The following is a 55450-nucleotide window of genomic DNA, read 5'->3' on the forward strand; positions in this document are numbered from 1 at the left end:
GCTGCGCGACAACGTGACCTTCGCCGACCACAGCCTGGCCACTGACAGCGTGTTTTCCGAAACCCAGTTGGTGTCGTGCCGCAACGTCCTGATCTACTTCAACAAGGCGCTGCAGGATCGCGCCTTGGGGCTGTTCCACGAGTCGCTGTGCCACCGCGGCTTCCTGGTGCTGGGCAGCAAGGAGTCAGTGGACTTTTCTGCTTACAGCCAGCACTTCGAGCCGCTGGTCAAGCCTGAACGGATCTACCGCAAATCATGAACGGGGTGCGCGCGGTGGTGATCGGCGCCTCGGCTGGCGGTGTGACGGCGCTGTTCACGGTGCTGGGCGCGTTGCCGCCCGGCTTCATCATCCCGGTGCTGTGCGTGTTGCACCTGCCGGATGACCGCCACAGCCAGCTGGCCGAGGTGCTGCAGCGCCGCCTGCACCGCCCCGTGTGCGAGGCGCGTGACAAGCAACCCTTGCATGCGGGGCAAATCTACGTGGCGGGGCCGGGCTATCACCTGTCGGTGGAGCGTGACTTCACCCTGTCGTTGAGCCAGGAGCCGCCGGTGCATTTTTCCCGGCCGGCCATCGACTACCTGTTCATCTCTGCGGCCGATGCCTATGGCGATGGCCTGCTTGGCGTGCTGCTCACGGGTGCCAACGAAGACGGTGCCCAAGGGCTTGCCTATATCAAGAACAGCGGCGGCCGGACCATTGTCCAGGACCCCCGCGACGCACAGGTGGCGCTGATGCCGGAGGCCGCGCTGGCCCTCCACCAGCCCGACCATATTCTTACTCTGAGTGGTATCGAGCAGTTGCTCGCCGCCTTGGGACCTAGCGCATGCTAAGCCACACCACCGCCAAGCTGCTGATCGTCGACGATCTGCCGGAAAACCTGCTGGCCCTCGCCGCCTTGATCCAGGGCGAAGACCGCGAGGTGCACCAGGCCCAGTCTGCCGAGGCTGCACTGTCGCTGTTGCTGGAACACGAGTTCGCCCTGGCCATTCTCGATGTGCAGATGCCTGGCATGAACGGTTTCGAGCTGGCCGAGCTGATGCGCGGCACGGAAAAGACCCGTAACATTCCCATCGTCTTCGTCACCGCTGCCGGGCGCGAGATGAACTACGCCTTCAAGGGCTATGAAAGTGGTGCCGTGGACTTTCTGCACAAACCGCTCGAGACCATGGCGGTGAAAAGCAAGGTGTCGGTTTTCGTCGACCTTTACCGCCAACGCAAGGTGCTTGACCGCCAGTTGCAGGCACTGGAGCGCAGCCGTCAGGAGCAGGAAGTGCTGTTGGCCCAGTTGCAGGTGGCGCGTGGTGAACTGGAGCACGCGGTGCGGATGCGCGATGATTTCATGTCGATCGTTTCCCACGAAGTGCGTACGCCGCTGAACGGCCTGATTCTGGAAACCCAGCTGCGCAAGCTGCACCTTGCGCGTGGCAACCTGGACGCGTTCAGTGGCGACAAGTTGCAGGCGATGGTCGAGCGCGACGAGCGGCAGATCAACAGCCTGATCCGCCTGATCGAAGACATGCTTGATGTTTCGCGCATTCGTACCGGCAAACTGTCGCTGCGGCCCAAGGCTTTTGACCTGAGCCAGCTGGTACGTGGCTTGGTGGAGAATTTTGCCGCCCAGGCCGCGGCACTGGACACCCATATCGAGTTGCACGGCTGCGCGCCGCTACAAGGGGAATGGGACGAGTTTCGGATTGAGCAAGTACTGGCGAACTTGTTGTCCAATGCCTTGCGGTACGGTGAGCGCAAGCCCGTGAAGGTTCGTGTGTACGAGGAGGATGGCCTGGCCTGCGTGCAGGTGCAGGATCAAGGTATCGGCATCGGCATGGCCAACCAGCAGCGCATCTTCCAGCAGTTCGAGCGGGTCGCCAGCCAGCATGCCAGTGGTGGCCTGGGGTTGGGGCTGTATATCTCGGAACAGATCGTGCACGCCCATGGCGGGCTCATCCTGGTGGAAAGTGAAGAGGGCAAAGGCGCCACTTTCACCTTGCAACTGCCACTGGCAACATTCGAACAACAAAACGACCAGGCGCGGGCAACCTCTGCGTAAGCCTGGGGTCTGATGGCCAACTGTAAGAATTTCAAGGCGTTAACATGAGTGAAGATGCACAAGACGTGGTGCTGGTGGTCGAGGACGAACCGGCGATCCGCATGATTTTGCGAGATTACCTGGCCGGCGAGGGTTACCACGTGCTGGTGGCCGAGGATGGCGAGCAGGCGTTCGCCATATTGGCGAGCAAGCCGCACCTGGACCTGATGGTCACCGACTTCCGCTTGCCGGGTGGTATTTCAGGGGTGGAAATTGCCGAGCCTGCGGTGAAGCTGCGACCGGACCTGAAGGTAATCTTTATCAGCGGCTACCCGGCGGAGATTCTCGAGTCTGGCAGCCCGATCACCCGCAAGGCACCGATCTTGGCCAAGCCGTTCGACCTGGATACCCTGCACGAGCAGATCCAGTCGCTGCTGCGCTGAAATTTCCGGGTAGCTGGAAGCAACTGTCTTGCTCAAATTCTAGAACCTAGCGTGATCCCTTGTGGGAGCAGGCTTGTCCCGCGAACACCGGCGGAGCCGGTGCCATGCAACGTGTTGGATTCTTCGCGGGACAAGCCCGCTCCCACAGGCACCCCCGCAGGCTTGAGGCTGATGCAGTAGCTGGAGAAACAGCTCAATTTCTGGAATCTGGCGCGATCCCTGTGGTCTTGAGGCTGATGCGGTAGCTGGAGAAACACCTGGCTTGCTCAATTTCTGGAATCTGGCGCGATCCCTGTGGGCTTGAGGCTGATGCAGTCGCTGGAGAAACACCTGGCTTGCTCAATTTCTGGAATCTGGCGCGATCCCTGTGGGCTTGAGGTTGATGCAGTCGCTGGAGAAACACCTGGCTTGCTCAATTTCTGGAATCTGGCGCGATCCCTGTGGGAGCGGGCTTGTCCCGCGAACACCGGCGGAGCCGGTGCCATGCCCCGTGTTGGATTCTTCGCGGGACAAGCCCGCTTCCACAGGCACCCCCGCAGGCTTGAGGCTGATGCGGTAGCTGGAGAAACACCTGGCTTGCTCAATTTCTAGAAGCTGGCGCAATCACTGTGGGAGCGGGCTTGTCCCGCGAACACGGGCGAAGCCCGTGCCATCCATCCGGGTGTCCTCCGCGTCTAGCGCAGGGTCCGCTCCAGCCCGCCCATCAGCATGCTTTCCATCAGCCCCAGCCCCTGTTCTTCGGGTAAGGCCTTCAACAACCCCGGCAACTGGTTCAGCAGTGTCGCTACCACATGCGCCGTGGCCACCAGGGCCTCGCCCTGTAACTTCGCCTGAGGTGCGATCAACCTCAGCAACCCCGCCTCATAGCGCGTGCGCAACGCGGCCAGGCGCGCCTGCTGGTCGTCGTTCAGGCAACACAGATCCCGCTCTGCCAAACGAAACTGCATGGGCCGTTCGGCATGCAACTGCCAGTGCGCGGCAATCAGGCAGCTCAATGCCGAAGCTCCCCGGGCCATGGCCCGCCGCCCCTGGTCCAGGGTGGCCTGCAGCTCCTCGTACAACTCCTCGATCAAGTCGAACAACAGGTCTTGCTTGCTGGGGAAGTGATGGTACAGCGAGCCGGCAGTCAGCCCGACATGGGCTGCAAGCTCGCGCATGCTGACCTGGCCAAAGCCCTTCTCGGCAAACAGCGCCATGGCCCGGTCACGTCGCTCTTCAAAGTTGGCACAGCGCATCGCGGCATTGATCGGGGGCATGGCGCCAGCTCCTCAATAGGTGAAGAAACCGCGGCCGGTCTTGCGCCCCAGCCAGCCGGCCGCGACCATTTCCTTGAGCAGCGGGGCAGGGCGGTACTTGCTGTCGTTGAAGCCTTCATGAAAGGCCTCCATGATCGCCAGCAAGGTGTCCAGGCCAATCAGGTCGGCCAGCGCCAGCGGGCCGATCGGCTGGTTGCAGCCCAGGCGCATGCCGGTGTCGATGTCCTCGGCACTGGCCAGGCCTTCCTGGCGCACGAAGATCGCCTCGTTGATCATCGGCACCAGAATGCGGTTGACCACGAAGCCCGGGCGGTTACCGGCGGTGATCGGGGTCTTGCCCACCTTTTCCGTCACCAGAAGCGCCTGGGCGTAGGTGCTGTCGCTGGTCTGCAGGCCACGAATGATCTCGACCAGCGCCATCATGGGTACCGGGTTGAAGAAGTGCACGCCAATGAAGCGCTCGGGGTGCTCTATGCTGGCGGCCAGCTCGGTGACCGACAGCGACGACGTGTTGGTGGCGATCAGGCAGTCGGCCGTGACGTTGGCCGCTACCTGCTGCAGGATGCGCTGCTTGAGTTGCAGGTTCTCGGTGGCCGCTTCGATCACCAGCTGCGCAGTGTTGAGCTGGCCATAGTCGGTGCTGGTGCGGATACGTGTTTTCGCCGCTGCGGCCTTGTCGCCGTCGAGGGTGCCCTTGCTGACCTGGCGCTCCAGGTTTTTGCCGAGTGTCGCCACGCCGCGCTCCAGTGCCGCGTCGGAGACATCCACCAGCAGCACCTGGAAGCCAGCCACCGCGCACACCTGGGCGATGCCGTTACCCATGGTGCCGGCGCCGATCACGGCAATGTGTTCAATGTTCATGTGTTGCTCCCTCAAACGCGCTCGAAGACGATGGCGATACCCTGGCCGCCACCGATGCACATGGTGGCCAGGGCGAAGCGACCCTGGATGCGCTGTAGTTCATGGATGGCCTTGGTGGCGATGATCGCGCCGGTGGCACCCACTGGGTGACCCAGTGAAATACCGGAGCCGTTGGGGTTGACCTTTTCCGGGTCGAAGCCCAATTCGCGCGCCACGGCGCAGGCCTGGGCGGCGAAGGCCTCGTTGGACTCGATCACGTCCAGGTCCTGCACCTTGAGGCCGGTCTTCTCCAGTACTTTGTGGGTCGCGGGGATTGGCCCCAGGCCCATGAGCTCCGGTTCCACCCCGGCATGCGCGTAGCCGACCAGGCGAGCCAGCGGCTTCAGGCCCAGGCGCCGTACGGCATCCCCGGTTGCCAGCACCAGGCCGGCGGCACCGTCGTTGATGCCGCTGGCGTTGCCGGCGGTGACGGTGCCGTCCTTCTTGAACACCGGCTTCATGCCGGCCAGTTGCTCGGCGGTCACGTCACCGCGCACATGTTCATCGACGCTGAACTGCACGCTGCCTTTGCGGGTTTTCAGTTCCAGCGGCACGATCTGGCTGGCGAAGCGGCCTTCGGCAATGGCGCGGGCGGCGCGGCGCTGGCTGGTCAGGGCCAGTTCGTCCTGCATTTCGCGGGTAATGCCATGTTTAGCCGCCACGTTTTCAGCGGTAATGCCCATGTGGAAGTGCTCGAACGGGTCGTGCAGTACGCCGACGGTATAGTCGATGCCTTGCAGGTCACCCATGCGTGCGCCCCAACGTGCCTGCGGCAGCAGGTAAGGACCACGGCTCATGGATTCGGCACCGGCGGCAATGGCCACGTCGGTGTCGCCCAGCAACAGGCCCTGGGCCGCCGAGACGATGGCCTGCAGGCCAGAGCCGCACAGGCGGTTGACGTTGAAAGCAGGGGTTTCCTTGGGGATGCCGGCATTCATTGCGGCTACCCGCGCCAGGTAGGCGTCGCGGGGTTCGGTAGGGATGACGGTGCCCATTACCAGGTGGCCGACCTGTTCGGCGGCCAGGCCCGACCGCTCGATGGCGGCGCGGGTGATGGCGCTGGCCAGGTCGGCCAGTGGCAGATCCTTGAGGGAACCGCCAAAGCCACCAATGGCTGAACGGACGGCACTGACGACATAGATTTCTGCGCTGCTCATGGTAGCTCCGATTGCGAAGGCATGGCGGGACCGGGCCAGGCTCTGCGAGAATGGCCGGGGAGATCCCGGAGTGGGTCCGAGTCTAGGCAAAGGCTCTGTTGCAGCCTATGCCGGAACTGTTCAAACAACCTGGCACTTTTTGCCACTCAGCATAGACAGCGAAAACCGCCATGCGCGATAGCGATTCGGTCGCCGTGTACTTCCTCAATGCGATGCTCCACGCTTTGCGCGACAGCCCTGTCGAGCGTGATGCGCAGTTGCGCGCGGTGGGCATCGACCCGCAGCTGCTCGATCAGCCCCAGGCGCGGGTGCCGGCCAAGGCCTTCGCCGAGCTGTGGCTGGCGCTGATCCAGCGCCTGGACGATGAGTTCTTTCGCCTCGACAGCCATGGCATGCCGCTGGGCAGTTTCGCCCTGATCTGTCGCGGGCTGATCCTTGAGCCCAACCTGGAAAAGGCCTTGCGCCAGTGCGTGGGCGGCTTCGGCTTGTTTCTGCGCGACTTGCGCGGCAGCCTGACGGTGCGTGGTGGGCGCGCGCTGATCAGTGTGCAATCGACCATCGCCGACCCGTTGACCCGCGTGTATGCCGAAGAAACCTACCTGGTGCTGATGGTCGGCATCCTGTGCTGGCTGGGCGGGCGGCGGATCACCATCGACCGCACCGAGCTGGCGGTGTCGCGCCCGGCCCAGGAAGACGACCTGCTGTTGTGGGGGCCGGACCTGCGCCTGGGCAGTGGGCGTACCGAGGTGGAGTTCGACAGCGCCTGCCTGCGGTTGCCGGTGGTGCAGGATGTGGCAGCGCTGAAGACATTCTTGCGCAGTGCGCCACAGGGGTTGGTGATTCGCTTTCGTAACCAGAACGGCCTGGTGGCCGAGGTTTACCGGCACCTGCGGGCGCGGCGTTATGGGCAGTGGCCGACGTTGGCGGCACTGGCGCAGCAGCAGGGGATCAGCGCCAGCACCTTCCGCCGACAGCTGGAGCGCGAGGGGCGGTCGTACCAGCAGATCAAGGATGAAGTGCGCCGGGCCATGGCCTTCGAGCGGTTGCGCGAAGGGGTGCTGAGCATTGCAGAAATCGCCGAACAGGCGGGCTTCCAGGAGCCCAGTGCGTTTCACCGGGCGTTCAAGAAATGGACCGGGCAGAGCCCCGGCAGCTACCGGGCTCGCTTGGCCGGGCGGTAGCTGCGACCTGCACTGGCGTCATCGCGGGCTTGTTTGCGAAGAGGCCGGTAAAAGGCTGGCAGGCAATGCTCAGGCCGGCACCATGGCAAACCCGACCCCGAACCGGTTCCAGGCATTGATGGTGGCAATCGCCAAGGTCAGGTTGGCCACCTCGGCCGGCTCGAAGTGCTCCCGCAGGGCTTCATACTCCCCCTGCGGCGCGCCTTGTTCAGGCAAGCGGGTCAGGCTTTCGACCCAGGCCAGCGCTGCGCGTTCGCGCGGGGTGAAGTAGGCCGTTTCCTGCCATACGCACAAGGTCTGCAGGCGCGCTTCGGTCTCACCGGCCTTCCGCGCATCGTTGGCGTGCAGGTTGACGCAGTAGGCGCAGCCGTTGATCTGCGAGGCGCGCAAGCGCACCAGTTCCAGCAGCGAGTTTTCCAGGCCGCTGTTGGCCAGGGCCTGTTCGAGGCCGACCATGGCCTTGTAGGCTTCGGGGGCGTGTTTGGCCCATTCGATACGGTTATGCACGGCAGTCTCCAGAAAAGGTGTGGGGTGGCGATGGCGTCACTGTAGCGCCGCACAATGGCTACCCCGATAGCCAATTCCGCCCATAAGCGGGAGGCCAATCGTGCATTCAGCCGGCCACTGACAAGCATCCAATCTCTTCATTTCTGCCAGGCCAGCCAAGCCGGGATAATGGCCAGGTCTTGCCAGAAGAGAACCGATTGACAATGAGAGCTGCACTGAACCTGTTGCTGGTGATCCTGCTGGCGCTGAACCTGCGGCCGATCCTGACCAGTATCGGCCCGTTACTTGAGCCCATGCGCACCAGCACCGGACTGGGCTACCAGCAGGCCGCCCTGCTGACCGCGCTGCCGGTACTGTGCATGGGCCTGGTGCCACTGCTACAGCCGTGGCTGCGGCGCGGGATCAGCGAGCATGGCGGCATGCTTGGCGGGCTGGCGGCGATCGCGTTGGCTTGCCTGTGGCGTCTGCAACTGGACAGTGCCTGGGCGCTGATCGCCAGTGCGGTGCTGGCCGGCCTGGGCGTGGCGTTGGTGCAGGGCATGATGCCGGGGCTGGTCAACCGCTGGTTCCCGGGGCGCCTGGCCGGGGCCATGGGCCTGTATTCGGCGGCGCTGATGACAGGCGGTGGCCTGGCAGCAGTGCTTGGGCCACACATCAGCGGCCACTTCGGCCACTGGCAGGCCGGCCTTGGGCTGTGGGCGATTCCGGCGCTGCTGGCCGTGCTGGCCTGGGTCGTGCTGCGGCCACGCCAGGGCGCGCCAGCGCTGCCAGGGGCTACGGGCGGGCACTGGTTCGGCACCCGCCGGGCCTGGGTGTTGGCCCTGTACTTCGGCCTGATCAATGGCGGTTACACCAGCATGGTGGCCTGGTTGCCGGCCTACCACATAGAACACGGCGGCAGCGCCCAGGGTGGCGCCGACCTGGTGGGGCTGATGACCATCTTCCAGGTGGCCGGCGCGCTGGGCCTGCCGCTGCTGCTGCGGCGCTTGGCAGACCGGCGCCCGGGACTATGGCTGGCGCTGGGGATTCAGCTGGCCGGCTTCCTCGGCCTGCTGCTGGCGCCAACAGTGGCGTCGGGGATGTGGGTGGCGATGATCGGTTTTGGCCTGGGTGCCTGCTTCAGCCAATGCCTGACGTTGACCCTGGAGCACCTGAAAAACCCGGCCGAGGCTGGCAGCCTGGCGGCGTTCGTGCAGGGCATCGGCTTCATCATCACCGGCATCGTGCCGTACATCACTGGCTGGCTGCGCGATGTCAGTGGCGACTTCCAGGCGTCGTGGACGCTGCTGACCGTGACCGTGCTGGCCATGTTGCTGGTAACCGCGTGCTTCAACCCGCGCGGTTATGCGGCCGTCATCGCCCGCCGGGCAGTGGCGGGCAAGGCTGCACCGGTCAGCTGAGACGCTGCAAGGTATCGCGTACCCGGTCCAGTGCCGGGTCGATATCCAGCAGCTCGATGGCGCCAAAGCCCATCAGCAGCCCCGGGCGTACCGGCGCTTCGCTGAAGAAGGGTGCCAGTGAGTACAGGCCAACCTCCACCTTGCGCGCCAGGTTGGCCAGTAACTCCACATCGACCCCGGGCTTGGCCAAGGCGCTGAGATGGAAGCCGGCGCTGGCGGGGATGGCGCTGAACCACGGTGCCAGATCGCCGCCCAGGCGCGCCAGGATGCGCTCGCGGCGGGCGCTGTAGACCTCGTGGCAGCGACGAATGTGCTTGTTCAGGTGGCCTTCGCCAAGAAAGCGCGCCAGCGCCCATTGCAGCAGGGTCGGGCTGTGCCAGTCGCTGAGGTGCTTGGCCACGCAGGCGGCCTGCAGCACGGCAGGCGGCAACACGGCGTAACCCAGGCGCAGCTCAGGCAGCAAGGTCTTGGAAAATGTCCCGACGTAGGCCACCAGGCCATGCCGGTCGAGGCGCTGCAGGGCGTCCGAGGCCGGGCCATGGTAGCGGAACTCGCAATCGTAATCGTCTTCGATGATCAGCGCCCCCAGCTCGGCAGCCCGCGCCAACAGGGCCTGGCGACGCGGCTCGCTCATCGGCATGCCCAGGGGGAACTGGTGCGACGGCGTGACGTAGATCAGTTGGGTGCCATCGGCGATCTGCTCCACGCACAGCCCTTCAGCGTCCACCGGTACCGATTGCAGGCGAGCGCCCAAAGCCAGGAACAGTTGGCGTGCCGGCGGGTAGCCAGGGTCTTCCACGGCCACCCGGCAGCCGGGTTCGACCAGCACCCGGGCGATCAGGTCCAGTGCCTGCTGGGCGCCGTTGCACACCAGCAGATCGGCGGCGCTGCAATGTACGCCGCGGGCGTAGGCAATGTGGCGGGCGATGGCTTCGCGCAGCTCCGGCAGGCCTTGGGCCGCGAACTGCCGCTCGGGGTGGCGCTGGCTGCGGCGCAAAGCGTAGTTCAGGCAACTGCGCCACTGGTCGAACGGGAACTGTGCCTTGCTCGAGGCACCCCCGATGAAGTCGAAGCGTGACGGGGCCTGCAGCTGGCGTTGGCCAAGCACCGTGGCGCGCTGTTGCCAACGTTCGAGCGATGCGGCGCCAGCGAGGGCGATGGCGGCGGGTTCGCTGCTGCGCAGGGGGTGGCGCGGGGTGACGAAGGTGCCACGGCCGACCACCCCACTGAGCAGGTTGTCATAGGTCAGGCGCGAATAGGCTTCGGCCACGGTCTTGCGCGATACCCCCAGCTGTTCGGCCAGCAGGCGCGTGGGTGGCAGTTGAGTGCCGGCAGCCAGGTGGCCGTTGTCGATACGGGCGCGCAATTGCTGGTAAAGCTGGTCGGCCAGGCCTTTGCGGCCATCCAGCCGAATGTGCAGTTCCATGGGACGGTCCGGAGCGGGGGTGTGCACAGGATAGCGGATTGGCTGGGGAACAGCATGGGGCCGCACAGCGGCCCCATGAATGGCCATCAGAACCGGGCCGTGCTCACTGTGATATAGCCTTTGTCCGCCAGCGCGATGCGTATCACCGTCTCGTCTGCCGGTGCCTTGCGGTTGCGCTTGATGCACACGCCATCCACTGCAGCCGCTCGCATATGCTCGGTGATAACCCGCCCGTTCGGGGCGAAAAACACCTCGCTGGCCAGTAGCTCGATGCGCTCGATCAGCAAGCGGGTCTGTTCATCGGTCGCACAGAAGAACATCACCCCCGACAGGTGCGGGTCTTCATCAGGGTTGCTGATCTCATGGTCCAGCATTTCGCGCAGGCTGTTGCGGAGTTCGGCAATGGAGCGGGCGTACAGGTGCATGCGGCATTTCCCCTGGATGGTCATCCTGTGCAGATCTTGTTTTCTCCAGGCTGAGGCAGCAAGTAGGACGCGTCCGCGCGTGTTGTAGGGAATTTCTGAAGCCGCTCGAATGTGGCGACTCTGGGGTGCCTGCGGCACAATCGTGCTTTTGCGACCTGCCTTGCCGAGGATTGCCATGCACAGCCATTTCCAACCCGTCGACCTGAAAAAGGCCTATCGGCTGCTGAACCACGGCCCGACGGTGCTGGTATCGGCCAGCCACGATGGGGTGGACAACGTAATGGCGGCGGCCTGGGCCTGCGCCCTGGATTTCGACCCGCCAAAGGTGACCGTGGTACTCGACAAGATTGCCCGCACCCGGCAGTTGGTAGAGGGCAGTGGCTACTTCGTGATCCAGGTGCCGACCGCGGCTCAGGCGCAACTGACCCATCAGGTAGGGACACGCAGCCTGTTCGACCAGCCCGACAAGCTGGCCAGCATCGGGGTGCAGCTGGCGCGGGTCGAGGGATACACGGCGCCGCTGGTACAGGGCTGCTCGGCCTGGTTGATGTGCCGGGTGATCGATGAGCCGCACAACCAGCACACCTATGACCTGTTCATTGGCGAGGTTGTGGCGGCCTGGGCCGATAACCGGGTATTCCGCGATGGCCATTGGGCTTATGAGAATGCCGACCCGCAGTGGCGCAGCTTGCACTACGTGGCGGGTGGGCATTTTTATGCGATTGGCGAGGCCGTGGTGGTGGATTCACACGGTTGATGCAGCCTGTGCTGGCGCAATCGCCGGCACCGGGTTCAGAGGGCTGCAGCCCCGGCCTTGGCCACTTGGGCATCCTGTTCGGGCTTGACCCCGGACACGCCAATGGCGCCGACTACCTGGCCTTCCAGCTTCAGGGGCACGCCTCCTTCCAGGCAGGTCAGCAGCGGCGCGGTCACGAACGCGGTGCGCCCGCCGTTGACCATAGCTTCGTAATCCCGCGTTTCCTTGCGCCCCAGCGCCGAGGTACGGGCCTTCTCCAGGGCGATGTAGGCACTGGCTGGCGCACAACCGTCCAGCCGTTCCAGTGCTAGCGGGTGGCCACCGTCATCGACCACGGCGATGGTCACGCTCCAGTTCTGGGTCAGGGCTTCCTGACGGGCGGCGGTCAGTACTCGGGCTACATCGGCCTGGCCGATCACGAACTTGCTATGCATGGGAGGTCTCCGGGTTCAGGGCTGCTTCGACGATTTCGATCCAGTGCCGCACTGGCGTGCGCCCAGCCCCGTCCAGATGGCTCTGGCAGCCGATATTGGCAGTGGCGATGACTTGCGGTTTGCCGCTTTCCAGGGCATTCAGCCGATTGTCGCGCAGTTGCAAAGACAGCTCCGGCTGAGTCAGCGAATAAGTGCCCGCCGAACCACAGCACAGGTGGCCATCGGGCACTGCGGTCAGGCTAAAGCCCAGGCGCGTCAACAATGCTTCCACCGCGCCGCCCAGCTTCAGGGCATGTTGCAAGGTACACGGGCAATGGAAGGCCAGGCGCTGTTCGGCGCACAGGCCCAGTTGCTCTACCGGCTCGTCGCGCAGTATTTCGACCAGATCGCGGGACAGGGCGCTGACCCGTGCGGCCTTGGCGGCGTACCGGGGGTCTTTTTCCAGCAGGTGGCCGTAGTCCCGCACGAATGCGCCGCATCCGCTGGCCGTTTGCACAATGGCCTCCGCACCGGCCTCGATGGCCGGCCACCAGGCGTCGATATTGCGCCGGGCCCTTTGCAGGCCTTGCTCGTGAGCGTTGAGATGGTAATCCACTGCGCCACAACAACCCGCCTGCCGGATCGGTTGCACGCTGATCCCCAGACGGTCGAGCAGCCGCGCGGCGGCGGCGTTGGTGTTGGGCGACAGCGCGGGTTGCACGCAGCCTTCGAGCACCAGCACCCGGCGTGCATGGCGCGGCGCAGGGCGCTGGCCGGGCGGTGTGACGCGGGCCGGCAGCTTGCGTTTGAGCGTAGCCGGCAGCAGCGGGCGCAGGGCCTGGCCGCTGCGGGTCAGCGCCTTGAATAGTGCCGGCCGCGGGACCACCGCACGCAGGCACTGGCGCAACAGGCGCTGGCTGAGCGGGCGTGGCACCTGCTGCTCGACCACGGCGCGGCCGATGTCCAGCAGGTCGTGGTACTTCACCCCGGAAGGGCAGGTGGTTTCACAGTTGCGGCAGGTCAGGCAGCGGTCCAGGTGCAACTGGGTGCTGGCGGTAGTCGGCTCGCCTTCGAGCATTTGCTTGATCAGGTAGATGCGTCCGCGCGGGCCGTCCAGTTCGTCGCCCAGCAACTGATAGGTAGGGCAGGTGGCGGTGCAGAAGCCACAGTGCACGCAGGCGCGCAGGATGCTCTCGGCTTCATCGGCGCGGGGCAGGCGGCGGGAGGTTTCGCTGAGGTTGGTTTGCATGGTCTGGCCTCACAGGTCCGGGTACAGGCGGCCAGGGTTGAATATGCCCTGGGGGTCGAGCTGCTGCTTCAGGGCGCAGTGGTAGCGCATCAGGCCGGCGGTCAGTGGCGCGCTGCTGGCCGCACCGGGGGCATAACCGGTGGCGTGACCGCCCACCTTGGCAACTTGGTCGCGAATGGCGTGTGCCGGTGCGCTGGACTTGAGCCAGCGCTGGGCGCCGCCCCAGTCGACCAGCTGCTGGCCGGGCAGCTCCAGCTCACCGCAGGCGGTGGGCACGGACAAGCGCCACAGCGGGTCAGGGCCGTTGAAAAAGGCCAGGCGCTGTTCGCGCAGGTCGCTCCAGAAGCTGCTATCGAGTGGTTCACCCCCCAGCCGCTGGCGTGCCGACTGCACCGAGCCCTCGCCGCCCTCCAGGCGCAGGTGCAGTGCTTCGCCGTCATGGCAGGCGGCGCTGATCGGCAGCGGCTGCTGCCCCCATTCGGCCAACTCGGCCAGCGCCTCGTGGCGGTTCATCGGCAGGCGCAGGCTGAGGCACTGTCGCGGGCGTGGCAGCACTTTCAGCGACACCTCGGTCAACAGCCCCAGGCACCCGAAGCTCCCCGCCATCAGGCGTGACACATCGTAGCCGGCGACGTTCTTCATCACCTCGCCACCAAAGCGCAACAGCTTGCCGTGGCCGGTGATGACGCGTGTACCCAGCACGTAGTCCCGCACCGACCCAGCCCACGGCCGCCTGGGGCCCGACAAACCGGCCGCGACCATGCCGCCCAATGTCGCATCAGGCCCAAGGTGGGGTGGTTCGCACGGCAGCATCTGGCCGGCTCCGTGCAGGATTGCCTCGATTTCGCGCAGCGGTGTGCCGGCGCGAGCGGTCAGCACCAGTTCGGTCGGGTCATAGCTGACGATGCCACGGTGGCTGCGGGTGTCGAGCACCTCACCGGCCACCGCATTGCCGAGCATGGCCTTGCTGTTGCTGCCCAGTATGCGCAGTGGCGTGCCTTGGTTCAGGGCCTGGTTGACCTGCTCCAGCAGGGCCTGGCTGTTATCGCGGTCCATGCTCATCAGAAGCGCTCCAGCGCAGGGAAGGGCAGCTGCCCATGGTGCACATGCAGGGCGCCGAATTCAGCGCAGCGGTGCAGGGTCGGGATGTTCTTGCCGGGGTTGAGCAGGCCCTGTGGGTCGAATGCGGCCTTTACCGCATGGAACAGGGTGATTTCATCGCTGTTGAACTGCGCGCACATCTGGTTGATCTTCTCGCGGCCCACGCCGTGTTCGCCGGTGATGCTGCCGCCCACGGCCACGCACAGTTCAAGGATCTTGCCGCCGATGGCTTCGGCGCGCTCGAGCTCGCCCGGCAGGTTGGCATCGAACAGGATCAGCGGGTGCATGTTGCCGTCGCCGGCATGGAACACGTTGGCCACGCGCAGGCCGTATTCGCTGGAAAGGTCGCTGATGCCCTTGAGTACCCGCGGCAGTTCGCGCCGTGGAATGGTGCCGTCCATGCAGTAATAGTCCGGGGAAATGCGCCCCACCGCCGGGAAGGCGTTCTTGCGCCCGGCCCAGAAGCGCACCCGTTCGGCCTCGTCGCAGGCCAGCCGCACCTCGCGAGCGCCGGCATCTGCCAGTACGGCGGCGACCCGTTCGCAGTCGTCGTGCACATCGGCCTCGACGCCATCCAGTTCACACAGCAAGATCGCCGCTGCGTCCACTGGGTAGCCGGCGTGGATGAAATCTTCCGCGGCGCGGATCGCCAGGTTGTCCATCATTTCCAGCCCGCCGGGGATAATGCCGGCGGCAATGATGTCAGCAACGGCCCGCCCGGCGTCTTCGACGCTGTCGAAACTGGCCAGCAGCACCCGCGCCACCTGTGGCTTGGGCAGCAGCTTCACGGTGACTTCGGTGACAATGCCAAGCATGCCTTCGGAACCGGTGAACAGGGCCAACAGGTCGAAGCCCGGGCTGTCCAGGGCATCGCTGCCCAGCGTCAGGCGTTCGCCCTCGACGGTGAGGATTTCCACCTTGAGCAGATTGTGCACGGTCAGGCCGTATTTCAGGCAATGAACGCCACCGGCGTTTTCGGCGACGTTGCCGCCTATGGAGCAGGCGATTTGCGAGGACGGGTCTGGCGCGTAGTACATACCATGAGGGGCGGCAGCCTGGGAGATGGCCAGGTTACGCACGCCAGGCTGTACGCGGGCGAACCGGCCCTGGGGGTTCACCTCCAGGATGCGGTTGAAGCGTGCCATCACCAGCAGGATGCCCTTGGCCAGCGGCAGGGCGCCGCCCGACAGGCCGGTACCGGCCCCCCGTGCTACCACCGGCACGCCGCGCTGATGGCAAAGCTTGAGCAGGGTCTCTACCTGCTCCAGGCGCTCCGGCAGCACCACCAGCATCGGCACCGTGCGGTAGGCCGACAGGCCGTCGCATTCGTAGGGTTTGAGGTCTTCTTCGCGGTGCAGGATTTCGAGGTCGGGCAAGGCGGCGCGCAGCGCTTGTAACACGTCTGCTCGGTCCACGTTGGGCAGCGCGCCGTCGACGCGCTCGTCGTACAGGATATTCATCGGCTCACTCGGCAACGGTTTTTATTGTTGTTGGCAAAGCGTTCACCGTAGCAGCCTGCGCGTGGCGGTGGTGGAGGTCGAGTGCAGGCGCAGCTGGTCCTACCAGTTTATGCTGTGGGTACTGGTGATTGACGGCTTTGGCCGGCTAGATTGGAGGGCGTGGTCGAAGTGGTCCTACCAGTAGGAGGGTGCGCAGTGGGTACGGAAGGCAAGGCCAAGGTTGCTGATCAGGTGGCCGAGCGGGTCGAACGGCTGATTGTCGAAGGTGTGCTCAAGGTCGGCCAGGCCCTGCCTTCGGAGCGGCGCCTGGTGGAGAAGCTTGGCTGTTCGCGTTCAGCGCTGCGCGAGGGCCTGCGCATTCTGCGTGGGCGCGGCATCATTGATACCGAACAGGGGCGCGGTTCGTTCGTCGCCGACCTGACAGGGCAGGTGGGTGCTACGCCATTGATGCACTTGTTCAGCTCGCAGCCCCGTACGCTGTTCGACCTGCTGGAGGTGCGGGCATTGCTGGAGGCTGAGTCGGCGCGGCTGGCGGCATTGCGCGCCACCGAGGTCGACCGCTTGTTGATCCGCCGTCGCTACGAAGAGATGCTGGCGGCGCACGAGGCTGCCGAGCCGCTCGATGCCCGCGAGCATGCCCGACGTGACCATGCTTTTCACCGGGCGATCAGCGAGGCGTCGCACAACCCGGTGCTGGTGCATACCCTGCAATCGCTCAGTGACCTGACCTTGAGCACGGTGTTCGCTTCGGTCAACAACTTGTATTGCCGGCCGGCGCAGAAGCGCCAGATCGATCGGCAGCATGCGCGCTTGTACCACGCGGTCATGGAGCAGCTTCCTGAACAAGCCCAGCGGGCGGCGCGCGAACACATCAATGGCATTCGTGACAATTTGCGGGAGATCGAGCAGGAGGAACAGCGCTTGATCAGGGCGACCATGCGCATGGATGGCTGGGGGTAATGTGCCTGCACCGGCCCCATTGCGGGTAAGCCCGCGACAGGGCCGGTGCAGGTCAGCCTCAGTGATCGGCTATGCGGTCATCCTGCGACAGGATGGCCCTGGCCAGCTCTTCATCATTGGCTTGCAGCCCTGGATGGTCTTTGCGCGCCTGCTCCAACGCCGCTTCAACATAGGCGCCGCGAATCTCACCGCCACTGGCGACGAAGGCAGAAAGCTCGTCACGGGCCGGGATGATCCGTTTGTCGTCCTTGAAGGTAGAGTAGAGCGAGGCGGAAACACCGGCCGAAGTGGCGACGTCGCCCGCATCGACGCGGGCCAGGGCGGCACCGGCAGGCAGCAGGAGCAGCAGCGCAGGGGCGAGGAGTAGGTGGCGCATGTCTTGTTCTCCAGTAGCGTGAAGCACAGGGAAATAAAACACTCAGTGTTTAAGAAAGCACGGGGTGGTGGTAGTTCCCTTGTTCGTCTGGATATTGCAAAGCAGCCGCACGCCTGAACATTTGGTCGTAATCACGCACCTCGAGCACACTCGGCTCTGGCACGACGATGGCGAAGCCGGAGTTGCGCCCTGGGGCGCCATGTGCAAATCGCCTGGGGCTGGATTGACGGCGCAGGGGCGGGCGTGATCTGCTCGGGCAGCATGATCATTCAAAGGAAAATGAAGGTCCGCCCATGCCCGACTACAAGCTGCATTGCTTCGCTGAATCCGGCAACGCCTACAAGGCCGCGCTGATGCTTGAGCTCACTGGCCAAGACTGGCAGCCAGTGTTCGTCGACTTTTTCAATGGCCAGACCCGCGAGCAAGCCTGGCGTGACGAGGTCAACGAGCAGGGCGAGGTGCCGGTGCTGGAACACGCCGGCAAGTCCTTGACCCAGTCCGCGCTGATCCTCGAATACCTTGCTGAGCAAACCGGGCAGTTCGGCCCCCGTGACGAGGAGGAAAAGCGGGAGATCTGGCGCTGGATGCTGTTCGACAACCATAAATTCACCAGCTATTACGCCGCGTTGCGTTTTCTGTTTTGCCTGAAGAAAACGGGCGAAACTGATGTGACCCACTTCTTGCGCGAGCGGGCCACGGCGGCCTACCGCATCGTCGACGCACACCTGGCGAAAACGCCGTACATGGTGGGTGGGCGCCTGACCATCGCTGACCTGTCGTTGGCAGGGTATGTGTTCATGCCCGAGGACACCGGAATCGAGTTGTCAGCGTTCACCCACATTGAGGCATGGAAGGCGCGGATCCAGGCGTTGCCTGGCTGGAAGCACCCTTATGAGCTGATGCCGGGTGCCGCTACTCAGCACTGACAGGAAAAATCCCTGTGCGGGCCCTTCCGCAAAGCGGCCGGCACAGGTCAATCTGACAGAGCCAACCTATCGCCCTCCAATAGCCACTCTATTAGACCTCTGCCCAAGCTCGGCTAGTCTTTCCCCTGGCCCCGCGAATTCCGCGAACGGGCAGTGTGTGAGCACCTGCGTGCAAGACCGTGCCCGCCCGCCGTGACAGCTTCGCAAGCCCCGTGTACACCTGATGAGGGGTAGCTCGAGCGCACGCGCTCGGCTGAAAGAACACCTGGCATAGACCGGAAATCTGGATAACCGACCCAAAGGTACCCGCAGATGTCGAACGAATCGAAATGCCCGTTCCATCAAACCGCAGGTGGCGGCACCACCAACCGTGACTGGTGGCCTGACCAGCTCAACCTGAGAATTCTCCATCAGCACTCATCGAAGTCCGACCCGATGGACCCGGATTTCGACTACGCCAGGGCGTTCAAGAGCCTCGATTTCCAGGCGCTGAAAAAAGACCTGACCGCCCTGATGACCGACTCGCAGGACTGGTGGCCGGCCGACTTCGGTCACTACGGACCGTTGTTCATCCGCATGGCCTGGCACAGCGCCGGTACCTACCGCATTGGCGATGGGCGCGGTGGCGCGGGTTCAGGCCAGCAGCGTTTCGCTCCGCTCAACAGCTGGCCGGACAACGTCAGCCTGGACAAGGCCCGGCGCCTGCTGTGGCCAATCAAGCAAAAGTACGGCAACAAGATTTCCTGGGCAGACCTGATCGTGCTGACCGGTAACGTCGCCCTGGAATCGATGGGCTTCAAGACGTTCGGCTTCTCGGGCGGGCGCGCCGATGTGTGGGAGCCGGACGAAGATGTGTACTGGGGCTCTGAAAAGGTCTGGCTGGGCGGTGATACGCGCTATGGCAAAGACCAGGTCAAGGCCCAGCCGCCAGGGCAGGGTGATCTGGTGGCAGAGCCCGCCAAGCACCCGCAGGAAGAAAGCCGGGACCTCAGTGGCGAGCGCAACCTCGAGAACCCGCTGGCCGCGGTGCAGATGGGCCTGATCTACGTGAACCCGGAAGGGCCGGAAGGCAACCCCGACCCGGTCGCCTCGGGTAAGGACATCCGTGAAACGTTCGGCCGCATGGCCATGAACGATGAAGAAACCGTGGCGCTGATCGCGGGTGGCCACGCCTTTGGCAAGACCCATGGCGCCGGCCCGGCAGACAACGTCGGCCCTGAGCCCGAAGCAGCCGGCCTGGAACTGCAGGGCCTGGGCTGGGCCAACAAATTCGGCTCCGGCAAAGGTGGCGATGCCATCACCAGCGGCCTGGAAGTGATCTGGACTTCGACGCCGACCCAGTGGAGCAACGAGTACCTCAACAATCTGTTCAACTTTGAATGGGAACTGACCAAGAGCCCGGCGGGCGCCCACCAGTGGACGCCGAAAGAGGGCAAAGGGGCGGGCACCGTGCCGGATGCCCACGACCCGGCCAAGCGCCACGCGCCATCGATGCTGACGTCCGACCTGGCGCTGCGCTTCGACCCGATCTACGAGCCGATCGCCCGGCGTTTCAAGGAGAACCCTGAGCAACTGGCAGATGCCTTCGCCCGCGCCTGGTACAAGCTGATCCACCGCGACATGGGCCCGCTGGCGCGCTACCTCGGGCCGGAAATGCCCAATGAAGAACTGCTTTGGCAAGACCCGATCCCGCAAGTCGACCACCCGCTGATAGGCGAGCAGGACGTTGCCGCGCTCAAGGCCAAGGTGCTGGCAACGGGCCTGAGTGTTGGCGAGTTGGTGGCCACTGCCTGGGCGGCGGCCTCGACCTTCCGTGGCTCGGACAAGCGTGGCGGGGCCAATGGCGGCCGTCTGCGCCTGGCACCGCAAAAGGACTGGGCGGCCAACCAGGGCACGGGCAAGGTGCTGGCGGCGCTGGAGCAGATCCGGTCCGAGTTCAATGCCGGCGGCAAGAAGGTTTCCCTGGCTGACCTGATCGTCCTCGCCGGCGCCGCTGGGGTGGAGAAGGCGGCCAAGGACGCCGGGCACAACCTCAGCGTGGCGTTCCGCCCGGGCCGCGCCGATGCCTCGCAAGAGCAGACCGACGTCGAGTCGTTCGCCGTGCTGGAACCGCTGGCCGATGGCTTCCGCAATTTCAGCAAGGGCCGTTACAGCGTGAAGGCCGAGAAGCTGCTGCTGGATAAAGCCCAACTGCTGACCCTGACCGCGCCGGAACTGACCGTGCTGATCGGTGGCCTGCGGGTGCTGGGGGCCAACCATGGCGGCAACACCCAGGGTGTGTTCACCGACAAGGTTGGTGCCCTGACCAACGACTTCTTCCGCAACCTGCTGGACATGGGCGTGGAATGGAAGCCGACATCGGCGGACAACGAGGCCTTTGAAGGACGCGACCGCAAGACCGGGCAGGTGAAGTGGACTGCTAGCCGGGTGGATCTGGTGCTCGGGTCGCATGCGCAGTTGCGGGCGTTGAGCGAGGTGTATGGCAGTGGTGATGGTGGTGACAAGTTCGTGCGGGACTTTGTGGCTGCCTGGGAGAAGGTCATGGAGCTGGATCGCTTCGACCTGAAATAGCTGCATTGAACTTGGGGGCGCCCTGCGCCCCCAAACCCGCGGCGATCCCGCCAATTCCAGGTCGGATAGATACAAAAGTGCCCTCGTCGGTTCTGTTGCAATGCTTCTCAGGCGGCCGGCCTGAACAGCGTGCTCACAACGACAAGGAACCCCGACCATGCAAATGCCCAAGACCCTGAAAATCCGCAACGGCGACAAGGTGCAGCCAACCTTCACTGCCCAGGAATATGCCGCCCGCCACGCCCGTCTGCGGGCCTACATGGCCGAGCAGGACATCGAGGCGGCGATCTTCACCTCGTACCACAATGTCAATTATTACAGCGACTTCCTGTACTGCTCGTTTGGCCGCCCGTATGCCCTGGTAATCACCCAGGACAAAGTGGTTTCGATCAGTGCCAACATCGATGGCGGGCAACCTTGGCGGCGCACGGTCGGCACGGACAACATCGTCTACACCGACTGGCAGCGCGACAACTACTTCGTCGCCATCCAGCAGGCACTGCCACTGGCCTCGCGCATCGGCGTGGAGTACGACCACCTCAACCTGCAGAACCACGGCAAACTGGCTGCCTGCTACCCCAGGGCCGAACTGGTGGACATCGGTGCACCGTGCATGCGCATGCGCATGATCAAGTCGGCGCAGGAGCAGGCGCTGATCCGTCACGGTGCACAGGTGGCCGATATCGGCGGCGCGGCGGTGGTCGAGGCCTTGCGCGAGCATGTGCCCGAATACGAGGTGGCGTTGCACGCCACCCAGGCGATGGTGCGCGAAATTGCCAGGCGTTTCCCCGATGCAGAACTGATGGACACCTGGACGTGGTTCCAGTCCGGGCTCAACACCGATGGCGCGCACAACCCGGTGACCAGCCGTCGGGTCGGCAAGGGCGAAATCCTCAGCCTCAACTGTTTCCCGATGATTGCTGGCTATTACACCGCGCTGGAGCGCACGCTGTTCCTCGACCACTGCCCGGATGAGTACCTGCGCCTGTGGGAGGCCAACGTCGAAGTCCACGAGGCCGGCTTGAAACTGGTGCGTCCGGGTATGCGCTGCAGCGATATCGCCCGGGAACTGAACGAGATCTTCCTGCGCCATGACCTGCTGCAGTACCGCACCTTCGGGTACGGCCACTCGTTCGGCACATTGAGCCACTACTACGGTCGCGAGGCCGGGCTGGAGCTGCGCGAAGACATCGACACGGTGCTGGAACCGGGCATGGTGGTGTCGATCGAGCCTATGATCATGCTGCCCGAAGGGCGGCCGGGTGCGGGTGGCTATCGCGAGCATGACATCCTGATCGTCAACGACAGTGGTGCCGAGAACATCACCCGCTTCCCGTACGGGCCGGAGCACAACATCATCCGCAAATAAGCACCCATGCTGGCCTCATCGTTGGCAAGCCAGTGCCCACAGGTGCTGCGCACTATCCAGGACTTGCGCAGAACCCTGTGGGCGCTGGCTTGCAGCATGAGGCCAGCACAGACAACAAAAAAATAGCCCGTATGACCACCAGACCCTGCCTCCAATTAAAAGAACCAGAGGGTACCCGTCATGTCCAGCACCACCCTTGACCCATCCGCTGTCGCCGGCCCCGCGCACAACGCCGAACGCCAGGCCCTGCGCAAGGCCGCCCGGGCCAGTTTCATGGGCAACTTCGTCGAGTGGTTCGACTACGCCGCCTACGGCTATCTGGCCACCATCATCGCCGCCACCTTTTTCCCACAAACCGATAAGACCACTGGTCTGCTGGCAACCTTTGCGGTGTTCGCCTTGTCGTTCCTGGTGCGGCCGCTAGGCGGCATAGTCTGGGGCCATTTCGGCGACCGCCATGGCCGCCGCAACGCGCTATCGTGGTCAATCTTGATCATGTCGGTCTCTACATTCTGCATTGGCCTGCTTCCTGGCCATGCGCAAATCGGCCTGTGGGCGCCGTGCCTGCTGCTGTTGATTCGCCTGGTACAAGGGTTTTCCGCATCGGGCGAATACGCCGGGGCCGCAGCGTTCCTGGCCGAATACGCGCCGCCGGGCAGGCGGGGCTTGTACACCAGCATCGTGCCGGCCAGTACGGCGGCGGGTTTGCTGTTCGGTGCGGCGTTTGTTGCCCTGTTGCACGAACTGCTCAGCAGCGAAGCCTTGCATGAATGGGGCTGGCGCCTGCCGTTTTTGCTGGCGGCGCCGTTCGGCCTGGTGGGGCGGTATATCCGCATGAGCCTGCAGGACACACCCAAGTTCCTGGAGATGGAGCAACGCCTGGAATACAAAGCCGGCCTGGCCCCGACGCCGCTGCGTGAGTTGCTGGGGCAGCACCGGCGCAGCCTGGCCATCGGCATAGGCGTTACTTGCCTGAACGCGGTGGCGTTCTACCTGCTGCTGAGCTACATGCCGACCTACCTGTCCAGTGAAATGGGCATGAGCGAGCGCGATTCGTTCATTGCCTCGACCGTGTCGCTGGCCACCTACATTGGGTTGATCTTCCTGATGGGGCGGCTATCCGACCAGTTCGGGCGCAAGACCATGCTGGTGGTGGCCTCGCTGCTATTCCTGGGTTTGACCGTGCCGCTGTTCCGCCTGCTGGACGGTCAGCCGCTGCTGGTGATCCTGGCGATCCAGATAGTGTTCGGCGCGATGCTGGCGATGAACGATGGAACCTTGCCGTGCCTGCTGGCAGAAATCTTCCCCACCCGGGTGCGTTTCAGCGGCTTTGCCCTGAGTTTCAATGTGGCCAATGCGTTTTTTGGCGGGACGGCACCCTTCATTGCCACCTGGCTGATCCAGGTGACCGGCAGCAAACTGGCGCCGGCCGGGTATTTGCTGGCGGCGGCCTTGGTGGCGCTGGTAGCCATGTTGATGTGCCGGGAGACGGCGCACTCGGCCTTGGAAGATTGATTGGGCTGTACCGGCCTTTGCGCGGGCGTGCTCGCGAAAAGGCCAACACAGCCATTACCTGACCCGGTTCAGTGGAGCGACGCCTGCCGCCGCTCCCCCAAGGGTGACAAGCCGAAGAACCGGCTGTAGCTCTTGGAAAAATGCGCGGGCGAGCTGAAGCCGCAGGCCAGCGCCACCTCACGTACCTGCACATCGCTGCGCAGCAGCAGTTCCCGCGCCCGGGACAGGCGCAGTTCGAGGTAATACTGGCTGGGCGTGCGCTGCAGGTACTTGTGGAACAGTCGCTCAAGCTGGCGCACGGTCACTTCGTTGAGGCTGGCCAGTTCCTCCAGCGCCAGCGGCTCTTCCAGGTTGGCCTCCATGATTGCCACCACTTGGCTCAGCTTGGGCTGGCCGTTGCCAAGCAGGGTGCGCAGCGGCACCCGCTGGCGCTCCCGTTCGCCACGCACACGGTCACACAGCAGCAGTTCGGCGGCTTTGGCCGCGATGTCCTGGCCGCCGGGTTCGCGGGCCACCAGTTGCAGCATCATGTCCATCGCCGCTACCCCGCCCGAGCAGGTGTAACGGTCGCGGTCCAGTTCGAACAGCTGGCTGGAGATGACGATCCCGGGGAAGTGCGCCTGCAGCGCCGGCAGGTCTTCCCAGTGGATGGTGCAGCGGTAGCCCTTGAGCAGCTCGGCCTTGGCCAGTAAGTAGCTGCCGGTGCAGATGCCGCCCAAGGGCAAGCGCTGCCGAGCCAGTTGGCGTAGCCAATCGATCAGCGGGCGGTTGCCACGGCCGCGGTCGATCGGGTTGGCACCGACCACCAGCAGGGCATCCAGCGCCGGGGCGTCGGCGATGCTGTAGTCGGGCAGCACGCGCATGCCGTTGCTGGCCACCACCGGGGCGTCGTCCGCCGCGATCAGCACACTGCGAAACAGCGGCTTGCGTGCGGCCAGGTTGGCCATGCGCAGGGTTTCCACTGCTGATGCCAGGCCGATGGTGGTGAAATTGGGCAAAATCAGGAAGCCGAAGGTCTTTACTGAACAACTCTTTACACTAGAGGGCGATAGGTTTGCAGAAGCGGGGTGGACCATTGCGCTGTTCCTGTGCAAGCTGAGGCATGGTTTGTCAGGGGCAGTGAGAAAACAGGGCCTCGCGTGGTTCTTTTTGTTATGCGTCGTTGCCGGGTCGATCTTACACCCCGGGTACAGCGGCCAGGAATGGCTCCGCCGATTGGTAGAGCCGACAGTGATTGCACACAGAAGGTGATCGTCAGTGAACCCCGAATCCTTGCTGGCAGGCCTGCCAGGCTACCCCATCGCGCCCGAGTCGATCCAGGTGCTGCCGGATGCCAAGGCCTATCGCGCCTGCCTGCTTGAACGTATCCGTACGGCAACCCGGCGCATCGTCATCGTCGCCCTTTACCTGCAAGAAGACGAGGCTGGCCAGGAGGTGCTGGATGCCCTGTACCAGGCCAAGGCCGCGCGGCCAGGCCTGCAGATCACCATCGTGGTCGATTGGTTTCGTGCCCGCCGTGGCCTGCTCGGCGCCGGGCGCCAGCCGGGCAACGCTGCCTGGTACCAGGCCCAGCGCCAACTGCGTGGGCTGGATATCGCCATTCATGGCGTCCCTGTGCAGACCCGCGAGCTGTTCGGGGTGCTGCACCTGAAGGGCAGCATCATCGACGACTGCGTGATCTATACCGGTGCCAGCCTGAATAACGTGTACCTGCACCGCTTCGACCGTTATCGCCTGGACCGCTATCACCTTTTCCAGTCACCGGCACTGGCTGATGCCATGGTCGCGTTGGTGCAGCGCTTGCTGCATCACACCGCCACACCGCGCCTTGACCTGCCCGCATCACCCTCCACCCGCAGCCTGCGTGGCGACATCCGGCGCTTGCGCGCGCGGTTGCGGCGCATGGCCTATGAGGCGCCGGCCAGCGTGGCAGGGCAGGGCCTGCGGGTGATCCCGTTGCTGGGGGTGGGCAGGGGTAACCCACTGAACCGGGCGCTCTGCGCCTTGCTGGCGGCGGCGCATGGGCAGATCATCATCAGCACGCCGTATTTCAACCCGCCACGGGTTGTCATGCGTGAACTCGACCATGCCTTGGCACGAGGTGTTCGGGTGGAGCTGATCGTCGGTGATCGTACGGCCAACGATTTCTACATCGCCCCGGGCGAACCGTTCAGCGCCAGTGGTGCGCTGCCCTACCTGTACGAGGACAACTTGCGCGCCTTCGTTCGGCGGCGGCATGCTGCGATTGCCAGTGGCCAGTTGCAGGTACGGATCTGGAACGATCCCGGGCATACCTTCCATGCCAAGGGCGTGTGGGTCGACCTGCGCTATTCACTGCTGACCGGCAACAACCTCAACCCGCGGGGCTTTAATCTGGACTTGGAAAACGGCCTGCTGATCGATGACCCGCAAGGGCAGTGGCTGGCGCCACGCGAGGCGGAACTGAATGAGTTGCGCCGCTTTGCGCCGCCAATCGCTTCGGCTGAGGCGCTTGGCGAGAAGGCAGAGCACCCGAAGGAGGTGCGCAAGTTCTTGCGGCGGTTGCGTTACAGCCGGCTAGAGCCGCTGATCAAACGGGTGTTGTGACGTCACCTGCACTGGTCCTGTCGCCGGCAAGCCAAGGCCAGTGCAGCCACCCGAGGCATCAGGCCGTGGCACCTTTGGTGGGTGCCACCTCGGCTTGTCGCTTGCCCTTGAGCCCCCGACACGGCAAACAGCACCACCGCCAGCCCAATGATCTGGTACAGCGATATCTCTTCACTCAGGGCGAGGCGCAGAAATTGCAGGAAACCTTTTGTCGAGGAACTGGCGATGAGCCTGGCCATGCCGCTGAACATGAAGGGTGACTGATCGTCAGGTTGGCTACCCAGCAAGAAGTGATAGCAATATGATATCTATGCTGGCAGGGCAACCTTGAAGCTCAGCTATCATTTGCAGGCAGCCGACCACGGCCTCTCCGAAAAGTCATCACGAGCGCATACAATCGCGCCCTTTCCTCGTTAACCAGATAGGCCAAAGCGTATATGGCGCTAGATCCACCCACGATGCTGACCATTTCGGTCGCCCTGGCGGCAGCAGCTGCCCTGTACCTGGCGATTGAATGGCGCAGTGTCCGCGAACCCTCGCTGCTGTTCTGGAGCGCGGGCTTCGCCACAATTACTGTCGGTTGCATCCTGGCTTTGTTGCGCGGGATCGGTTTGCTGTTCATCGGGATCTGGTTTGCCAATGGCTTGTTGGTGGTGGCACACGGGTTTTTCCTGATGGGTGTGCTGCGCTTTACCCAGGAGCGCTTGTCGCGTTCCTGGCTGATGATCGTGGTGGTCTGGTTCGCCTTGCTGCTGTTGCCCGTAGGGCCGCAGTGGTCGAAGGTGATGCTGATGGTCAACTCGTTGCTGGTCGCGGCGTTGACGCTAAAGGCCAGTTTGCTGCTGCGGCCGCATGGCAAGTCGCTGAGCGTTGGCGCGGTGCAGTTGCGCTATGTGTTGTTGATTCATGGTCTGTTCTATGTGGTGAAGGCAATCATTGCGATCACCCCGGGCACCTTGATTGACCTGGCGACCTTTGGTGGGCTGATCATTCAGGTTTCGCTCGTGGAAGGGGCGATGGCAATCATGCTGATTGCCCTGTCGATGACCGGTACCGTGCGTTACCGACGTGAAGAACGGATTGCCCGGCTGGCGGCGCGCGACCCGCTGACCGCGCTTTACAACCGGCGAGCGCTGGAGGTGCGGGCGACGCATTTCTTCAAGGACGTCAGCCCGGTGCAGCCTGGGGCATTGCTGCTGATCGATATCGACAACTTCAAGCTGGTCAACGACCTGCATGGGCATATTGCCGGGGACCGTTTGCTCATTGCACTGAGCGAGATGATTCGCACGGTGCTGCCGGAGCGGTCGCTGGCGGCGCGCTTGGGCGGGGACGAGTTCGTCATCCTGCTGAGTGGGGCCAGCAGTGAGCGGGTGATGGAACTGGGTGGGGTGCTGCGCGAGCAGTTTCATCAGTATGCTGGCAAGACCGTGCCTACACCCCAGGCGGTTACCTTGAGTATCGGCGCGAACCTGTTCGATCAGCCACCGGCGAGCCTGGCTGCCTTGATCGAGCAGGGCGATGTGGCGTTGTATCAGTCCAAGCGGGGCGGGCGTGACAGTATCCGCTTTGTCGAGCGCCCGATGGCCGACCTGGGTCAGTAACCTGCACTTTTGCTTTTGCTGCTGAGTGCGCGGTAGTCCAAGCCATACAGACTGCGACTTCAGTAGACCCAGCGAAGGCCTACTGAAATCGCGACGATCAAGATCAACCGCAGAGGGTTGGCTGTGCTGATCTTCGTCATTCCCATGGGCCGTGGCGGTTACCCCGAGAAAGTGGCCGAGGCCATTCTCTGGCTGCTCTCGGACAAAGCCTCCTGCACCACCGGCAGCTTCATCGACCTGAGCGGCGGGCGCTGAACGCCCCCGTCAACCCATCAGCAACTCGCGTATGCGCTCGGCCAGCACTTCCAGTTCGAACGGTTTGGTCAGCACCTGTGTACCTTGCAGCAACTGACCATCACTGAGCGCCGCGCTTTCGTCGTAGCCAGTGATGAACAGCACCTTCAGGTCGGGGTAGCGTTCGCGACAGCGTTCGGCCACCTGGCGGCCATTCAGGCCACCGGGCAGGCCGATGTCGCTCAGCAGCAAGTCTGGGCGTTCAGCGTTTTGCAGGTAAGCCAAGGCCGTTGGACCGTTTTCGAACGCATCTACCTGGTAACCCAGCTCTTCCAGTACTTCGCAGACCACCAGGCGTAAGGCTGCCTGGTCTTCGATCAGCAAGATGCGCTGCGTACCCGTGCTGCTCTTTCTCAACGGCCCGCGAGGTCTGGCGGTTGGGGCCAACGGCTGTTCGTGGTGGCGGGGTAGCAACAGTTCGATGCGGGTGCCTTCGCCAAGTACCGACAACACGCGCAGTTGCCCGCCCGACTGGCGCACGAAGCCGTAGGTCATCGACAGGCCCAGCCCCGTGCCCTGGCCCATCGGCTTGGTAGTGAAGAACGGTTCGACTGCTCGCTCGGCGATCTCCGCCGACATGCCCGTGCCGTTGTCGACAATGCTCAGGCGCAGGTATTCGCCGGCTGGCACCTCCAGTTCCAGCGCCTGTTGTTCGTCAACGTGCAGGTTGTCGCCGATGATCTCGATCACGCCACCGCCTGGCATGGCATCGCGGGCGTTGATGCACACGTTGAGCAGGGCGCTTTCCAGCTGTGGCGGGTCGATAAAGGTCGGCCACAGCTCAGTGGTGAACCGGCTGCCGAGGGTAATGGCCGGGCCAATGGTGCGGCGCAGCAGCTCCTCCATGCCGGCCACCAGCGTTGCCACTTGCGTGGAACGGGGCTGAAGGGTTTGCTGGCGCGAGAACGCCAGTAACCGGTGCACCAGCGAAGAGGCCCTTTGTGCCGAACCGCTGGAAAGCTCCAACAACGGCTCCAGGGCATCGTAACGCGACTGGTGCAGGCGTTGTCGCATCAGCTCCTGGGCGCCGAGGATGCCACCCAGCAGATTGTTGAAGTCGTGGGCGATGCCGCCGCTGAGCTGGCCCACGGCTTCCATCTTCTGCGCCTGGCGCAGGGCTTCTTCGGCTTTGGCCAGGCGCTCCTGTTCCAGCACCCGCTCACTGATGTCATAGGCGAACAGGAATGCCCCCTGTATGTCACCCTCATGGTCACGCAGGGCGTTGAAGCGAAGTTCGTAATGACGCTGAACCGGAGCCTTGCCAAAAACGCCGGTTTCCATGAACGCCTCACCGGCCAAGGCACGTTGCCACATTGGCAGCATCGGCGTCTGGTCAGCGTCGCCTTCGTTGACCAGCCCAGGCAGGTACTCGCCGATTTCCGGTACCGACCCGTAGAGCAACTTGAAGTCATGCCTGGCCTGGCGATTGACGGCCAGCCAGCGCATGTTCTTGTCGACCACGTGCACGTTGACCACGCTGTGATCGACCAGCTCGGCAAACAGACGGCGCTCTGCCAGTGCTGTATTCACCCGTTGCTCAAGCTCATCGTTCAGCTGCTGCAGGGCCTGCTCCGCCCGTCGGCGCTCGGTGACGTCCTGGAACAGTACCGCTACCTGGCGTTTTTCGGCAGGCTCCACGCGAAAAGTGGTCACCGACAGCACGCGGCCGGTTGCGACCAGTTCCTGCTCGAAGTGCAGGGGTTCCCCGGTGCGCAGTACCGCCCCATAGCGTGCCACCCAGTCATCCGCCTCGTCAGGCACCATTTCGCGCAGCTTCTGCCCAACCACGTTGGGGATGCCTGCGTGCTTGGCGTAGGCCGCGTTGGCCAGTACATGCACATAGTCACTCAGCGGGCCGTGCGGGCCGTCGAAGAACTCGATGATGCAGAAGCCTTCGTCCATGGTGTCGAACAGTGAGCGGTAAAAATCCGGGTCCTGTGCCTGATGGCTTGCAAGGCGTGCTTCGAGCAGCGCGTTCTGCCGCTGGAGTTCGATGACTTGCTGGCGAAGTGAGTGCATATCGCGGGAAGGCATGCAGGCGTCCGACAAAATGTGAGGCCAAGACTTTAGCGTGTTCACCCGCAGGCGGATAGCCGCTCAGCGTGCATGGGCGGTGCTTGCCAGCAGCCGTCCGATGGCTTGGGCAAGCGCTTGCAGATCGAACGGCTTGGCCAGCAGTTCGGTGTGCATGTCGGCTTGCGCCCTGGCCGTGCTGGCCGCAGTGTCATAGCCGGTAATCAGCAATATCGCGGCCTGCGGGGCGATGCTCCGACAGGTGTCGGCGAGCTGGTAGCCATCGATACCCCCCGGCAGGCCGACATCGGTGATCAGCAAGTCGGGTGGCCGGCCTTCATGCAATGCCTCGTATGCCTGGCGGCCGTCTTCGAATGCCTGCACGTCATGGCCCAGCTCATGCAACACCTCCAGCAGCACCAGCCGCTGTGCAGGCTGGTCTTCCACCAGCATCACCTTGACTGCCCGCTGCTGCGCCGGGGCCACAGGGGCAGGGGCTTGAGCGGCAGTGCTGGGCAAGTCGGCAGCGACGCTTTCATCCTGGGGGAGATACAGGCTGATGGCCGTGCCTTGCCCTGGTGTGCTGTCGATCCGCACCTGCCCCCCGGATTGCCGCACGAAGCCATAGACCATCGACAGCCCAAGGCCAGTGCCCTGGCCGAACGCCTTCGTGGTAAAGAACGGCTCAAGGGCCCGTTGCCGCACTGCATTGGACATGCCGATGCCAGTGTCTTCCACGCAGATGCGCAGGAACCGGCCAGCGGCCAGGTGCAGCTGATTGGCCTCGGTGTCTTCTAGCTCGACGTTGGCGCATGCAATGCTCAAGGTGCCGCCAAGGGGCATGGCGTCACGGGCGTTGATGCACAGGTTGAGCAGGGCATTTTCCAGCTGTTGGGGGTCGATGCGTGTTGGCCACTGCCCGGGCAGGGTGCGGTCGTGCAAGTCGATATGCGGCCCGATAGAGCTGCGGATCAAGTCATGCATGCCGGCGACCAACTGTTGCACATCGACCGGCTGTGGCACGAGGGTTTGCTGACGCGAAAAGGCCAGCAGGCGTTGCACCAGGGCGGCTGCCCGCAGGACGTTGTGCCGGCCACGTTCGATCAGCTCGTCGGTGTCGGCGAAGCGCTGCTGGCCAAGGCGTTCGCCGGCCAGGTCCAGCGCCCCGAGGATGCTGCCCAGCAGGTTGTTGAAGTCGTGGGCGATGCCGCCCGTCAATTGGCCAACCGCTTCCATTTTCTGTGATTGGCGAAGGGCCTCTTCGGCCTGGCGCAGGCGCTCCTGCTCTGCAAGCCGCTCGGTGATGTCATACGCGAACATGTATCCGCCCTGGATCCGTTGCTGCCCGTCGCGCCACGGATGGTAGCGGATTTCGTAGTGGCGGGACGCCTCGGGGGGGCCCAGGGTCAGTGTATCGACGAAGGCTTCGCCAGCCAGCATGCGGGGCCACACCGGTGCCAGCATGCCGGTAATGTCGGGCTGTTTGGTCAGGAACTGTGGCACGTAATCGCCGACCTTTGGCACGAAACCGCGGTAGCGCTCGAAGGTTTCCCGGGCCGTACGGTTGATGGCCACAAGGCGCAGGTTGCGGTCGGCGGCAAACACGTTGGCCAGGCTGTTGTCGAGTAGCTCACCCAACAGCCTGTTGTGTGCCTCGGCGCTGTCTTCGCGCTCGGCCAGGCGTGCCTCCAGTTCTGCGACGCGTGCTTGCAACTGGGCAATGGACGGGGGCGAATCTGGCGGCATGGCTCGGGCCCAAGGAGTGGATCGGGCAACTATAGTTGCCGCGCGAGGCAAGGGCCATCAGAACGAGCGAATGATCCGGCCAAGGGTTTCCATGGCCCGTTCGGCGCCTTCATGCCAAGGGCTGCCATAGTTCAGGCGGATGCAGTTACCAAAGCGGCGGGTAGGCGAGAAGATTGGCCCGGGGGCGATGCTGATGCCTTGGGCCAAGGCCATGTGGAACAGCTTGAGGGCGTCCATTTGCTCGGGTAACTCCAGCCACAGGAAGTAACCGCCGGAGGGTTGGCTGACCCGAGTCTGTGCGGGGAAGTGCCGGGCAATCGCCGCCAGCATGTTGGCCTGCTGCCCTTCCAGCGCGTAGCGCAATTTGCGCAGGTGGCGGTCGTAGCCACCGTGCTGCAGGTAGTCGGCGATGGCCGCCTGGGCAGGCATCGAGGCACACAGCGAAGTCATCAGTTTCAGCCGTTCGATCTTCTGCGCAAAGCGCCCGGCCGCTACCCAGCCGATGCGGTAACCCGGTGCCAGGCTCTTGGCAAACGAGCCGCAGTGCATCACCAGGCCTTGGGTGTCGAAGGCCTTGGCCGGTTTGGGCGCCTGTTGGGCGTAGTACAACTCGGCATACACATCGTCTTCGATCAACGGCACCTGATGGTGAGTCAGCAGTTCCACCAACGCCTGTTTCTTCGCCTCGGGCATGCTCGCGCCGACCGGGTTCTGGAAGTTGGTCATGCACCACACCGCTTTTACCGGGTGCTTTTCCAGTGTTTGCGCCAGCACACTCAGGTCCATGCCCTCGCGCGGGTGCACGGGGATCTCCACTGCCTTGAGCTTGAGCCGCTCCAGCACCTGCAGGCAGGCATAGAAGGCGGGAGCCTCGATGGCCACCAGATCGCCGGGCTGGGTTACTGCCTGCAGGCACAGGTTCAGCGCCTCCAGCGCACCGTTGGTAATCAGCAGTTCTTCCATGGGCAGCATCAGCCCGCCGACCATGTAGCGCAGGGCAATTTGCCGGCGCAGTTGCGGGTTGCCGGGGGACAGGTCGGTGACCACCATGCGCGGGTCCATGCTGCGGCTGGCACTGGCCAGCGAGCGTGACAGGCGTTGCAGCGGAAACAGCTCGGGGCTGGGGAAGGCCGAGCCGAACGGGATGGTGTTGGGGTCCTTGATCGAGTCGAGGATCGAGAACACCAGGGCGCTGACGTCAACGTCTGTCGACTCGCTGACCGGCTGCAGCGCCTGCGGTTCGCTGAACGGGCGCGGGGTGTGGGCGTTGACGAAATACCCCGAGCGCGGCCGGGCGCGAATCAGGCCACGCCGCTCCAGCAGGTAGTAGGCCTGGAACACCGTGGACGGGCTGACCCCGTGGGTCTGGCTGGCGTAGCGCACCGAGGGCACGCGCTGGCCGGGGCCTAGCACACCGGAGCGGATCAGTTCGGCAATATCGTCGGCGAAGCGTTCGTAGCGTTTCATTCTGGCCTTCTGTCGAAGCCTGGCAGGCAAGGTGGTTTCAGTGTAAGGGATCAGCGGTTCATGGGGGCGACGAAGCGGCTGTGGGCCACACTGTGGATCGCCGGATCGTCACGTTCGCTGATTTCGAAGCTCAGTGTCTGCGAACTGCTACGCGGTCGCTCGGCCACCATCGCCACCGACACTGGCAATTCACTCATTTCGCCTGCGGGGATGACCAGCGCAGTGCTGCCCTGCAAGGTGAAGCCGTCGGCGTCCAGCAGGCGCAATTCATAATGCCGGATGCGTTCGGTCTTGTTGATGACCTTCAGCAGGTAGATGTTTTCGATCTGACCAAGGGCGTTCTCCCGGAACAGGCCACGGTCCTTGATCACATCCAGCGACACCATCGGGCGCATCTGCAAGGCCAGCACCAGCGCCGTGATCATTATCACCAGGGCAGCGGCATAACCCAGCAGGCGCGGGCGCAGCCAGTGAGAGGTACCCCCTTGCAGACTGTGCTCCGACTTGTAGCCGATCAGGCCACGGGCATAGCCCATCTTGTCCATGACCCCGTCACAGGCGTCGATGCACGCGGCGCAGCCAATACAGGCCATCTGCAAACCGTCGCGAATGTCGATGCCGGTGGGGCATACCTGCACACACAGGGTGCAGTCGATGCAGTCGCCCAGGCCCTGTGCGCCAGGGTCGCTGCCTTTCTTGCGCGAGCCGCGGGTTTCACCACGCCCAGGGTCATAAGCGACTGCCAGGGTGTGCTGGTCGAACATTACGCTCTGGAAGCGTGCATAGGGGCACATGTGCAGGCAAACCGCTTCGCGCAACAGGCCAGCATTGATGTAGGTGGCGGCGGTGAAGAACAGCACCCAGAACAGTGCTACGCCGCCCAGCTGCAACGTGAACAGTTCAGTTGCGAGCGGCCGGATCGGGGTGAAGTAGCCGACGAAGGTCAGCCCGGTAAACACGCCGATGGCCAGCCACAAGCTGTGCTTGAGTGTGCGCCGGGCCAGCTTGTTCAGGCTCCATGGCGCGGCGGCGAGCTTGATGCGCTGGTTGCGGTCACCCTCGGTAACCTTCTCGCACCACATGAACAACCAGGTCCAGATACTCTGCGGGCAACTGTAACCACACCACACGCGACCGGCGTACACGGTGATCGCGAACAGGCCGAAGGCGCAGATGATCAGCAGCGCCGACAACAGGATGAAGTCCTGCGGCCAGAAGGTAGCACCGAAGATATGAAACTTGCTGTTGCCCAGGTCCCACAGCACGGCCTGGCGGCCGCTCCAGTTCAGCCAGGCGGTGCCGAAGAACAGCGCGAACAGGGCGCCGGCGAAGCCGATGCGCAGGTTGCGGTAAAGCCCGCTGAAGCTGCGGGTGTGAATGCCGTTATCGATGCGTCGGCTGGCTGGGGCGGTGGCGATCTCTGTAAAAGGGATTCTATCGGTCATGGCTCGGTGCTCATCAGGCCTCGATCAGGCATGAGCACTATGGCCCTGAAGCTGTTACCGGCACAGGTTCAGGTTTTGCGATAAAAACCGTATCAGATTGACCGTTCCGTCTCGCCAGGCCTTAGATCACCGAGCCTGGCGCGCTGGCCTTGAGATGCCTGCGGCTATCGACCGCACCTACCACGGTCAGTGCATCAGCCTCGGCTTCGGTAATCGGCACGCGCTGGCCAGCGAGCAGGGCCACCGACATATGCAGCTGCTCGTCGGTGATGATTTCGATATCCGGGCCATCGCCCTCGATGCGCAGGTCCTCGCCGATGAGCGTGCAGCGGCGGGTGGCTTCGTCGACTTCAATGGGCATGGGGTGGTCCTCCTGAGGGTGGTTACAGGGTGGACCGCGGCGAGTGGCGGGTTACTGCAATTAGCACGCTGAACGGCACTTTGCGCGGTGGCTGGTGGTCAGTTTTTATAGATGGCAGGCCGGGCCTCTGCATAGGGCCTGGTGACCCGATGTACAGCATGGGAACAAGGCAATGGAGCTCATCTGGCAGACGATCCAGGCTGAATTCGCCGATATCACAGACGAGCGCGAGGTGATAAGGGTCGTGGTGCGCCTGCTGATGGCGGCTGTCCTTGGTGCCGTGCTGGGCTTCGAACGCGAACACAAAGGCAAGTCGGCTGGGGTACGTACACACATGCTGGTGTCGCTCGGCGCAGCGTTGTTCGTGCTGGCACCCAGCATGGCCGGTGCCGACGAGCAGGCGCTAAGCCGGGTCATCCAGGGCATCGTCGCGGGTATCGGCTTTCTCGGTGCGGGCACTATCCTGAAAGGTAACGGCAAGGACACCAGTCACGTGAAAGGCCTGACCACCGCCGCCGGGCTGTGGATGACCGCTGCCATCGGCACGGCAGCTGGCATGGGCCGCGAAGCCACGGCGCTGATCAGCACGGTACTGGCCCTGCTGGTGCTGGGCACGATGCCGTTTCTGGTAGAGAAGGTCGAGGGGCAAGACGAGGAAAAGCAGGAGGAGGAAGAGGGCAGGAAGCACTGAGGGGAGCCGAAGCTCCCCTCAAAGCGTTGTTGCCTGCTCTTTTTTTATTATTGGGACTGGCCTGTTGTTGTTTTTGTAAGCCGGTCCTGGTGTTGCGGGCGACCCCCATGCGGGGTCAAGAGCAAACGTATTTTTTTGAGCGCTGACCTGCCTTCATCATTGCTGATCCGAACCTGGCTGCCGCTACCTTGAGGTAGTTTTATTGTTCTGTGCCAGACCGCGGGGCGTACCCCTGAAAAGCGTGTCGACTCCAAAAAAATCTGCTTGCTACGCCTCTGCCGTGTTGTTCTTGTTATGTCAGAGCCGTTACCTGTTGTTTTTATTGGGTGTCACATTCTTTTTGTTCTTGTACGAAAGATATAGCAGGGCGCGTGCCAACTTTTGAAAACCCTTTAAAATCAATGATTTATAGGTTTTGGCCCAAATCGACCGGCCTGAAATTCTGTCGATTTGTTTCCCTGTTACCCGATTTTTTGCTGCGAAATGTGGTGTAGGTAACACTTCACCCACACCTGTGTGACACCCGTATGACTTATCGCGCGGTGCGCGCCCGTGCCACCCGCGACCCATTGTCGCGACCCAGCACACTGCTGATGCGTTGGCCAGCGGCGATCAGCCGATCCAGATCGATGCCGGTTTCGATGCCCAGCCCCTGCAGCAGGTAGACCACGTCTTCACTGGCGATGTTGCCGGTAGCGCCCTTGGCATACGGGCAGCCGCCCAGCCCGGCCACCGAGCTGTCGAACACGCTGATGCCTTCGAGCAGGCTGGCATAGACATTGGCCAGGGCCTGGCCATAAGTGTCGTGGAAGTGCCCGGCCAGTTGCTCGCGCGGTACCCGCGCCGACACCACCTCGAACAGGCGCCGGGTGTCGCCGGCGGTCCCCGTGCCGATGGTATCGCCCAGTGAGACCTCGTAGCAGCCCATCTCGTGCAGGGCAAGGGCCACCGGGGCCACTTGCTCGGCGTTGACCTTGCCTTCATAAGGGCAACCGAGCACGCACGACACATAGCCGCGCACCCGCACCCCATGGTTGCGCGCGGCTTCCATGATCGGTTCGAAGCGCTTGAGGCTGTCGCTGATCGAGCAGTTGATATTGCGCTGCGAGAATGCTTCGGACGCGGCGGCGAACACCGCCACTTCCTTCACGCCTGCGGCCAGCGCGTCTTCGAACCCGCGCAGGTTGGGTGCCAGCGCTGCATAGGTAACACCGGGGCGCTGCTGGATACCGGCGAATACTTCGGCCGAGCCAGCCATCTGCGGCACCCATTTGGGCGAGACAAAACTGCCCACTTCGATGTAGGCCAGGCCCGCGTCGGTGAGGTCGTCTACCAGGCGCACCTTGTCGGCGACACTGATGGGCTGGGCTTCGTTCTGCAGGCCGTCGCGGGGGCCAACTTCGACCAGGCGGACGTGTTTGGGCAAGGACATGGTGGGTTTCCTGTGGCGTTCAGCGGTTGTCTTTGTTGTTCAGGGTGGCGGCCAGGGCTTGTTCGCAGCGCTCCTGGGCGGTGTCCAGTTCCAGTTGCATCTGGTGGATATCGAGCATCTGTTGCTCCAACTGGGCACGGCGTTCGGCGATTTTTGCCAGCATGCTGTTGAGCTGCTTGAGGTTGCCGCTGGTGGGGTCGTACAGCTCGATCAGCTCACGGCACTCGGCCAGGGAGAAACCGATGCGCTTGCCCCGCAGGATGAGCTTCAGGCTGACCTTGTCGCGCGCCGAGTAGATGCGCTCCAGGCCGCGGCGTTCAGGGCTCAACAGGCCTTGTTCCTCATAGAAGCGGATGGCGCGGGTGGTGATGTCCAGCTCGCGGGACAAGTCGGAGATGCTGTAGGTCTGGGTGCTCATGCTCGGGCTCGGCGTGGGGTATGCCGGTATCCTGAGGGCAGGTTGACGTTTACGTCAAGCAGCGCGGCTTATGCAGGCTGCACCGCCTTCCGATAGCCATTCGGTGTCTGCCCACTCAACCGCTTGAACCACCGCGCAAAATAAGTAGGGTCGCTGAAACCCAGGCTGTCCGACAGCTGCCCGATGCTCATGCGCGTATAAACCAGGCTGCGCCGTGCCTCCAGCAACAAGCGCTGGTGTACCACCTGCAACGCCGTCTGCCCACTTAACGCCCTGCACAGCTGGTTCAGCTGCAAACTCGGCACATTCAGCCGCGCAGCAAAATCCTCCACCGACAGGTGCTCGCGATAATGCGCCTCCACCAGGCGCAGGTACTGCCCCAGCAACTGGCGGTCCCGCTCATCACGGTTGCGCGGTGCCTGGCCCAACTGCTGGCGACGGCTGATCCACACCATCAGCGCCGTCACCAGCGCTTCGAGCATTGGCGCGCGCGCCGGGGCATTGCCCTGGTATTCCTGCTGCAGGGTATCGATCAGGCTGCGCAGGTGTGTGCGGTCCTGGCCCAACGGGTAACACGCAGGCTTTGTCAGCACGGTTAGCGGCGTACCCAGGCGTTGCTCCAGGTTCGCCACCAGTGCCGTGCCGAAGGTCAGCACATAACCCTGGATATCGGCGCTGAAACGAAAGCCATGCACGGTCATCGGCGGCACCACCTGGATCGCCGCTTCGCCGATGGCACTGCGCACCCCCTCGACTTCCACCTGGGCCTGGCCACGCTGCACATACAGCAGCTGGACCAGCTCGGCATGCTGGTGAGGCTTGATCTCCCAGTGGTGCAGGCGGCTGCGCGCCGGGATGGACTCGCAGTGCAGCAGGTCGGTACCCGGCCAGGCCTGGTTTTCGCCATACAGCTTGAACAACGGGACGCCGGGGAGGGTGGACTTCATCTGCGTTGACCTGTTCGCTAATCGAACGTTTTTTTTAAAAGTGCAGGTTTTGCATGGAATAGCACAGTTCAGTGGCTTTTTTTGCCAGTAAAAATGCAAGGGCAAACCCTAACAGCAGATGCCGCCCACTGCCAGTCCGCGGCCGGCATCGTCCGAATAGAGACAACAACAATGAAAACTCAGGTTGCAATTATTGGTGCAGGTCCGTCTGGCCTGCTGCTGGGCCAACTGCTGCACAAGGCCGGCATCGATAACGTTATCGTGGAGCGCCAGACCGCCGAGTACGTCCTGGGCCGCATCCGCGCCGGAGTGCTGGAGCAAGGCACGGTCGACCTGCTGCGTGAGGCTGGCGTTGCCGAGCGCATGGACCGTGAAGGCCTGGTGCACGAGGGGGTCGAACTGCTGGTTGGCGGGCGCCGCCAACGCCTGGACCTCAAGGCCTTGACCGGTGGCAAGACGGTGATGGTGTACGGCCAGACCGAGGTCACCCGTGACCTGATGCACGCCCGTGAAACCAGCGGGGCGCCGATCATCTATTCAGCCGCCAACGTTCAGCCGCACGAATTGAAAGGCGAACAACCCTACATCACCTTCGAGAAAGACGGCCAGGTGCACCGGCTGGATTGCGACTATATCGCCGGTTGTGACGGCTTCCATGGCGTATCGCGGCAGAGCATTCCCGAAGGCGTGCTGAAACAGTACGAACGGGTTTACCCGTTTGGTTGGCTGGGCCTGCTGTCGGATACGCCGCCGGTCAACCACGAACTGATCTACGCCCACCACGAGCGTGGTTTCGCGCTGTGCAGCCAGCGCTCGCAGACCCGCAGCCGTTACTACCTGCAGGTGCCTTTGCAGAACCGCGTAGAGGAGTGGTCTGACGAGCGCTTCTGGGGCGAACTGAAAGCACGTTTGCCCGCCGAGGTCGCGGCCGACCTGGTCACTGGCCCGGCCCTGGAAAAAAGCATTGCGCCGCTGCGCAGCCTGGTGGTCGAGCCGATGCAGTATGGCCAGATGTTCCTGGTCGGTGACGCCGCGCACATCGTCCCGCCCACCGGTGCCAAGGGGTTGAACCTGGCAGCTTCGGACGTCAATTACCTGTACCGTATCCTGGTCAAGGTGTACCGCGACGGGCGTACCGACCTGTTGCAGCAATACTCGCCGCTGGCTTTGCGCCGGGTGTGGAAGGGCGAACGCTTCAGCTGGTTCATGACCCAGCTGCTGCATGATTTCGGCAGCCACAAAGATGCCTGGGACCAGAAAATGCAGGAGGCCGACCGCGAGTACTTCCTGACCTCGCCGGCGGGGCTGATGAACATTGCCGAGAATTATGTGGGCCTGCCGTACGAGGAAGTTGTCTGAGGCCAGCTTGACCGGCCTCGGCACAGCGTCACATAAGCTCGCCCAAAGGCTTGAAGTCGGGTTCGCACTTGGCCCACAGTGCCCTGCTGGACAGGTAGCAGCAGGAAGCAAGCGATGAAGTTCTCGACGCCATTGATGAGCGCACTGTGCCTGCTGGCGAGCAGTGGCTGGGCCTGTGCCGACCAGGTGCTGCCCGCACCACCGGAACTGGCCTCCGGCTACCGCAGCGGCTTGCAGCCGGTGCACGCCAGCCGGCACATGGTCGCCGCCGCCAACCCGCTGGCCAGCGAAGCGGGGCGCGCGATGTTGCGTGCAGGTGGCAGCGCCATCGACGCTGCCATCGCCATGCAAATGGTACTGACCCTGGTCGAGCCGCAGTCCAGCGGCATTGGTGGCGGTGGGTTCATCCTGTATTGGGATGGCAAGCGGGTGCAGGCGTTCGACGGCCGCGAGGCAGCACCCGCAGGCGTCTCGGAAAGGCTGTTCCTGCAAGCCGATGGCTCACCCATGCCATTCCGGGCTGCGCAGATTGGCGGGCGATCAGTGGGCGTGCCCGGTGTGCTGCGCGCCTTGAAGCTGGCCCACGAACAGCACGGCAAGCTACCCTGGCGCGACCTGTTCGCCCCGGCCATTGCCTTGGCGCGCAACGGTTTCGCGGTTTCCCAGCGCCTTCACACCTTGGTGGAAGGTGATCCTTTCATTGCCCGCTCACCGGCCATGGCCCGCTACTTCCTCGACGACCAGGGCAAGCCACTGGCAGTGGGGAGCATCCTGCGCAACCCAGCGCTTGCACACACCCTGGAGCAGATTGCCGCGCAAGGCCCTGATTCGTTCTATCGCGGCGAGATTGCCGAAGCGATCGTGGCGGAGGTGCGCAGCCATGCCAACGCCGGTTACCTGTCGTTGCAGGACTTGCAGCAGTACCAGGCCAGGCAGCGCGAACCGGTGTGCGGCCCGTACAAAGCCTGGCAGGTCTGCGGCATGCCGCCGCCGTCGTCGGGTGGGGTCACCGTGCTGCAGACCTTGGGCATGCTCGAAGCCGTACAGCGCGCCGCGCCGCAACGGGACCTGGCCGCGTTACGGCCCCTGGCCAGTTCGTCTGTCGCCCGGCTGGAGGCCCCCCCAATGGCCGTGCACCTGATTGCCGAGGCCGAGCGCCTGGCCTATGCCGATCGTGCTCAGTACCTGGCAGACAGCGATTATGTGCCGGTACCGGTCAACGCCATGATCGATCCCGCCTACCTGGCCAGCCGCGCTACGCGGATCGGCGATTACAGCATGCAGCGTGCCGACCCAGGCCGGCCACACGGCGCCAACCTGGCGCTGGCGGCGGACCGCTCGCCACTGCGCATCTCCACCTCCCACCTCAGCGCGGTGGATGACCGCGGCCAGGCACTGGCCATGACGACCTCGGTAGAGGCAGCGTTCGGTTCACACCTGATGGTCAAGGGTTTCGTGCTCAACAATCAGCTGACCGACTTCTCGTTCATCCCTGAGGAGCACGGCATGCCCGTGGCCAACCGGGTGCAACCAGGCAAGCGGCCGCTGTCCGCCATGGCGCCGACCCTGGTGTTTTCGCGTGCTTCCGGCGAACTGCTGGCCAGCCTGGGTTCACCCGGCGGCTCACAGATCATCGGTTACGTGAACAAGGCGCTGGTCGGCCTGCTGGATTGGCAACTCGACCCACAACAGGCCGCAGGGCTGCCCAACTTCGGCAGCCGCAATGCAGGTACCGAAGTGGAAGCAGGGCTGACCAGCTCGGCGCTGATTCGCCAGTTGACGGCCTGGGGCCACGAAGTGACTCCCATGACCATGACCAGCGGCATGCAGATCATTCAACGCAGTGGCAAGGGCTGGGACGGTGGGGCCGACCCTCGACGCGAAGGTGTCGCCCTGGGTGACTAGCGCAGCGCGTTGCGCAGCCTGAGGTGGCGTGATAGAAGTCAGTCTTGTCATTCAGTAGTTGAATACCCGGATGTCTATCAGCGTTAAATCGAATAGGGCCCTTTTCGACCTCGACCTGTTGCGCGCCATTGTCGTGGTGGCCGACTGCGGCAGTTTCACCACCGCTGCCGCGCGGCTGCATTCCACCCAGTCGACCATCAGCCAGAAGGTCCGTCGCCTCGAGGACATGGTCGGCCACCGCTTGTTGGTGCGCGGCAACCGCGATGTCCTGCCGACCGACGCCGGGCAGACCCTGCTCGGCTATGCCAGGCACATGCTGGCGCTGAACGACCAGATGCTCGAAGCCCTGGCCGGGGCGATGGTCGGCACCACCGTACGCCTTGGTGTGCCCGAGGATTTTGTAGGCGGGCGCACCACCAATGCGTTGTCGGCATTCAGCCGGCTGCACCCGCAGGTGAAGCTGGAGGTGACCAGCGGCCTGTGCCGTGACCTCAGCCAGGCGTACGACAACGGCGAACTCGACCTGGTGCTGCTCAAGCAGCGACGCAACAGCCGCGAGGGCGTGGCCTGCTGGCCAGAACGTTTGCAGTGGATCGACAGCGCGCGCACGCCGGCCTTCGAACTGGACCCGATCCCGCTGGTGACGTTCCCGCCACGCGGCCTGTACCGTGAAGACATGATCAACGCCATCGAAGGCATGGGCAGGCGCTGGCGGATCAGCTTCACCAGTTCCAGCCTCAGCGGCATCCAGGCTGCCGTCGCCGATGGCATGGGCATCAGCTTGCTGCCGCCCAGGGCGGCCACTGGCGAGCACCGGGTGCTGGGGGATGGGCAAGGGCTGCCGGAGGTCGACAGCTACGAAATCGTCATCGTGCACCGGCCCACGGCGGATGTGATGGTGAAGGCGTTGGCCGAGGTGATGACGCAATTGCTGGCCGGTGGCGGCATCTGACAGGGCCGGCGTTCCGATGTGCTCAAGGCTGACGCTCAGCCACCGCCCGCAATGTCCGCAAGGTCACCACCGGTGCATCCACCACGAAGCGGTTGGCCAGCCAGCCGGGCACATCCCCGGCCGGGTCGGCCTGTAACTGGTAGGTCACTTCGGTCTCGCGCTCGCCCAACGGCTTCATCCGCCACTCGCCGCTCAGGTGCTGCACGCGAATCAGCCCGGCTACTTTGGGAATCCTGTCCGGCTCGGCACTCAGGTGCCGCAGCAGGGTGCCGTCATCCAGCCGCTCGCTGGTCACCTTCAGCACGATGTCGCGCGGCATGGTTGGCCATGGCAGGTTGGTGGTCAGGTACACCCAGGTGTTGGCGCCATCCACGTCCAGCAGGCGCATCTGGTCGCAGGCATACAGCCACTTGCAAGCCACACGCAGGTTTTCCTGCAGGTCGGTCAATGTGCGCACGCTGGCTTTCATGGTGCTCACGCCGCGAAACTGCTGGTAGGGTGACTCTGCCACGCCACGCAGGTACACCCGAATGCCTTCGCGGTCGTAGGCCAGGTTCCAGTCATCGGCAGCCAGGGCAGGCGTACACAGTAACAGGGCGGCGAGCAGGCAGCGGTTCATGGCTGGTACCGCGCGGGGAGGGTGTTTCAGTATGTGCTGCAAACAGCAAGCCCGCCAGGTTGGCGGGCTTGCGGGCTTCAGCCTGTGCTTAGCGCTGAGGGTTCAGCGTCAGGTGCACGTGACGGTTCACGTCCTTGTACAGCAGGTAGCTGAAGTTGCCTGGGCCGCCGGCGTAGCAGGCCTGTGGGCAGAAGGCGCGCAGCCACATGAAGTCGCCGGCTTCTACCTCGACCCAGTCCTGGTTCAGGCGATACACCGCCTTGCCTTCCAGCACGTACAGCCCATGCTCCATGACGTGGGTTTCCGCGAACGGGATTACACCGCCCGGCTGGAACGTGACGATGTTCACGTGCATGTCGTGGCGCATGTCAGCCATGTCGACGAAGCGGGTGGTTTTCCAGCGGCCTTCGGTGCCCGGCATTTCGATGACGGTGGCGTTGTCACGGTGGGTAACGAAGGATTCCGGTACGTCCAGGCCTTCAACTTTCTGGTAGTGCTTGCGCAGCCAGTGGAAGGTGACGTTGGATTTGCTGTTGTTGCGCAGGCTCCACTCGGCGCCCGGGGCCAGGAAGGCATAGCCGCCCGGTACCAGGGTGTGGTGCTTGCCTTCGACGGTGATGTCCAGCTCGCCTTCGACGATGAACACCACGGCTTCGGCGTTAGGGTCCAGTTCAGGGCGCTCGCTGCCGCCTTCCGGTGCCAGTTCGACGATGTATTGGGAGAAGGTTTCGGCAAAGCCGGTCAGCGGGCGGGCGATGACCCACATGCGCATCTTGTCCCAGAACGGCAGATGGCTGGTGACGATGTCGCGCATCACGCCTTTTGGGATGACGGCGTAGGCTTCGGTGAACATGGCACGGTCAGTCAGCAGCTCGGTTTGAGCCGGGTGCCCACCGTGGGGGGCGAAGTACGAATGGTTCGACATGGACAATCTCGACTTGTTGTTCTCTCCCCATGCCGTGAACCGCACCGGCCGGTGCGGCGCAGGGGATGTGGTGACAGAATAGGGTCGAGCGCGTGCCATCCACAAATTAAATGTTGGAATACCCGGTATTTGATCACTGAATGTCGACCTGGCGCGCCGCGTGCCCCTCCGGCAGGCGGTCACCCTGGCCGAACAGCTTGTGGCGCAAGGTGCCCTCGGCGTAGTGCAGCGGGTAGCGACCACGGCGTTGCAGCTCGGGCACCAGCAGTTCGACCACATTGGCCAGGTCATCCGGTTGCACGGCGTAGGTCAGGTTGAAACCGTCGATGCCAGTCTGGTCCAGCCAGCTTTCCAGCTGGTCGGCGATGCTGCCGGGATCACCCACCAGCACCGGGCCACGGCCACCCAAACCCACGAACTCGGCGGCCTCGCGTACCGTCCAGCGGCGGTTCGGGTCAGCGGCAGTGAAAGCGGCCAGGGCGGCACGCCCTGCGTCGTTTTCCATGTACTCGATCGGCGCGTCTGGGTCCAGGCCGGCAAAGTCGATGCCGGTCCAGCCTGACAACAGCGCCAGGGCGGCGTCCAGGTCGACATAACGGCGGTATTCGGCAAAGCGCGCCTCCGCTTGCTCGCGAACAGGCGCAACGATCAGTAGCGCCTGGGCGTAGATCAGGACTTCGTCACGGCCACGCCCGGCGGCTGCGCTGGCCTGGCGGATGCCGTCGGCGTAGCGGCGCAGCACTGTCGGTGTCGGCCCGCTGATGAACACGCATTCGGCGTGTCGCGCGGCAAACTGCTGGCCACGTGCCGAAGCGCCGGCCTGGAACAGCACCGGGGTGCGTTGCGCAGACGGCTGGCACAGGTGCATGCCGGGCACCTGAAAATGCTCGCCTGCATGGTTGATCGGGTGCACGCGCGAGGGCTCGATATAGCGCCCGCTGTCGCGGTCCAGCACTACCGCGTCGTCGTCCCAGCTCTTTTCCCACAGCTTGTACAGCACCTGCAGGTACTCCTCGGCCAGGTCGTAGCGCTGGTCGTGGCCCAGCTGGCGCGCCTGGCCCAGGTTGCGCGCAGCGCTGTCGAGGTAGCCGGTGACAATGTTCCAGCCAACCCGGCCATTGCTCAGGTGGTCGAGCGTGGACATGCGTCGGGCGAAGGGGTAGGGGTGTTCGTAGGTCAGCGAGAATGTAACGCCAAAACCCAAATGCCGGGTAACCCCGGCCATGGCCGGCACCAGTAACAGCGGGTCGTTCACCGGTACCTGTACGCCACCGCGCAGGGCGGCCTGGGGGCCGCCCTGGTAAACATCGTAGATACCCAGCACATCGGCGATGAACAGGGCGTCAAACAGGCCGCGTTCGAGCAGCCGGGCCAGGTCGGTCCAGTAGTCCAGGCGGTTGAACGCCACACTGGTGTTACGCGGGTGGCGCCATAACCCGGGGGACTGGTGGCTGGCGGCATTCATGCTGAACGCGTTGAAGCGGATCGGGCGAGGCATGCTGGCGGCTCCGTTCAAGGCAACACGGAAGCCGGGTAGACCGCGTCGGCCACCTGCAGCTTGCGCGGAATCAGGCCCAGGCCCTGGAAGGTGTCAGCCAGCTTCTGTTGCTCGGCAACGATCTGCGGGGTGATGGCCACGGCGTTATAGTTGCGCCGCTCGCTGGCCACTTCCAGCACGTTGGCACTGATCCCCAGCTGCGGGGCCAGCAATGCGGCCACTTCGGCCGGCTTGGCGTTGGCCCACTGGCTGACCTTGCCCAGTTCGACGAAGAAGGTTTTCAGCAGCGCGCGATGCTGGTCGGCGTAGCTGGCGGTGGACAGGTAGAAGGTGCGGTTGTTGGACAGGCCGCTGCCGTCGCGCAGGTTCTTCAGGCCCGGCTGGCTTTCTGCGGCGGCAAGGAACGGATCCCACAGGGTCACGGCCTGGACGCTGCCCGATTGCAAGGCGGCCACGGCATCAGCGGCATTGTTGACGTAGGCAGGGGTGATGTCCTGGTAGCTCAGGCCAGCCTGTTGCAGTGCCACGGCCAGCAGGTACTGGGCATTCCAGCCGCGGCCGGTGGCCACGCGCTTGCCTTTGAGGTCCTGCACGCTGGCCAGGTGGTCCTGTTCGCGAACCACCAGGCCGATGCCGCGTGGGTAGGGCTGCTCTGCGGCCAGGTAGACCACCGGCTTGCCGGCGGCCTGGGCAAACACTGACGGCGCGTCAGCGGCATGGCCCAGGTCGATGGCGCCCGTGCTCAGTGCCTCAAGCAGTTGCGGGCCGGCGGCAAACTCGTGCCAGCTGACTTTCACACCTTGTGCCGCCAGTGCCTTTTCCAGGGCGCCGCTGCCTTTGAGGATGTTAATGCTGTTGAACTTCTGATAACCGATGCGCAGGGTCTCAGGGTTATCGGCGAGGGCTTGGGACCACGGCAAAAGGGCGCTGGCAATACTGGCCAGCAGGCCGCCGACCAATAGTCGGCGCAACGGAGAGAGGGGGCGGGCAGACATGGGTATCGTTCCTTTGATCGGGTGTTGGGCGATGCACTCAGCCTAAGGACCAGGCAATGGCCTTTCAATTTCTTTATGCATTTCTGTTAGATTGTTTTGTTATTTTTATATCCTTTTGTTTTTTTGCCCGCTGGGTAAATTTCGACATATTTTTCACATTCCCTTGCTAGGATCCCCGGCAATCCCGAGGAGCCCCTACATGCCGCACATCCTGCGCAAACGCAGCACCCGCATCGTCTTCATAGCCACCACCGGTCTGCTTGCGGCCACCTTGGGTTTCTTCGCATGGCAGAGTTTCTACCCGGTCCAGGCCGCCGCTGGCTGGGACGTCGAGGTGCTGCACACGGATGTCACCAAGGCCGCTTCGCTGCTGCCGCAAGCCGATGGCAGCCTGCTGGTCAGCCGCGAGCTTGACGATGGCCAGGGCAGCATCCTCAAGATTACCGCCCAGGGTGACCGGGTCGTGGTCATCGACAACCTCTCCAAGCCAGACGGCATGGTGGCGGCGCAAGGTGGCTGGGTGTTCAGCCAGGAAGGTGGTGCGGCACCTGTCAGCCTGGCGCGTGATGGCCAGGTAACCCGGCTGTTCGACGGCGAGAGCGTGCAAGGCCTGTGGAACGATGGCGACCACCTGTATGCCATCGAAGACCGCAAGGGCAACGGCCGGCTGATGCGTTATGGCTGGACCAGTGGCCAGCTTGAAGTGCTGCGTTCCGGCTTGACCGAAACCGAAGGCCTCACCGGTTGCGGGGGCCGCCTGCTGTACACCGAAAAAGCCAAAGGCAGGGTCCGCGCCTTGGCCGACGATGGCCGTGACCCGGTGGTGGTCGATGGCCTGCGCAACCCGACATTCCTTTACTGTGATCAGCGTGGCCTGTGGATCAGCGAGGACAACACGCACCGTGCCCGCCTGCTGCGCATCGATGCCGATGGCAGCCAGCACACTGTGCTGACCTTCCTCAAGGCGCCTCAGGCGATCATTGGCGATGGCAAGGGCGGTTACCTGCTGGCCGAGGGCGGGCGCAACCGCGTGCTGCACCTGACGCCGCCGCCGGAGCCTGTCACCGCCCGGCGCGACTGATCCGGCGCCTGGCAGAAGCCGCCCGGCAGCACGTTGACATGGCTACCCGACCAACAGCGTGCTTCCCTGCATGGCCGTGCTAACGGATAATCCCCGCATTCCAATAAACAGCCTGTGAGTGGGTATGAGTGATTCCGTAGTCGGCCTTGGCCAGCCTGAAACCGAAGGGGGGCGCAGAACGCGCAAGAACAACCCCGAGAAAACCCGCGAGGACATCCTCCAGGCCGCCATCAACGAGTTCGTCCAGCAAGGGCTGGCCGGCGCCCGCGTCGACGCCATCGCCGAGCGTACTGCCACCTCCAAGCGCATGATCTACTACTACTTCGGCAGCAAGGAGCAGCTGTACTGCGAGTGCCTGATCAAGCTGTACGGCGACATTCGCAAGACCGAGCAGAGCCTGGACCTGGAGTCGCTGCCAGCCGATCAGGCGATCCGCCGCCTGGTGGAGTTCACCTTCGACCACCACGACCGCAATGTCGATTTCGTGCGGATCATCTGCACCGAAAACATTCACTATGGCGAGTACGTCAAGCAGTCGCCGGCCATTCGCGAAATGAGCAGCCTGGTGCTCGAGGCCCTGGGCAACACCCTGCGCCGCGGGGTAGAGGAGGGTGTGTTTCGTGCCGGTATCGAGGTTATCGACCTGCACATGCTGATGAGTTCGTTCTGCTTCTATCGGGTGTCCAACCGCCATACCTTCGGCGAGATCTTCCAGATCGACTTGTCGGACGACGAGGTCAAGCTGCGGCACAAGGCGATGATCTGCGATGCGGTGCTACGGTACATTCAGGTCTAGCACCGTCCCTGAGCGTGGCCAAATGGCCGGGTTGAGCCTCGCGCGAAAGGTTCAGCCTCGGCCATGGCGCGGGTCACTCGCCCAGCCGTTGCTCCCGCGACGGCGGGTAGCCGAAGTACGCCGCATAGCACTTGCTGAAGTGCGACACCGAAACAAACCCGCAGGCCACCGCCACCTCCATCACTGACAGGTCGGAATACTGCAGCAGCCTGCGGCTCTTGGTAATGCGCAATTCCATGTAGTAGCGCCGTGGCGAGGTGCCCAGCTGTGCCTGGAACAGCCGGTCGATCTGCCGCCGCGAGCGCCCGCTGTAGGCGGCCAGCTGGTCGAGGCTGAGGGTTTCCTCAAGGTTGTTTTCCATCAGTTCGACAATGGTGCGCAGGTGCAGGCTCATGGACTTTTTCGCCCCTGGGCCCACCTGGCGGTAGCGTGCGCCGGAGAACGAGAGGATTTCCTCCACGCCTTCGGCCAGGCCATCGCCATACAGGCGGCGCACCAGGCCCAGCATCAACTCCATGGCGCCATTGGGGCTGGCGGCGCTGAGGCGGTCGCGGTCGAGGGTGAAGCTGGCCGGGGTAGTGCGGGTTTGCGGGCTGCGCTCGGACAGACTGGCGCGCTGCTCGGGGTGGATGCTGCAACCATAGTCGTCCAGTACCCCGGCGCGGCCAAGGAACCACGCGCCGTTCCACAGGCCACCCAGGGCCATGCCGTGGGCAGCGCAATCGCCCAGCAGGCGGTCGAGCTCCGGGTACTTCAGGGGTGTGCGCAACCCCCCGCAAATCACCAGCAGGTCCAGCTCTTTCAATGCCTCCGCCGACAGCTCTGTGGCCACCAGTTCCAGCCCCAGGTCGCTGACCACACGGTCGCCGTCCAGCGACAGCGGGGTGAACCGGAAACTGTCGGCACGCAACAGGTTGGCCGTGACCAGCACGTCCATGGCCACGGTGAAACTGGCCATGGAGAAGTGTTCGAGCAGGACGAAATCGACCCGATAGGGGGCCTGGGCATTGGCGCTGCTGGTCTTGAGCCGCAGCATGTTGCTGGTGCTGGTCTTCTTGCTGAACTGGCGTGGCGTGGGCACTCTGGACTCCGCTTCCTGGCTGGCCTGGAGAGTGTGGCGGGTGGCAGGGGGAAAGACAATGTTCCGGGTGGCTGTGTCGTATTACAGGTCGTGTTCAGGCAACCTGTAAGGCTTGGCACTTTGACGCTATGCTGGCGCCTTGGTCATTGAGGATGCCACTGATGAAATATGCCGCTACCTTGTTGTTCAGCCTGCTGCCGCTGCTGGCCAATGCCGTTGAGCCCGGCGACAAGCTTGCACCGTTCACGCTGCTTGACCAGTACGACCAGGCCTACAGCCTTGGGGACGACACCAAGGTTTTGCTGGTGGCACGTGACATGGACGGCGCCAAGCTGGTCAACGCGGTGCTGGCCGAGCAGCCCAAAGGTTACCTGGAGGCGCGCGATGCGGTCTTCGTGGCCGACATCCAGCGTATGCCTGCGCTGATCAGCAAACTGTTCGCCATCCCGGCCATGCGCGATTACAGCTACCGGGTGCTGCTTGACCGTGAAGGGCGGGTGGCCAGCCGTTACACCGGGGAGAAGGGCCAGGTGCAGTGGTTGCAGCTTGAGCAGCGCGCGTTGGTCAGCCAGCGGGCATTTGCCGATGCAGCCGCGTTGAAGGCAGCGCTGGAGACCGCAGCGCAGCATTGAGGGCATGCCGCAGGCCTCTTGAGAAACAGTACTGCGCAAATCAATCTGAACCCTCAGCGCCCGCTGCGACCCAACCCATTACATGCCAATGGGAGAGCGCACATGGAAATCGGAACGATCTGGATCATCATCGCAGCCTTGGTCATCCTCCTGGAAATCTGGGCCATCTGGCACATCATCGGCAGTGAGCGGCGCGCCGAGCGCAAGATGCTGTGGGTCGTCTTCGTGGTCTACGCACCCTTCCCAGGTTTGCTGTTCTGGGCCTGGCGCGGCCCGCGGGCGGTGAAAGGCAGGGCGGTACTGCAGGAAAAATGACCAGTCGCGGCCTCGGGCGCGGGGGCGCCTGAGGCCGTCGGGGTTCATTTGGGCAGGATGTCGAAACGCATCGCTGGGCCGAGCCCGTCTACCATCAGGCAGCCGTAGAACTTCACGGTAGACAGCACGCGCAATTCCTTCAGCGCGTCATGAAGGTAATCGTGCACCAGCTTTTCAGCTTCCCGTTTGCGCTCAGTGGGTGTGGTGCTTTTGAGCGTGATCATGCCCAGCAGGGTGGTTTCAATGTGCTCGACGGTGTCCAGCCCGAGCTTTTCGCGCAGGTGCAGACGCGCCAGCGCCGCATCGGTTTCATCGCGGGCAGGGTTATTTGGCTTGATGGTGTAGGCCAGCTGAAAATCGAATTTGCTCATGGGGGGTTCCCTGTTGGGTAAAGGCTTCCGTGCCGGGTCTTGCAATTTACCGGCTGGTGCGCGCTGCGCAAACAGACGCGTGGTTCAAGCAACGGGCTGCTGTGTGGGAAAAGTCTTACGCTGCGCTTGACCTCGACTTAACTTCAGGTCCGAAACTGCGCCGCTCTTCCCATCGAGCGAGGGCTTGTCATGACCCAACCACGCGCATTCCAGCTAACCAACCCCGCAGGCCTTTACGACCCCCGTGGCAACGCCTACTCCCACGTCGCGGAGGTGCGCGCCGGCAGCCGTCTGCTGTACATCGCCGGCCAGGGAGGGGAGGACAGCAACGGCCAGTTGTCGCCGTTGTTCAGCGAACAGGCCCGCCAGGCATTGGCAAACCTTGAGCTGGCGCTGGCGTCGAGAGGCGCCGGCTTGGCTCAGGTGTTCAAGCTGACCCTGCTGATTGTCGATCACGCCGAACCGCGCCTGCGCGAATGGGTGGCCGAAGCCGACAGGGCCTGGGGCCCGCACCTGAAGCCGACCTGTACACTGATCCCGGTACCCCGGTTGGCGCTGGACGGCATGCTGGTGGAAATCGAGGCCGTAGCCGCAACGTAATGAAGCGGGCGCACCCTGTGCCAGCCGCCATAGTGGATGGTTCCTTGTGTATCGGTGCCTGTCCTGACTACATTGCCGCTACAAGAACAAAGTCCACTCAAAGGTGACGCCACCATGAGCACCGGCACCACCACGCTTACCGACCGCAGGGCCTGGTTCTGGCCTGCAATGTTCAGCCTGGTGGCGTTTGCCGCCAACTCGGTGTTCTGCCGGCTGGCCCTGAAAGACGGGGCAATCGACCCTGCATCCTTCACCATGGTGCGTCTGGCCAGCGGTGCCTTGTGCCTGTTGCTGCTGATACGCGTGCGCAGGCCGGCGCAGCGCATGGGTGGAAGTTGGCGAGGTGGCCTGGCACTGTTCCTCTATGCCTTCCTGTTTGCTGCGGCCTACTTGCACCTCGGGGCCGGGGCGGGCGCCCTGCTGCTGTTCGGCGCTGTGCAGATCACCATGTTCGGTTTTGCCTGGTACAAAGGCGAACGCATCACTGTGCGTATGCTGGTGGGCATGCTGATCGCTTTCGTTGGCCTGCTGGTATTGCTGTTGCCCGGTACATCGGCGCCACCTGTTGCCAGCGCCTTGCTGATGGCGCTGTCTGGTGTGGCCTGGGGCGTGTATTCGCTGCTGGGCAAAGGCTCGCCCAGGCCGTTGGCCGACACGGCCGGCAATTTTGCCCGCAGCCTGCCTTGTCTCGTGCTGTTGGCGCCGGTGCTGTTGCTGGGTGCTGGTGGTCCCCACCTCACACCGATCGGCGTGTTGTATGGCTTGGGCTCAGGGGTACTGGCGTCGGGTGCCGGTTACGCCGTGTGGTATGGGGTGGTCAGGCAGGTCAGTGCGCAACAGGCGGCGACGCTGCAGCTGAGTGTGCCGGTGATTGCGGCACTGGGCGGGGTTGCCCTGATCGGTGAGACGCTTTCGTTACGCTTGTTGATCGCCTGTGCAGTGGTGTTGGGCGGCATCGCCCTGGCGCTGGTGCCGCGCCGTTAAAAAAAGGCGCGCTGGGCCTTGAGCGTGACGACGCTGTCGCAATAGGTATTGATGCCCGAATAGGCATCACAGCTGGCGCCACTCAGGCTGGAGTTGCTGTAGATCAGGTTCAGGTCGATCCCCAGCCAAGGCCGCGACAGCTCCAGCGACCAGTCTGAAAAGGCATCCACCTGGCCGCCATCACCAATGGTAAACGGTGTGCCCAGGCGGTGGTGTGCCAGCTTGACGGTGAGATCGACGTCGAACAGCGGCAGTTGGCCAAAGTCGGCGAACAGCGTGCCAGTGCGGTTGTCGGGGTTGTTGCGCAGCGCGCCACCGAAACGACTGCCCAGTACCGAGACGCCGCCGTAAAGGGCGTAGCTGTCGGGGCCGGCGATGTTTGGCTGGCTGTAATGGATCAACCCGACCTCATAGCCCAAGGTGCTGTCGAAGTGATGCTTGTAGCCCACGTAACTGTCCAGGCGCAGGGTGGAGTTCGGGGTTACGCCCATGCTCGGGGCGTACTGGCCCAGGTACCAGCCACTGGCGTGGCCGAGGTCGAGGCCACCGTGGAAGGCGCCGACGGCACTGGGTGAGATCAGCCCCTGGGCCATGCTGCGCGAGGGGGTGGTGCCAAGGGTGAAGTCGAAATCCCCCAATTCGCGTGTCATCTGCTGGGCCGGCAGCATGGGGCTGAACAGCAAGGCAGCGCTCAGCAACAGAAGGGGCCTGAACATGGTCTCCATCCTGGAAGGCTTGCGGTTGAGCGGTAAGGATACCTGCGCAGACGGCAGGAGGGAACCTGGATCAGCCCGTTCAGCCTTTGGTCGAACGGTCGGCATCGGCGGCTTCGGTCACCACCGGCAGGTTGCCGGCACGCTGGATCACCCGCCGTTGCTGTTCATAGTCCTCCAGCGACAAGCCACGGCGCTGCAAGGCTTCCAGTTGCAGTTGACGGGTTTCGTCGGCGCTGTACGGGCGCAGTTCGGGGTGGCTGGCACAACCGGCCAGTACAGCAATGCTGGCAGCGGCCAGGGCAGTGCGGAGGAAGTGGGCCTTGGTGTTCATCGAGCAGCTCCGGAATGCAGGGGATTCGCCAGGTTCGAATCGATGGAGCTAGGTTATTGAGCCTGCGCGATGAGTAGAAATTGCCTTGTTCGATAGTCACTATTGACGCGAGCATCAGTGCTAAAAGTTGGCGTCCTTGCATCTGGCCAAAAGCATCGCCATTGCTACCCTTAACCCACGCGATCTGACCTCCTGGGGATAAGCGATGCGCATGCCATTGTTTGCTTTGCTGTCGGCACTGATGTGCCTGAACGCGGCGCCCGGCCTGGTGCTGGCGCAAGACGTACCAGCCCCCGACCCCGCTCCGCAGACCGAGACGGTCGCGGCCAAGACCCCGGTGTTCACGCAAGAGCAACTGGACCAGATGCTGGCGCCGGTTGCGTTGTACCCCGATCCGCTGCTGGCCCAGGTATTGATGGCGGCCACTTACCCGGGGCAGGTGAGCGAAGCTGTGACCTGGTCCAAGGCCAACCCCAAGGCGTCGGGCGATGATGCGGTGAAACAGGTGGCGAAGCAGCCGTGGGACCCGAGCGTGCAAGCGCTGGTAGCCTTCCCCCAGCTGCTGGCGACCCTGGGCCAGGACCCGGTGTGGGTGCAGCGCCTGGGTGATGCGTTCCTCGCGCAGCCCGACGATGTCATGGGCGCGGTGCAGCGCTTGCGTCACCAGGCACAGGCGGCCGGCAACCTGCAAAGCAACCAGTACCAGAACGTGACCGTGCAAGCCGCACCGGCGCCACAGGCTGCCAGCAGCCCCCCATCCACCATCATCATTCAGCCGGCCGACCCGCAAGTGGTGTACGTGCCCAGCTACAACCCGACCACCACCTATGGTACCTGGGCCTACCCGGCTTCACCGCCTGTGTACTACCCGCCGCCGCCGATGTACTACCCTGGTTCCGCGCTGGTGGCCGGCCTGGCCTTCGGTACCGGCGTCGCGATCGTCGCCTCGTTGTGGGGCGACTGCGACTGGGGCAACAATGACATCGATATCGACGTCAACCGTTACAACAATATCAACGCCAACAACCGCATCACCAACAACCAGAACAAATGGCAGCACAATGCCGCCAACCGTGAAGGCGTGCCTTACCGCGATGCCCGCAGCCGCCAGCTGTATGGCCGCCAACTGGACGGCGCCACCCAACGCACTGCCTTCCGGGGCGACGACGCGCAGCGGGCGCAAGCTCGGGACAAGGCCCGGGCCTCGATGGACCGCGCGGGTATCGAACGCCCGGCCACCGACAACCGCCAGGCACGCCAGCAAATGCGCGAAGCGAAGGTGGGCAATTCGGCGGGCAACCGCATGCAATCCGGTGGCGACAATGCCAGAGCAACCGACCGTCGCCAGGAAACACGCAATGCCCAAGGCCGGCAGGTGGCACAGAACCGGCCGGCCAACAGCGCCGGCCGGGCGCGGAACAATGCCTTTGACGGCGTGCGCTCGCCGGCGCGCACCAGTATGCAGGCCAACCGCGGTCACACCAGCCAGTCGTTTGCCCAGCGGCCCAGTGCATCCCGTGCTGCCGGCCACCAGATCTCCCGACCCAGTGCGCCAGTGCGTCGTGGCGGAGGAGGTCGTCGATGAAACGTCAAGTATTTGCAGCAATGCTGCTTGCGACCGGCTTGGCATGGGCCTCCCTGGCGGCTGCCCAGGAGGCATTCCCGACGCCGGAGAAGGCCGTGGAGTCTTTCATTGCGGCGCTGGGTACGGAAAAGGCCGATGAAGCCCGCCTGGCCCAGTTGCTGGGTGATGACTGGCGCACCTACATACCGCGTGGTGGTGTGCAGCGCAGCGACGTGGACACCTTTCTGGAGCAGTATCGCGCGCAGCACAGTATCGACATGGCGGGCGAGGGCAAGGGCA

General features: G+C 63.7%; 55 protein-coding genes (2 of these 55 running past the window's edge). 27 read left to right on the forward strand and 28 right to left on the reverse strand.

Features of this window, described 5'->3' with window-relative positions; genetic code table 11:
* The 4 genes in view from E8E68_RS08810 to E8E68_RS08825 are tightly spaced (at most 44 nt apart) and all read left to right on the forward strand, a layout consistent with a single transcriptional unit that may run on beyond the window.
* Positions 1-259 carry the 3' end of a protein-glutamate O-methyltransferase CheR gene (locus tag E8E68_RS08810; protein WP_110743228.1) on the forward strand. 563 nt of this gene lie to the left of the window's left edge, so the window shows 259 of its 822 coding nt (coding positions 564-822); the start codon falls outside the window, past its left edge; it ends in the stop codon at positions 257-259.
* Entirely contained in the window at positions 256-831 is a 576-nt protein-coding gene (locus tag E8E68_RS08815) for a chemotaxis protein CheB (protein WP_280340733.1), read from the forward strand. The genes E8E68_RS08810 and E8E68_RS08815 overlap by 4 nt, the downstream gene beginning before the upstream one ends.
* On the forward strand, positions 825-2051 hold the full coding sequence (locus E8E68_RS08820) for a hybrid sensor histidine kinase/response regulator (RefSeq protein ID WP_266029705.1): 1227 nt from the start codon (positions 825-827) through the stop codon (positions 2049-2051). Before E8E68_RS08815 ends, E8E68_RS08820 begins: the two co-directional genes overlap by 7 nt.
* Before the next feature lie 44 nt (positions 2052-2095).
* Positions 2096-2473, forward strand: a complete 378-nt coding sequence (locus E8E68_RS08825) for a response regulator (protein WP_110743225.1) — start codon at positions 2096-2098, stop codon at positions 2471-2473.
* A 674-nt stretch (positions 2474-3147) separates the two neighbouring features.
* Here E8E68_RS08825 and E8E68_RS08830 read toward each other — a convergent pair.
* Genes E8E68_RS08830 through E8E68_RS08840 form a run of 3 tightly spaced genes read right to left on the reverse strand, consistent with a single transcriptional unit; the run spans position 3148 to position 5786 of the window.
* Positions 3148-3729: a TetR/AcrR family transcriptional regulator gene (locus tag E8E68_RS08830; RefSeq protein WP_266029706.1), complete on the reverse strand. Its 582-nt coding sequence runs from the start codon at positions 3727-3729 to the stop codon at positions 3148-3150.
* A gap of 12 nt (positions 3730-3741) precedes the next feature.
* Positions 3742-4590 (reverse strand): 3-hydroxybutyryl-CoA dehydrogenase, encoded by an 849-nt coding sequence (locus tag E8E68_RS08835; protein ID WP_266029707.1) that lies wholly within the window; start codon positions 4588-4590, stop codon positions 3742-3744.
* A gap of 11 nt (positions 4591-4601) precedes the next feature.
* Positions 4602-5786: an acetyl-CoA C-acyltransferase family protein gene (locus tag E8E68_RS08840; protein WP_280340737.1), complete on the reverse strand. Its 1185-nt coding sequence runs from the start codon at positions 5784-5786 to the stop codon at positions 4602-4604.
* 170 nt (positions 5787-5956) lie between these two features.
* On the opposite strand from E8E68_RS08840, the gene E8E68_RS08845 reads away from it, so the two are divergent.
* Positions 5957-6967, forward strand: coding sequence for an AraC family transcriptional regulator (locus tag E8E68_RS08845; protein ID WP_280340738.1), 1011 nt, complete (start codon positions 5957-5959; stop codon positions 6965-6967).
* Between the two features lie 69 nt (positions 6968-7036).
* Here E8E68_RS08845 and E8E68_RS08850 read toward each other — a convergent pair whose 3' ends face one another.
* Positions 7037-7474, reverse strand: coding sequence for a carboxymuconolactone decarboxylase family protein (locus E8E68_RS08850; RefSeq protein WP_280340739.1), 438 nt, complete (start codon positions 7472-7474; stop codon positions 7037-7039).
* 203 nt (positions 7475-7677) lie between these two features.
* Here E8E68_RS08850 and E8E68_RS08855 point away from each other — a divergent pair, with 203 nt between their 5' ends.
* A complete protein-coding gene (locus E8E68_RS08855) occupies positions 7678-8874 on the forward strand; it encodes a cyanate transporter (protein ID WP_280340741.1) in 1197 nt (398 codons plus the stop codon).
* Here E8E68_RS08855 and E8E68_RS08860 read toward each other — a convergent pair.
* Both E8E68_RS08860 and E8E68_RS08865 read right to left on the reverse strand, forming a co-directional pair.
* Positions 8867-10300, reverse strand: a complete 1434-nt coding sequence (locus tag E8E68_RS08860; RefSeq protein WP_280340743.1) for a PLP-dependent aminotransferase family protein — start codon at positions 10298-10300, stop codon at positions 8867-8869. The genes E8E68_RS08855 and E8E68_RS08860 overlap by 8 nt on opposite strands.
* Before the next feature lie 86 nt (positions 10301-10386).
* Complete coding sequence (locus E8E68_RS08865; RefSeq protein WP_266029713.1) at positions 10387-10725, reverse strand: hypothetical protein; 339 nt, start codon at positions 10723-10725, stop codon at positions 10387-10389.
* A gap of 175 nt (positions 10726-10900) precedes the next feature.
* Here E8E68_RS08865 and E8E68_RS08870 point away from each other — a divergent pair, with 175 nt between their 5' ends.
* Complete coding sequence (locus E8E68_RS08870) at positions 10901-11482, forward strand: flavin reductase family protein (RefSeq protein ID WP_266029714.1); 582 nt, start codon at positions 10901-10903, stop codon at positions 11480-11482.
* Between the two features lie 35 nt (positions 11483-11517).
* Here the strand turns inward: E8E68_RS08870 and E8E68_RS08875 are convergent, their stop codons facing one another.
* Genes E8E68_RS08875 through glcD form a run of 4 tightly spaced genes read right to left on the reverse strand, consistent with a single transcriptional unit; the run spans position 11518 to position 15705 of the window.
* Positions 11518-11916: a heme-binding protein gene (locus E8E68_RS08875; protein ID WP_280340745.1), complete on the reverse strand. Its 399-nt coding sequence runs from the start codon at positions 11914-11916 to the stop codon at positions 11518-11520.
* Complete coding sequence (glcF, locus tag E8E68_RS08880) at positions 11909-13144, reverse strand: glycolate oxidase subunit GlcF (protein ID WP_280340747.1); 1236 nt, start codon at positions 13142-13144, stop codon at positions 11909-11911. Before glcF ends, E8E68_RS08875 begins: the two co-directional genes overlap by 8 nt.
* Before the next feature lie 9 nt (positions 13145-13153).
* A complete protein-coding gene (gene glcE / locus E8E68_RS08885) occupies positions 13154-14206 on the reverse strand; it encodes a glycolate oxidase subunit GlcE (protein ID WP_280340748.1) in 1053 nt (350 codons plus the stop codon).
* Positions 14206-15705, reverse strand: coding sequence for a glycolate oxidase subunit GlcD (gene glcD / locus E8E68_RS08890; protein WP_280340750.1), 1500 nt, complete (start codon positions 15703-15705; stop codon positions 14206-14208). The genes glcE and glcD overlap by 1 nt, the downstream gene beginning before the upstream one ends.
* A gap of 195 nt (positions 15706-15900) precedes the next feature.
* Between glcD and glcC the strand changes: the two genes are divergently transcribed.
* Positions 15901-16665, forward strand: coding sequence for a transcriptional regulator GlcC (gene glcC / locus E8E68_RS08895; protein ID WP_266029719.1), 765 nt, complete (start codon positions 15901-15903; stop codon positions 16663-16665).
* A 58-nt stretch (positions 16666-16723) separates the two neighbouring features.
* Here the strand turns inward: glcC and E8E68_RS08900 are convergent, their stop codons facing one another.
* On the reverse strand, positions 16724-17041 hold the full coding sequence (locus E8E68_RS08900; protein WP_110743211.1) for a DUF2388 domain-containing protein: 318 nt from the start codon (positions 17039-17041) through the stop codon (positions 16724-16726).
* A 293-nt stretch (positions 17042-17334) separates the two neighbouring features.
* On the opposite strand from E8E68_RS08900, the gene E8E68_RS08905 reads away from it, so the two are divergent.
* The 4 genes from E8E68_RS08905 (at position 17335) to E8E68_RS08920 (ending at position 23422) form a co-directional block, all read left to right on the forward strand.
* Entirely contained in the window at positions 17335-17967 is a 633-nt protein-coding gene (locus tag E8E68_RS08905; RefSeq protein WP_280340752.1) for a glutathione S-transferase, read from the forward strand.
* A gap of 312 nt (positions 17968-18279) precedes the next feature.
* Positions 18280-20538, forward strand: coding sequence for a catalase/peroxidase HPI (gene katG / locus E8E68_RS08910; RefSeq protein ID WP_266029721.1), 2259 nt, complete (start codon positions 18280-18282; stop codon positions 20536-20538).
* A 157-nt stretch (positions 20539-20695) separates the two neighbouring features.
* Positions 20696-21907, forward strand: a complete 1212-nt coding sequence (locus E8E68_RS08915) for a M24 family metallopeptidase (RefSeq protein WP_266029722.1) — start codon at positions 20696-20698, stop codon at positions 21905-21907.
* 180 nt (positions 21908-22087) lie between these two features.
* On the forward strand, positions 22088-23422 hold the full coding sequence (locus E8E68_RS08920; protein WP_266029723.1) for an MFS transporter: 1335 nt from the start codon (positions 22088-22090) through the stop codon (positions 23420-23422).
* A 68-nt stretch (positions 23423-23490) separates the two neighbouring features.
* Here E8E68_RS08920 and E8E68_RS08925 read toward each other — a convergent pair whose 3' ends face one another.
* Positions 23491-24498, reverse strand: a complete 1008-nt coding sequence (locus E8E68_RS08925) for a GlxA family transcriptional regulator (protein ID WP_266029724.1) — start codon at positions 24496-24498, stop codon at positions 23491-23493.
* A 181-nt stretch (positions 24499-24679) separates the two neighbouring features.
* Between E8E68_RS08925 and pssA the strand changes: the two genes are divergently transcribed.
* From pssA to E8E68_RS08940, 3 genes are all read left to right on the forward strand, one after another.
* Positions 24680-26008: a CDP-diacylglycerol--serine O-phosphatidyltransferase gene (pssA, locus tag E8E68_RS08930; RefSeq protein WP_266029725.1), complete on the forward strand. Its 1329-nt coding sequence runs from the start codon at positions 24680-24682 to the stop codon at positions 26006-26008.
* A 458-nt stretch (positions 26009-26466) separates the two neighbouring features.
* Complete coding sequence (locus E8E68_RS08935) at positions 26467-27612, forward strand: GGDEF domain-containing protein (protein ID WP_266029726.1); 1146 nt, start codon at positions 26467-26469, stop codon at positions 27610-27612.
* An 87-nt stretch (positions 27613-27699) separates the two neighbouring features.
* A complete protein-coding gene (locus tag E8E68_RS08940) occupies positions 27700-27867 on the forward strand; it encodes an SDR family oxidoreductase (RefSeq protein WP_323054376.1) in 168 nt (55 codons plus the stop codon).
* 9 nt (positions 27868-27876) lie between these two features.
* Here the strand turns inward: E8E68_RS08940 and E8E68_RS08945 are convergent, their stop codons facing one another.
* The 5 genes from E8E68_RS08945 to E8E68_RS08965 all read right to left on the reverse strand — a co-directional run bounded on the left by E8E68_RS08945 (position 27877) and on the right by E8E68_RS08965 (position 34938).
* The gene (locus tag E8E68_RS08945; protein ID WP_266029727.1) at positions 27877-29940 is read right to left on the reverse strand and encodes a PAS domain-containing protein; all 2064 of its coding nucleotides are present in this window, start codon (positions 29938-29940) and stop codon (positions 27877-27879) included.
* Between the two features lie 63 nt (positions 29941-30003).
* Complete coding sequence (locus E8E68_RS08950; RefSeq protein ID WP_266029728.1) at positions 30004-31665, reverse strand: PAS domain-containing sensor histidine kinase; 1662 nt, start codon at positions 31663-31665, stop codon at positions 30004-30006.
* A 57-nt stretch (positions 31666-31722) separates the two neighbouring features.
* Positions 31723-33132, reverse strand: coding sequence for a GntR family transcriptional regulator MpaR (gene mapR, locus E8E68_RS08955; RefSeq protein ID WP_266029729.1), 1410 nt, complete (start codon positions 33130-33132; stop codon positions 31723-31725).
* A gap of 50 nt (positions 33133-33182) precedes the next feature.
* The gene (gene ccoG, locus E8E68_RS08960; RefSeq protein WP_280340758.1) at positions 33183-34577 is read right to left on the reverse strand and encodes a cytochrome c oxidase accessory protein CcoG; all 1395 of its coding nucleotides are present in this window, start codon (positions 34575-34577) and stop codon (positions 33183-33185) included.
* Positions 34578-34698: 121 nt separating this feature from the next.
* Positions 34699-34938, reverse strand: coding sequence for a DUF3203 family protein (locus E8E68_RS08965; RefSeq protein WP_110747661.1), 240 nt, complete (start codon positions 34936-34938; stop codon positions 34699-34701).
* A gap of 172 nt (positions 34939-35110) precedes the next feature.
* On the opposite strand from E8E68_RS08965, the gene E8E68_RS08970 reads away from it, so the two are divergent.
* The gene (locus tag E8E68_RS08970) at positions 35111-35629 is read left to right on the forward strand and encodes an MgtC/SapB family protein (RefSeq protein WP_266029732.1); all 519 of its coding nucleotides are present in this window, start codon (positions 35111-35113) and stop codon (positions 35627-35629) included.
* Positions 35630-36161: 532 nt separating this feature from the next.
* Here E8E68_RS08970 and E8E68_RS08975 read toward each other — a convergent pair.
* The 3 genes from E8E68_RS08975 to E8E68_RS08985 all read right to left on the reverse strand — a co-directional run bounded on the left by E8E68_RS08975 (position 36162) and on the right by E8E68_RS08985 (position 38426).
* Positions 36162-37061, reverse strand: a complete 900-nt coding sequence (locus E8E68_RS08975) for a hydroxymethylglutaryl-CoA lyase (RefSeq protein WP_266029733.1) — start codon at positions 37059-37061, stop codon at positions 36162-36164.
* Between the two features lie 19 nt (positions 37062-37080).
* Complete coding sequence (locus E8E68_RS08980; protein WP_019099730.1) at positions 37081-37479, reverse strand: MerR family DNA-binding transcriptional regulator; 399 nt, start codon at positions 37477-37479, stop codon at positions 37081-37083.
* Between the two features lie 68 nt (positions 37480-37547).
* Entirely contained in the window at positions 37548-38426 is an 879-nt protein-coding gene (locus E8E68_RS08985) for a helix-turn-helix domain-containing protein (protein WP_280340768.1), read from the reverse strand.
* Positions 38427-38597: 171 nt separating this feature from the next.
* Here E8E68_RS08985 and pobA point away from each other — a divergent pair, with 171 nt between their 5' ends.
* The 3 genes from pobA to E8E68_RS09000 all read left to right on the forward strand — a co-directional run bounded on the left by pobA (position 38598) and on the right by E8E68_RS09000 (position 42642).
* Complete coding sequence (gene pobA, locus E8E68_RS08990) at positions 38598-39785, forward strand: 4-hydroxybenzoate 3-monooxygenase (protein ID WP_280340770.1); 1188 nt, start codon at positions 38598-38600, stop codon at positions 39783-39785.
* A gap of 114 nt (positions 39786-39899) precedes the next feature.
* Positions 39900-41690, forward strand: a complete 1791-nt coding sequence (ggt, locus tag E8E68_RS08995) for a gamma-glutamyltransferase (RefSeq protein WP_280340772.1) — start codon at positions 39900-39902, stop codon at positions 41688-41690.
* Between the two features lie 70 nt (positions 41691-41760).
* Complete coding sequence (locus E8E68_RS09000) at positions 41761-42642, forward strand: LysR substrate-binding domain-containing protein (RefSeq protein ID WP_110747639.1); 882 nt, start codon at positions 41761-41763, stop codon at positions 42640-42642.
* Positions 42643-42664: 22 nt separating this feature from the next.
* On the opposite strand, the gene E8E68_RS09005 is transcribed toward E8E68_RS09000, so the two are convergent.
* The 4 genes from E8E68_RS09005 to E8E68_RS09020 form a co-directional block, all read right to left on the reverse strand.
* Positions 42665-43261: an START domain-containing protein gene (locus E8E68_RS09005; protein WP_266029737.1), complete on the reverse strand. Its 597-nt coding sequence runs from the start codon at positions 43259-43261 to the stop codon at positions 42665-42667.
* A gap of 88 nt (positions 43262-43349) precedes the next feature.
* On the reverse strand, positions 43350-44186 hold the full coding sequence (locus E8E68_RS09010) for a bifunctional allantoicase/(S)-ureidoglycine aminohydrolase (RefSeq protein WP_110747635.1): 837 nt from the start codon (positions 44184-44186) through the stop codon (positions 43350-43352).
* 133 nt (positions 44187-44319) lie between these two features.
* Positions 44320-45684, reverse strand: coding sequence for an LLM class flavin-dependent oxidoreductase (locus E8E68_RS09015; RefSeq protein WP_280340774.1), 1365 nt, complete (start codon positions 45682-45684; stop codon positions 44320-44322).
* A 14-nt stretch (positions 45685-45698) separates the two neighbouring features.
* The gene (locus E8E68_RS09020) at positions 45699-46679 is read right to left on the reverse strand and encodes an aliphatic sulfonate ABC transporter substrate-binding protein (protein ID WP_280340776.1); all 981 of its coding nucleotides are present in this window, start codon (positions 46677-46679) and stop codon (positions 45699-45701) included.
* 199 nt (positions 46680-46878) lie between these two features.
* Here E8E68_RS09020 and E8E68_RS09025 point away from each other — a divergent pair, with 199 nt between their 5' ends.
* Positions 46879-47760, forward strand: coding sequence for a hypothetical protein (locus E8E68_RS09025; RefSeq protein WP_266029741.1), 882 nt, complete (start codon positions 46879-46881; stop codon positions 47758-47760).
* 124 nt (positions 47761-47884) lie between these two features.
* Positions 47885-48556, forward strand: a complete 672-nt coding sequence (locus E8E68_RS09030; protein WP_266029742.1) for a TetR/AcrR family transcriptional regulator — start codon at positions 47885-47887, stop codon at positions 48554-48556.
* Between the two features lie 73 nt (positions 48557-48629).
* Here E8E68_RS09030 and E8E68_RS09035 read toward each other — a convergent pair whose 3' ends face one another.
* On the reverse strand, positions 48630-49637 hold the full coding sequence (locus E8E68_RS09035) for a GlxA family transcriptional regulator (RefSeq protein WP_280340778.1): 1008 nt from the start codon (positions 49635-49637) through the stop codon (positions 48630-48632).
* Positions 49638-49798: 161 nt separating this feature from the next.
* On the opposite strand from E8E68_RS09035, the gene E8E68_RS09040 reads away from it, so the two are divergent.
* Both E8E68_RS09040 and E8E68_RS09045 read left to right on the forward strand, forming a co-directional pair.
* Positions 49799-50269: an FAD/FMN-containing dehydrogenase gene (locus tag E8E68_RS09040; protein WP_280340780.1), complete on the forward strand. Its 471-nt coding sequence runs from the start codon at positions 49799-49801 to the stop codon at positions 50267-50269.
* Between the two features lie 102 nt (positions 50270-50371).
* Entirely contained in the window at positions 50372-50584 is a 213-nt protein-coding gene (locus tag E8E68_RS09045; protein WP_110747614.1) for a PLDc N-terminal domain-containing protein, read from the forward strand.
* 44 nt (positions 50585-50628) lie between these two features.
* Here E8E68_RS09045 and E8E68_RS09050 read toward each other — a convergent pair whose 3' ends face one another.
* Entirely contained in the window at positions 50629-50955 is a 327-nt protein-coding gene (locus E8E68_RS09050; RefSeq protein WP_266029746.1) for a hypothetical protein, read from the reverse strand.
* A 189-nt stretch (positions 50956-51144) separates the two neighbouring features.
* Between E8E68_RS09050 and E8E68_RS09055 the strand changes: the two genes are divergently transcribed.
* Positions 51145-51555, forward strand: coding sequence for a RidA family protein (locus E8E68_RS09055; RefSeq protein ID WP_280340783.1), 411 nt, complete (start codon positions 51145-51147; stop codon positions 51553-51555).
* A 114-nt stretch (positions 51556-51669) separates the two neighbouring features.
* The gene (locus E8E68_RS09060) at positions 51670-52539 is read left to right on the forward strand and encodes a DMT family transporter (RefSeq protein ID WP_266029748.1); all 870 of its coding nucleotides are present in this window, start codon (positions 51670-51672) and stop codon (positions 52537-52539) included.
* Here E8E68_RS09060 and E8E68_RS09065 read toward each other — a convergent pair.
* Positions 52536-53255: a TorF family putative porin gene (locus E8E68_RS09065; RefSeq protein ID WP_266029749.1), complete on the reverse strand. Its 720-nt coding sequence runs from the start codon at positions 53253-53255 to the stop codon at positions 52536-52538. The genes E8E68_RS09060 and E8E68_RS09065 overlap by 4 nt on opposite strands.
* 79 nt (positions 53256-53334) lie before the next feature.
* The gene (locus E8E68_RS09070; protein WP_266029750.1) at positions 53335-53586 is read right to left on the reverse strand and encodes a hypothetical protein; all 252 of its coding nucleotides are present in this window, start codon (positions 53584-53586) and stop codon (positions 53335-53337) included.
* A gap of 205 nt (positions 53587-53791) precedes the next feature.
* Between E8E68_RS09070 and E8E68_RS09075 the strand changes: the two genes are divergently transcribed.
* Both E8E68_RS09075 and E8E68_RS09080 read left to right on the forward strand, forming a co-directional pair.
* Positions 53792-55171, forward strand: a complete 1380-nt coding sequence (locus E8E68_RS09075) for a DUF3300 domain-containing protein (RefSeq protein ID WP_280340785.1) — start codon at positions 53792-53794, stop codon at positions 55169-55171.
* On the forward strand, positions 55168-55450 hold the 5' end (the start) of the coding sequence (locus E8E68_RS09080; protein WP_266029752.1) for a DUF2950 domain-containing protein. Its footprint extends 611 nt past the window's final position; the window shows 283 of its 894 coding nt (coding positions 1-283); its start codon is at positions 55168-55170; its stop codon lies off the right edge, out of view. The genes E8E68_RS09075 and E8E68_RS09080 overlap by 4 nt, the downstream gene beginning before the upstream one ends.

It is taken from the genome of Pseudomonas sp. BN607, from assembly GCF_029871175.1.
Classification (GTDB): domain Bacteria; phylum Pseudomonadota; class Gammaproteobacteria; order Pseudomonadales; family Pseudomonadaceae; genus Aquipseudomonas.

Coding starts and splice junctions, on each gene's coding strand:
- E8E68_RS08815 (WP_280340733.1), top strand. CDS start 256: ATGAACGGGGTGCGCGCGGTGGTGATCGGCGCCTCGGCTGGCGGTGTG.
- E8E68_RS08820 (WP_266029705.1), top strand. CDS start 825: ATGCTAAGCCACACCACCGCCAAGCTGCTGATCGTCGACGATCTGCCG.
- E8E68_RS08825 (WP_110743225.1), top strand. CDS start 2,096: ATGAGTGAAGATGCACAAGACGTGGTGCTGGTGGTCGAGGACGAACCG.
- E8E68_RS08830 (WP_266029706.1), bottom strand. CDS start 3,729: ATGCCCCCGATCAATGCCGCGATGCGCTGTGCCAACTTTGAAGAGCGA.
- E8E68_RS08835 (WP_266029707.1), bottom strand. CDS start 4,590: ATGAACATTGAACACATTGCCGTGATCGGCGCCGGCACCATGGGTAAC.
- E8E68_RS08840 (WP_280340737.1), bottom strand. CDS start 5,786: ATGAGCAGCGCAGAAATCTATGTCGTCAGTGCCGTCCGTTCAGCCATT.
- E8E68_RS08845 (WP_280340738.1), top strand. CDS start 5,957: ATGCGCGATAGCGATTCGGTCGCCGTGTACTTCCTCAATGCGATGCTC.
- E8E68_RS08855 (WP_280340741.1), top strand. CDS start 7,678: ATGAGAGCTGCACTGAACCTGTTGCTGGTGATCCTGCTGGCGCTGAAC.
- E8E68_RS08860 (WP_280340743.1), bottom strand. CDS start 10,300: ATGGAACTGCACATTCGGCTGGATGGCCGCAAAGGCCTGGCCGACCAG.
- E8E68_RS08865 (WP_266029713.1), bottom strand. CDS start 10,725: ATGCACCTGTACGCCCGCTCCATTGCCGAACTCCGCAACAGCCTGCGC.
- E8E68_RS08870 (WP_266029714.1), top strand. CDS start 10,901: ATGCACAGCCATTTCCAACCCGTCGACCTGAAAAAGGCCTATCGGCTG.
- E8E68_RS08875 (WP_280340745.1), bottom strand. CDS start 11,916: ATGCATAGCAAGTTCGTGATCGGCCAGGCCGATGTAGCCCGAGTACTG.
- glcF (WP_280340747.1), bottom strand. CDS start 13,144: ATGCAAACCAACCTCAGCGAAACCTCCCGCCGCCTGCCCCGCGCCGAT.
- glcE (WP_280340748.1), bottom strand. CDS start 14,206: ATGAGCATGGACCGCGATAACAGCCAGGCCCTGCTGGAGCAGGTCAAC.
- glcD (WP_280340750.1), bottom strand. CDS start 15,705: ATGAATATCCTGTACGACGAGCGCGTCGACGGCGCGCTGCCCAACGTG.
- E8E68_RS08900 (WP_110743211.1), bottom strand. CDS start 17,041: ATGCGCCACCTACTCCTCGCCCCTGCGCTGCTGCTCCTGCTGCCTGCC.
- E8E68_RS08905 (WP_280340752.1), top strand. CDS start 17,335: ATGCCCGACTACAAGCTGCATTGCTTCGCTGAATCCGGCAACGCCTAC.
- katG (WP_266029721.1), top strand. CDS start 18,280: ATGTCGAACGAATCGAAATGCCCGTTCCATCAAACCGCAGGTGGCGGC.
- E8E68_RS08915 (WP_266029722.1), top strand. CDS start 20,696: ATGCAAATGCCCAAGACCCTGAAAATCCGCAACGGCGACAAGGTGCAG.
- E8E68_RS08920 (WP_266029723.1), top strand. CDS start 22,088: ATGTCCAGCACCACCCTTGACCCATCCGCTGTCGCCGGCCCCGCGCAC.
- E8E68_RS08925 (WP_266029724.1), bottom strand. CDS start 24,498: ATGGTCCACCCCGCTTCTGCAAACCTATCGCCCTCTAGTGTAAAGAGT.
- E8E68_RS08935 (WP_266029726.1), top strand. CDS start 26,467: ATGCTGACCATTTCGGTCGCCCTGGCGGCAGCAGCTGCCCTGTACCTG.
- E8E68_RS08945 (WP_266029727.1), bottom strand. CDS start 29,940: ATGCCTTCCCGCGATATGCACTCACTTCGCCAGCAAGTCATCGAACTC.
- E8E68_RS08950 (WP_266029728.1), bottom strand. CDS start 31,665: ATGCCGCCAGATTCGCCCCCGTCCATTGCCCAGTTGCAAGCACGCGTC.
- mapR (WP_266029729.1), bottom strand. CDS start 33,132: ATGAAACGCTACGAACGCTTCGCCGACGATATTGCCGAACTGATCCGC.
- ccoG (WP_280340758.1), bottom strand. CDS start 34,577: ATGACCGATAGAATCCCTTTTACAGAGATCGCCACCGCCCCAGCCAGC.
- E8E68_RS08965 (WP_110747661.1), bottom strand. CDS start 34,938: ATGCCCATTGAAGTCGACGAAGCCACCCGCCGCTGCACGCTCATCGGC.
- E8E68_RS08970 (WP_266029732.1), top strand. CDS start 35,111: ATGGAGCTCATCTGGCAGACGATCCAGGCTGAATTCGCCGATATCACA.
- E8E68_RS08975 (WP_266029733.1), bottom strand. CDS start 37,061: ATGTCCTTGCCCAAACACGTCCGCCTGGTCGAAGTTGGCCCCCGCGAC.
- E8E68_RS08980 (WP_019099730.1), bottom strand. CDS start 37,479: ATGAGCACCCAGACCTACAGCATCTCCGACTTGTCCCGCGAGCTGGAC.
- E8E68_RS08985 (WP_280340768.1), bottom strand. CDS start 38,426: ATGAAGTCCACCCTCCCCGGCGTCCCGTTGTTCAAGCTGTATGGCGAA.
- pobA (WP_280340770.1), top strand. CDS start 38,598: ATGAAAACTCAGGTTGCAATTATTGGTGCAGGTCCGTCTGGCCTGCTG.
- ggt (WP_280340772.1), top strand. CDS start 39,900: ATGAAGTTCTCGACGCCATTGATGAGCGCACTGTGCCTGCTGGCGAGC.
- E8E68_RS09000 (WP_110747639.1), top strand. CDS start 41,761: ATGTCTATCAGCGTTAAATCGAATAGGGCCCTTTTCGACCTCGACCTG.
- E8E68_RS09005 (WP_266029737.1), bottom strand. CDS start 43,261: ATGAACCGCTGCCTGCTCGCCGCCCTGTTACTGTGTACGCCTGCCCTG.
- E8E68_RS09010 (WP_110747635.1), bottom strand. CDS start 44,186: ATGTCGAACCATTCGTACTTCGCCCCCCACGGTGGGCACCCGGCTCAA.
- E8E68_RS09015 (WP_280340774.1), bottom strand. CDS start 45,684: ATGCCTCGCCCGATCCGCTTCAACGCGTTCAGCATGAATGCCGCCAGC.
- E8E68_RS09020 (WP_280340776.1), bottom strand. CDS start 46,679: ATGTCTGCCCGCCCCCTCTCTCCGTTGCGCCGACTATTGGTCGGCGGC.
- E8E68_RS09025 (WP_266029741.1), top strand. CDS start 46,879: ATGCCGCACATCCTGCGCAAACGCAGCACCCGCATCGTCTTCATAGCC.
- E8E68_RS09030 (WP_266029742.1), top strand. CDS start 47,885: ATGAGTGATTCCGTAGTCGGCCTTGGCCAGCCTGAAACCGAAGGGGGG.
- E8E68_RS09040 (WP_280340780.1), top strand. CDS start 49,799: ATGAAATATGCCGCTACCTTGTTGTTCAGCCTGCTGCCGCTGCTGGCC.
- E8E68_RS09045 (WP_110747614.1), top strand. CDS start 50,372: ATGGAAATCGGAACGATCTGGATCATCATCGCAGCCTTGGTCATCCTC.
- E8E68_RS09050 (WP_266029746.1), bottom strand. CDS start 50,955: ATGAGCAAATTCGATTTTCAGCTGGCCTACACCATCAAGCCAAATAAC.
- E8E68_RS09055 (WP_280340783.1), top strand. CDS start 51,145: ATGACCCAACCACGCGCATTCCAGCTAACCAACCCCGCAGGCCTTTAC.
- E8E68_RS09060 (WP_266029748.1), top strand. CDS start 51,670: ATGAGCACCGGCACCACCACGCTTACCGACCGCAGGGCCTGGTTCTGG.
- E8E68_RS09065 (WP_266029749.1), bottom strand. CDS start 53,255: ATGTTCAGGCCCCTTCTGTTGCTGAGCGCTGCCTTGCTGTTCAGCCCC.
- E8E68_RS09070 (WP_266029750.1), bottom strand. CDS start 53,586: ATGAACACCAAGGCCCACTTCCTCCGCACTGCCCTGGCCGCTGCCAGC.
- E8E68_RS09075 (WP_280340785.1), top strand. CDS start 53,792: ATGCGCATGCCATTGTTTGCTTTGCTGTCGGCACTGATGTGCCTGAAC.